Source organism: Streptomyces glaucus (assembly GCF_039533365.1).
GTDB classification, from domain to species: Bacteria; Actinomycetota; Actinomycetes; order Streptomycetales; family Streptomycetaceae; genus Streptomyces; species Streptomyces glaucus.
This window is the reverse complement of sequence record NZ_BAAATK010000007.1, coordinates 57,097-114,346: the sequence shown is the minus strand read 5'-3', so window position 1 is coordinate 114,346 and position 57,250 is coordinate 57,097. Positions and strand designations below refer to the sequence as shown.

Sequence of the window (57,250 nt, the reverse complement as noted above, 5' to 3'; positions counted from 1 at the left end):
CGCCGGCGCGGTGCAGCAGGCGGTGAAGGAGGCGCACGCGGCGGCCGGGCACGAGTTCAACCTGGGCTCGCCCAAGCAGCTCCAGGAGGTCCTCTTCGGCGAACTGGGCCTGCCGAGGACGAAGAAGACCAAGACCGGCTACACCACGGACGCCGACGCCCTGGCGTGGCTGGCCACCCGGACGGACAACGAACTGCCGGTGATCATGCTCCGCCACCGTGAGCAGGCGAAGCTGCGCGTCACCGTCGAGGGCCTGATCAAGACGATCGCCGCGGACGGCCGCATCCACACCACGTTCAACCAGACGGTCGCCGCCACCGGCCGGCTGTCCTCGACCGACCCGAACCTGCAGAACATCCCGGTGCGCACGGACGAGGGCCGGGCGATCCGCCGCGGCTTCGTGGTCGGCGAGGGCTTCGAGTGCCTGATGACGGCGGACTACAGCCAGATCGAGCTGCGCGTGATGGCCCACCTGTCCGAGGACGAGGGCCTGATCGAGGCCTTCACCTCGGGCGAGGACCTGCACACCACGGCGGCCGCCCAGGTCTTCTCGGTCGAACCCGCCGCGGTGGACGCCGAGATGCGCCGCAAGATCAAGGCGATGTCGTACGGCCTGGCGTACGGGCTGTCGGCCTTCGGCCTGTCCCAGCAGCTGAACATCGAGGCGGCCGAGGCGCGTGCCCTGATGGACGCGTACTTCGAGCGCTTCGGCGGCGTACGGGACTATCTGCGCCGGGTCGTCGACGAGGCGCGGGCGACGGGCTACACGGAGACCCTCTTCGGCCGCCGCCGCTACCTGCCCGACCTGAACAGCGACAACCGTCAGCGCCGCGAGACGGCCGAGCGCATGGCGCTGAACGCCCCGATCCAGGGCACGGCGGCCGACATCGTCAAGATCGCCATGCTCAACGTGGACCGGGCGCTGCGGGAAGCGGACCTGAAGTCCCGCATGCTGCTCCAGGTGCACGACGAGATCGTCCTGGAGATCGCCCCCGGCGAGCGCGAGACGGCGGAGGAACTCGTCCGCCGCGAGATGGCCGAAGCCGTCCGCCTCCGCGTCCCCCTGGGCGTCTCGGTGGGCGCCGGCCCGGACTGGGAGTCGGCGGCCCACTAGCGTCCCGGCAGGCGCCGCCCGCGCGTCGGGGAGCGGCGGGGTCCGGTGCGCGCTCCCGGCGTGCCGGCCCGAAGCCCCCGCACCGGACGCGCCCGGACGTACCGACCGCACGGATGTACGGACGTGCCGGATGCGCTCGGGTTCTCGGCCGGCGCGGCGAGTGGGGGCGCCTGCCTCCCCGCCCGGTCCCGTCGGCGCGCACGGCGGGCAGCGCGCACCGACGCGCGGCTCGGGGCGGCAACCCGGCTGCCCGCGCCGGGTGTTGACCGGGGGGCCGACCCGGGCGATCGGGAGCCCTCGGCGCGGGGCGGGACCCGCGCGACGACGCCGTATGGCCAACCGGTGAAAACCGGGCGCGAACGGGTGTCCGGGCGAGGGAAGTTGTCGTAGGGTCGCCTGGGTCGGCATGGCGGGGCCCCGGCCGGGCAGGCGGGCCGAGGGAACGGCCACGTGCCGACGACAAGTGAACAACGCAGGCAGACGCGCCGCGAGGGCAACCAGTGGCGCCGGCCGATCGTCACACCAGGGCGAGCACAGCAGACGCGGACGGGCGCTCGGGCGCCCACAGGAGGGGTTCACTCTATGGCGGCGCAATTCGGCAGGAGGCTGCGCAAGGGAGCGGCAACCACAGCCGTGGCCGCGTTGGCGGTCGCGGCCCTGTCCGCGTCCCAGGCTCCGGGGGTGACGGTCGACGGCCTCGGCAGACAGTCCACCACCGACGCCACGCCCTCACCCGAGGCGAACGCCGACGGCAGCGCGACCGGCAACTCCCCCTATTACACGGACCTGCCGCCGCTCAACAGCCCGAGCCCCTCGCCGACCGCGGGCACCCCCGTCGCCCGGGGCGCGGCGGAGGCGGGCATCCCCGCCACCGTCCTCGACGCCTACCAGCGGGCCGCGGCGGCGCTGCGCTCCGCCAAGCCGGGCTGCAACCTGCCCTGGGAACTCCTCGCCGCCATCGGCAAGGTGGAGTCGGGTCAGGCCCGCGGCGGCCGGGTCGACGCGGAGGGCAACACGCTGAGCCCGATCCTCGGCCCGCAGCTCGACGGCAACGGCTTCGCGCTCATCAAGGACACCGACAACGGCGCCTACGACGACAACAGCAGCTACGACCAGGCCGTCGGCCCCATGCAGTTCATCCCGTCCACCTGGGCGTGGGCGGGCCGCGACGGCAACGGCGACGGCAAGAAGGACCCGAACAACATCTACGACGCGGCGCTCGCGGCCGGCCACTACCTGTGCCGCAACGGCTGGGACCTGTCCGTCCAGGCCGACCTCGACCGCGCGATCCTCAGCTACAACAACTCCCGGGACTACCTGAACACGGTCCTGTCGTGGCTGGAGTACTACCGCAAGGGCACGCACGAGGTCCCCGACGGCACCGGCACGATCCCGGTCAACCGCAGCGACACCACCGGCTCCGGCTCCGGCACCGGCTCCGATGCAGCCTCCGGCTCCGGCTCCGGCTCCGCTTCCGGCTCCGGCTCCGGTTCCGCTTCCGGCGACGGCGGGACCGGGTCGCCGTCCACGCCGCCGGAGGACACCACCCCGCCGAGCACCCCGCCCGGCGGCGACGGCGGCTCCCAGCACCCCGGCCCGTCCCCGTCGCAGCCCCCGGCCTCGCCGCCCGCCACCCCCACCGACACGGTGGACCACCTGGAGCACGCCGGCGCCGCCGAGCTCACCGCGACGGCGGGCACCGCGTTCGCCGAGCGGATCGGCGCCCGCGCCGAGACCGGGAACGGCAAGGCCGTCGCCAAGGTGCGGATCCGCTTCACGATCGTCGGTGACACCGATGCCGTCTTCACCGGCGGCGAGCGCGTCGCCACGGTCCTCACCGACGCCTCCGGCGTGGCCGTCGCGCCCGTCCTGCGGGCCGGCGAGAAGACCGGCGGCTTCACGGTCCGCGCCACCGTCGTCGGCCGCGCGGTCGCCGCCGTCGACTACGCGGCGACCGTCACCGAACGTGTCGCCGACACCCTCACCCGGACCGGCGACGCCGCCCTGACCTGCACCGCGGGCGGCGAGTTCGCGGACCGGGTCGCGGTGCGGGCCACGTACCGGGGCGCCGCCGCCGGCCGGGTCGCCGTCACGGCGACCCTCGTCAAGTCGGCGTCCGACCCGGCCGAGAACGACAAGGGCCCCTACTTCAAGGACGCCGCCGGCGCACCCGTACGCACCCTGACGGGCCTGAGGACCGGCGCCGACGGCCTGCTGACGCTGCCCGAGCTGTACGCGGACGACACCGCCGGCACGTTCGTCCTCCGCCTCACCACCGCGGGCGGGGCCACGCTCGACGTCCCGCTGACCGTGGCGGCGGCCGAGGCGTCCCCCAGCCCCTCCACCGCCCCCTCCGCAGGCGCCGCCGGCCCGTCGGCGAGCCCCGGCGCGTGACGCTCGTACGACACGGCGGCGCTCCTGCGGGCGCAGGAGCGCCGCCGTGCGGGCACCGTCTCCCCCTCCCTCCGCTCAGTGCGCGGAAGGCCCGGGCAGGAACCCGTCACCGCCCGAGCCGCGCGGTGGTGTGCCGCGTCGGCTCGGCGCTCGCCGGGTCCTCGGGCCACGGGTGCTTCGGATACCGTCCGCGCAGCTCGGCCCGCACCGCCCGGTAGCCGTCCCTCCAGAAGGAGGCCAGATCGGCGGTGACGGCGGCGGGCCGGCCGGCGGGGGAGAGGAGATGGACCAGGAGGGGCACCCCGGCGACCGCGGGCGACTCCCGGAGCCCGAACATCTCCTGCAGCTTCACCGCGAGCACGGGCCGCTCGGGATCGGAGTAGTCGATCCGGACCCTGGACCCACTGGGTACGGTGATCCGCTCCGGGGCGAGCTCGTCGAACCGCGCCGCCTGCCCCGAGGCCCAGGGCAGCAGCCGCCCGAGCGCCTCCCCGGCGTCGATCCGCGCCAGGTCCGCCCGCCGCCGGGCCCGGCTCAGCTCCGGCTCCAGCCACTCCGCCAGGCGCGCGTGCAGCGCGTCGTCGGAGACGTCCGGCCAGGGCTCCCCCAGGTGCCGCCGCAGAAACGCGAGCCGCTGCCGCACCACACCGGCCTGCGGCGACCACCGCAACAGCCCGAACCCCTCCCGCCGCAGCCCCTCGACGAGCGCGGCGCGTACGAGACCGGGCCCGGCGTCCCGCAGCGGGCGCACCGCCAGCTCCACGGCCCCCAGCCGCTCGACCCGCCGGGCCACCACGTCTCCGTCGCCCCAGTGGACCTCGTCCCGCTCCGTCAGCAGCGCCCCCGCGGCACGCCGGGCGATCCCCTCGTCGACGGCCGCGCCCAGCCGCACGCGCGCGTGCCGCCCGCCGGCGGGCCGGTCGGCCACGGCGACGGCGATCCAGGGCGCCCCGCGCAGCCCGCTCCCCTCAGCGACCTCGGCCCGGGTCCCGGACACCATCAGGAACGAGCCGCCGTCGGCCCTGGCGACCCGCTCGGGGAAGGCGAGCGCGGCGACCAGCCCGACGGCCCCGTCCTCCGGCAGGCCGGCCCCGCCGGAGCCGCCGTGCGCCCGGACCGCCTCCCCGGCGACGGCCCGCAGCCTGCGCACCTCCGCCCGCCACCGCGCGGCATAGGCGTCGCCCCCGCGCCGCGCGGCCCGCAGGGCGGACGCCAGGTCGTCCCCGTACTCCCGGGGCGCCTCCTCGCTCAGCAGGGCGACCACCTCGGCCGCCCGCTCCGCGCCCACCAGCGGCGCCGCGTCCAGCAGCGCCCGCCCCAGGCGGGGATGCAGCCCCAGCCGCGCGAGGACCGCCCCCCGCTCCGTGACCCGCCCGGCGGAGTCGACCGCCCCCACCGCCGCCAGCACCGACCGCGCCGCCGCCATCCCCCCGCCCGGCGGCGGATCCAGCAGCGCCAGCCCGGACGCCTCCGGATCGCCCCAGCACGCCGCCTGCAGCGCGAACGCCGTCAGATCGGCCACCTTGATCTCCGGGGACGGGAACCGCGGCAGCCGGGCGTCCTCCGCCTGGGACCAGCAGCGGTACACCACACCCGGCGCCTCGCGTCCGGCCCGCCCCGCCCGCTGCCGCGCCGCCGCCCGCGAGGCCCGCACGGTCGTCAGCGTGCTCAGCCCGCGCGCGTGGTCCACCCGCGGCTCCCGCGCCAGCCCCGAGTCCACGACCACCCGCACCCCCGGAACCGTCAGCGACGACTCGGCCACGGAGGTCGCCAGCACCACCCGGCGCCGCCGCCCGGGCGTCAGCACCGCGTCCTGCACGGCCGCCGGGGCCCGCCCGTGCACCTGGAGCACCTCCACGCCCTCCAGGTCCCCGAGCAGCCCCGCCACCCGCGCGATCTCACCGACCCCCGGCAGGAAGCACAGCACGTCCCCCGCCCGTTCGGCCAGCGCCCGCCGCACCACCGACGCCACGTGCGCCGGCAGCGCCGGATCGACCCCCGGGCCGTGCGACCGCCCGGGAGCGCCCCCCGCCCGGGCGGGAGCGGGGGAGGGGCGCCGCGGCGGTGCCCAGACCACCTCCACCTCGTGCGCGGCCCCGTGCGCCTCGACCACCGGGGCCCCGCCCAGCAGCCGCGCCCACCCCTCGGCGTCGGTCGTCGCGGAGGCCGCCACCAGGCGCAGCCCCGGCCGCAGCAGCTGGCGGACGTCCCACAGGAACGCCGCCGCCGTGTCCGCGTCCAGGTGCCGCTCGTGGCACTCGTCGAGCACCACCACGTCGACGCCGGCCAGCTCCTGGTCCCGCTGCAGCCGCTGCAGCAGCACGCCCGTGGTGACCACCTCCACGCGCGTGCGCCGCCCGACGACCCGCTCCCCGCGCACGGTGTACCCGACGCTGTCGCCGGTCCGCTCGCCCAGCAGCCACGCCATCCGCCGGGCCGCCGCCCGCGCCGCGATCCGCCGCGGCTCGGCGACGACCACCCGCCGCGCGGGCGCCTCGCCGAGCAGCCCCGCCAGGGCCAGGGGCACCAGGGTCGTCTTGCCGGTGCCGGGCGGCGCGACGAGGACGGCGGTGCCGTGCGTCTCCAGGGCGTCGTCCAGAGCGGGCAGGGCGGCGCGTACGGGCAGGGCGTCCAGGGCGTCGTAACGGATCACGCCCCCAGTGTCGTACGTCCCCCGGACCCGCCCGCCCGCGCGCGGGCCCCTCCGGCCCCGCGCGCGGGCGGAGGCCGGTCCCGCTCGTGCCCCAGGGTCAGTCCCGCTCGCACACGAAGATCGCGGTCCCCGGGATCAGGGCCCCGCGCAGCGGCGACCAGCCGCCCCACTCCGAGGTGTTCCAGGCGGGCCACTCCGGCTCCACCAGGTCTACCAGCCGGAAGCCGCAGGCCACGACGTCCCGCACCCGGTCGCCCAGTGTCCGGTGGTGCTCGACGTACACCGCGCGGCCCCGCTCGTCCTGCTCGACGTAGGGCGTGCGGTCGAAGTAGGAGGCGGACACCGTCAGTCCCTCGGGTCCCGGCTCGTCCGGGAACGCCCAGCGGATCGGATGGGTGACCGAGAACACGAAACGCCCGCCCGGCCGCAGCACCCGGCGCACCTCCCGCAGCACCAGCCGCGGATCCGCCACGAACGGCAGCGCCCCGTACGCCGAGCACGCCAGGTCGAAGGAGCCGTCCGCGAAGGGCAGCGCCCCCGCGTCGGCGCACACCAGCGGGAACGACCCGCCGATGCGCAGCGCGTGCTGCAGCTGCCGGTGCGAGATGTCCAGGGCCACCGGGCGCGCGCCCCGGCCGGCGAGCCAGCGCGAGCACTGGGCCGCGCCCGCGCCGATCTCCAGGACGTCCCGGCCCTTCAGCTCCTCCGGCGGGCCGAGCAGCCCGGCCTCCACCTCGTCCAGCCCCTCCGGGCCCCACACGAAGCGGTCGTCGCCGAGGAAGGTGCCGTGCTCGGTCTGGTACTCGTCCGCGTTGCGGTCCCACCAGCCCCGGTTGGCCCGGGCGCTCTCCGCGACGTCGGCGGCGCGCCGGGTGGCTTCCGGTTCGGGCGCTTCGGGCTCTTGGATGATCGGCTCCCTCGTCGTACTCTTCCGTCCGACCCGCCGCCACGGGGGTCGCAAAAGGGGGCATTGCGCGTTCGGGTGTCCCCGGCCGGCAGGTCCTGTGCCGGTTATGCGGGGATCCGCCCCGGGTGTGCGGCTTCGCGCATTGACCCCGCCCGGCTGCCCCCGTATGCTACAAGTTGCGCTGCGGGCCTGCGCACCTCAGACGTAGCAGGCTGCGCTCGCATCTGTTGTATGTCCCCTCGGTTGTCGAGGCGCCATCACCAGTTCTCTGGTGAGGCGCTTCCTTGGCTGTCCGGCTTCTGCAGAGCGAAACGGGCTCCAGCGTGAGCAGTACCTACGACTTCAATGTCCGTACCGGAGCCCTTTTCCACATGACGAGCAGCACCGAGACCACCGCTTCCACCCCGCAGGTAGCGGTCAACGACATCGGTAACGAGGAAGCGTTCCTCGCAGCGATCGACGAGACGATCAAGTACTTCAACGACGGCGACATCGTCGACGGCGTCATCGTGAAGGTCGACCGGGACGAGGTCCTGCTCGACATCGGTTACAAGACCGAAGGTGTCATCCCGAGCCGCGAACTCTCGATCAAGCACGACGTCGACCCGAACGAGGTCGTCGCCGTCGGCGACGAGATCGAGGCCCTGGTCCTCCAGAAGGAGGACAAGGAAGGCCGCCTGATCCTCTCGAAGAAGCGCGCCCAGTACGAGCGTGCCTGGGGCACCATCGAGAAGATCAAGGAAGAGGACGGCATCGTCACCGGTACCGTCATCGAGGTCGTCAAGGGTGGTCTCATCCTCGACATCGGCCTCCGCGGCTTCCTCCCGGCCTCCCTGGTCGAGATGCGCCGCGTCCGCGACCTCCAGCCCTACGTGGGCAAGGAGCTCGAGGCGAAGATCATCGAGCTGGACAAGAACCGCAACAACGTGGTCCTGTCCCGCCGTGCCTGGCTGGAGCAGACCCAGTCCGAGGTCCGCCAGACCTTCCTCACCACCCTCCAGAAGGGCCAGGTGCGGTCTGGTGTCGTGTCCTCCATCGTCAACTTCGGTGCCTTCGTGGACCTGGGTGGTGTCGACGGTCTGGTCCACGTCTCCGAGCTGTCCTGGAAGCACATCGACCACCCGTCCGAGGTCGTCGAGGTGGGCCAGGAGGTCACCGTCGAGGTCCTCGACGTCGACATGGACCGCGAGCGCGTCTCCCTGTCGCTGAAGGCGACCCAGGAAGACCCGTGGCAGCAGTTCGCCCGCACCCACCAGATCGGCCAGGTCGTGCCCGGCAAGGTCACGAAGCTGGTTCCGTTCGGTGCGTTCGTCCGCGTGGACGAGGGCATCGAGGGTCTGGTCCACATCTCCGAGCTGGCCGAGCGCCACGTGGAGATCCCGGAGCAGGTCGTCCAGGTCAACGACGAGATCTTCGTCAAGGTCATCGACATCGACCTGGAGCGTCGCCGGATCTCGCTGTCCCTGAAGCAGGCCAACGAGTCCTTCGGTGCCGACCCGACCGCTGTCGAGTTCGACCCGACCCTGTACGGCATGGCCGCGTCCTACGACGACCAGGGCAACTACATCTACCCCGAGGGCTTCGACCCGGAGACCAACGACTGGCTGCCGGGCTACGAGAAGCAGCGCGAGGAGTGGGAGCGCCAGTACGCCGAGGCGCAGGCCCGCTTCGAGCAGCACCAGGCGCAGGTCATCAAGTCCCGCGAGGCGGACGCCCAGGCCGCTGCCGAGGGTGGCGAGGCCGCCGCTCCGGCCGCGTCCGGCGGTTCGTACTCCTCCGAGGGCGGCGACAGCTCCGGCGCCCTGGCCTCGGACGAGGCGCTGGCCGCGCTGCGCGAGAAGCTGGCCGGCGGCCAGAGCTGATCCCCTCCGCAGGGAGCCTCAGCCGCTGAGACCCGGCCGATGACCGAGGGCCCGTACCCCCCGTGGGGTACGGGCCCTCGGCGCGTCCGCGTCCACCGGTGTCCGCGGCGGGACCGGGGCCGCGTCCCCTCCGCGCGCGCGTGCGGCCGCCGCGATCCGTCACGCACCGCGACGGCACAGGAAACGCGGGTGGGGAGAGCCTGACCAGGGGCGGGGGAGGGGAATGCCCGCACCCCTGATCATGTTGTTCGGTACGGACACGAGGAGGAGCGGTCACAGTGCTTGATCCGCAGGGTTTGTACGCATGGGAGCCGAAGGGGCTTGCCGTCGTCGACATGGCGCTCGCCCAGGAATCGGCCGGACTTGTCATGCTCTACCACTTCGACGGATACATCGACGCGGGTGAGACCGGCGACCAGATCGTCGACCGGATGCTCGACTCGCTGCCCCACCAGGTCGTCGCCCGGTTCGACCACGACCGGCTCGTGGACTACCGCGCGCGTCGCCCGCTGCTCACCTTCAAACGCGACCGCTGGACCGGCTACGAGGAGCCCGCCATCGAGGTGCGGCTCGTCCAGGACGCCACCGGAGCGCCCTTCCTGCTGCTGTCCGGACCCGAGCCGGACGTGGAGTGGGAGCGGTTCGCCGCGGCCGTCCAGCAGATCGTCCAGCGGCTCGGCGTCCGCCTGTCCGTGAACTTCCACGGCATCCCCATGGGCGTGCCGCACACCCGCCCCGTCGGCCTCACCCCCCACGGCAACCGCACCGACCTCGTCCCGGGGCACCGCAGCCCCTTCGAGGAGGCGCAGGTGCCCGGCAGCGCCGAGTCCCTCGTCGAGTACCGGCTGATGGAGGCCGGACAGGACGTCCTGGGCGTCGCGGCGCACGTGCCGCACTACATCGCCCGCTCCCCCTACCCGGACGCGGCGCTGACCGTCCTGGAGGCCATCACGGCGGCCACCGGCCTGGTCCTGCCCGGCATCGCGCACGCGCTGCGCACCGACGCGTACCGCACGCAGCTGGAGATCGAGCGGCAGATCCGGGAGGGGGACGAGGAGCTCACCGCGCTCGTCCAGGGCCTGGAGCACCAGTACGACGCCGCCGCCGGGGCCGAGACCCGGGGCAACATGCTCGCCGAGCCCGTCGACATCCCGTCCGCGGACGAGATCGGACGCGAGTTCGAGAAGTTCCTGGCGGAGCGGGAAGGCGACAACTAGCCCCCGAACCGGGGGATAGCCCCCGAGCCGGAGGCCGGCGAGCCGGGGGACCGGCGGCCTCCCGGCCGGCCCGGTCCCGCCGGACGCCCGGCCGGCGCCGGGCCCTAAGCTTCCGTCCATGCTGAAGGTGGGCCTGACCGGCGGGATCGGCGCCGGCAAGAGCGAGGTGTCGCGGCTGCTCGTGGAGTGCGGAGCCGTGCTGATCGACGCGGACCGCATCGCACGCGAGGTCGTGGCACCGGGCACGCCCGGTCTCGCCGCGGTCGTCGACGCCTTCGGCAAGGAGGTGCTCACCGGGGACGGCAGCCTGGACCGGCCCAGGCTGGGCTCGATCGTGTTCTCCGACCCGGAGAAGCTGGCCGTCCTGAACTCGATCGTGCACCCCCTGGTGGGCGCCCGCTCCCGCGAGCTGGAACAGGCCGCCGCCGAGGACGCCGTCGTCGTCCACGACGTCCCGCTCCTCACGGAGAACGGCCTGGCACCGCTGTACGACGTCGTGGTCGTCGTCGACGCCGATCCCGCCACCCAGCTCGACCGGCTGGTCCGGCTGCGCGGCATGACCGAGGAGGACGCACGCGCGCGCATGGCCGCGCAGGCGACGCGCGAGCGGCGCCGGGAGATCGCGGACATCGTGATCGACAACGACGTACCGCTGGAGCAGCTGGAGCGGCGCGTGCGGGAGGTCTGGGCCGAGCTGGTCCGCCGGGCGAGCTCGCCCCGGGAATAGCGCCCCTTCCCGCGGGCGTTGAATCCGGTCAGCAAGGGAAGGACTCTGCCGTGCCCGAGACCAGCGGTTCGACCGGACGCACCCCGGAGACGCACGTCATCGACTTCCGTGCCGCCGAGCGACTGCTCGCCGCGCGGGACCCGCGGGGCGCGGTGAAGCTGCTCGACGGAGTCATCGCCGCCCACCCGGAGAACACCGCGGCGCGGCTGCTGCGCGCGCGGGCCTTCTTCGCCGCCGCCCAGCTCCGGCCCGCCGAGCTGGAGTTCACCATCGTCCTGGAGCGGGAGCCGGACAACGCGTTCGCGCACTTCGCGCTCGCCCGCACCTACGAGCGCCAAGGGCGCCCCGACCAGGCCCGGCGCCACTTCCGCCTGGCCGCCGCGCTGGACCCCAACCCGCAGTACCTGCAGCGGGCCCGCTTCGACTCCTGAGCGCCGGCCGGCGCCCGATCCCGCGCCCTTTCACGGGCGGTCAGCGGGCTTCGGGACGGCCCCCGGGTCCCCGCATGATCTCCAGCCCGCGCAGACGTTCCAGCTCGCGGCGGTCCCGCTTGGTCGGGCGGCCCGCGCCGCGGTCGCGGATGCCGATCGGGGCGACCGCCTCGCGGGGCGGGGGCGGCGGGGAGTTGTCGACGTAGCACTGGGCGGCCACCGGGGCGCCGACCCGCTTGCGGATCAGCCGCTTGACGACGACGATCCGTTCGCGGCCCTCGTGTCGCAGCCGCACCTCGTCGCCGATGCGCACGGAGTGCGCGGGCTTCACCCGCTCGCCGTTGACCCGGACGTGACCGCCCCGGCAGGCGGTCGCGCCGAGGGAGCGGGTCTTGACCAGGCGTACGGCCCAGATCCAGCTGTCGATGCGGACGTTCTCGCCGTTCTTCGGGGCGGCCGCCTCGGCGGCGGCCACCGCGGCGGCGACCTTGGGGTCGACGGCCGTCGCGTCCCCGGTCCCGTCCCCGCCCATGCCGCCTGTGTCCTGGTCACGCTCGGAAGCCATGCCCCCGACCTTAGCCTCCGGGCGGCCCTCCCGGAGCGGCCGGACGCGGGGACGGGGCGGGCCGGTGGCCGGCTCCCGGGCGCGGTTCCCCTCCTGAGCTGTGCGTTCGCAGTCCTCCGGGCCGCGTCGCGGGGCTCTACGGTTGAGACATGGACGCCACCGGACCCCACGGACCCGCCGACTCCGCCGGACCCGCCGGACCCGCCGGGCTGGCCGGGCTCGACCGGCGCATCGCGGACTGCCGGGCCTGCCCCCGGCTGGTCGCCTGGCGCGAGGAGGTGGCGCGCACCCGGCGGGCCGCCTTCGCGGACTGGAGGTACTGGGGCCGGCCGGTGCCGGGATTCGGGCCGGCGGACGCCCGGCTGCTGATCGTCGGGCTCGCCCCGGCGGCGCACGGCGGGAACCGCACGGGCCGGATGTTCACCGGGGACCGCTCCGGGGACGTGCTGTACCAGGCGCTCCACGACGTGGGACTCGCCTCGCAGCCCGCCTCCGTCGCCGCCGACGACGGCCTGGAGCTGTACGGTGTCCGCGTCACCGCGCCGGTGCACTGCGCCCCGCCCGCCAACAAGCCCACCCCCGGGGAGCGGGACACCTGCCGCCCCTGGCTCGTGCAGGAGCTGCGGCTGCTGCGGCCGACGCTGCGGGCCGCGGTCGTGCTCGGCGCCTTCGGCTGGCAGGCCGCGCTGCCCGCCTTCGCCGCGGCGGGGTGGACCGTGCCGAGGCCCCGGCCCGCCTTCGCGCACGGGGCGCGGGTCCGCCTCGACGGCCTCGACCTCTTCGGGTGCTTCCACGTCAGCCAGCGCAACACGTTCACGGGCCGGCTCACCCCCGCGATGCTGCGGGAGGTGCTGCGCACGGCGGCCGGGGCGGCGGGACTGCCCCACGGGACCCCGGCCCCGCCCCCCGGCCCGGCCGTAGAGGGGGCGACGGGCTGTAAAGGGGACGACGGGCCGTAAAGGGAGCGACGGGAGGGCCGCGGGAGCGTTACGTTGCGCGGATGGGCCTGTATCCGGAGACCGAACCGTACGCGCACGGCATGCTCGACGTCGGTGACGGCAACCGCGTGTACTGGGAGACCTGCGGGAATCCGCGCGGCAAGCCCGCGGTGGTGCTGCACGGCGGGCCCGGGTCGGGCTGCACGCCGTACTTCCGGAGGTTCTTCGACCCGGAGGCGTACCGGATCGTGCTGTTCGACCAGCGGGGGTGCGGGCGTTCGACACCGCACGCGAGCGCGCACGAGACCGACATGAGCGTCAACACCACCGCCCGTCTCCTGGCCGACCTGGAGCTGCTGCGGCGTCACCTGGGCGTCGAGCGGTGGCTGGTGTGGGGCGGCTCGTGGGGGTCGGTGCTGGGACTGCGGTACGCGCAGACGCACCCCGGGGTCGTGTCCGAGCTGGTCCTCACCGGGGTCGCGACCGGCTCCGCCGCGGAGGTGGAGCTGCTGACCAGAGGGCTGGGGAAGATCTTCCCGGAGGCCTTCGAACGGTTCCTCGCCGCGCTGCCCCCGGACGAGCGCGACGGCGACCTCGCCGCCGCGTACAACCGGCTGCTGGAGTCGCCCGACCCCGAGGTGCGGGCGCGGGCGGCCCGGGCCTGGACGGACTGGGAGACGGCGATCGTCCCGGCGCCGCCGCGCTCGGTGGCGCGCTACGAGGACCCCGTCTTCCGGCTGGGCTTCGCCCGCACGGTCACCCACTACTTCGGCAACGGCCACTTCCTCGGCGAGGGGAACGACGAGGGCGTCGTCCTGCGCGACGCCCACCTCCTCCGGGGCATCCCCGGCACGCTGGTGCAGGGCAGTCTCGACTTCGGCAACCTGCTCGGCGTCGTCTGGCGGCTCCACCACGCCTGGCCCGGCAGCGAGCTGATCGTCGTCGACGACGCCCGGCACGGCGCGGGGGAGCCGGGGGTGCCGGAGGCGCTGGTGGCGGCGACGGACCGGTACGCCGAGTAGCCGACGGGCCGGGGCCTGCCGGGAACCGGGCCGGGCGCCCCCGCGCCCCGAGGAGGCCCGGCTCCTGCCGCCCCGGCCGGCGGCCGGGGCCGTTTCCGGGCACGGTGCGCCGCGCGTCGCGGAGCGGGTGGTGAGGCGCCGCCGCACCGCCGTACGCTTCCGGTGACGATGCCCCGCCCCCCTCGACGCCGGAGCCGTACAGTGCCCTCGTCCGCGGACCACGCCGCCTTCCTCGACGCCGTCGCCGACCGCCTCGCCGCGCTCCCCGGCGTCCGGGCCGTCGCTCTCGGCGGCTCCCGCGCCCAGGGCACCGAGCGGCCCGACAGCGACTGGGACCTGGCGGTCTACTACCGGGGCGGCTTCGACCCCGCCGATCTGCGCGCCGTCGGCTGGGAGGGCGAGGTCTCGGGGATCGGCGACTGGGGCGGCGGCGTCTTCAACGGCGGCGCGTGGCTGACGATCGACGGGCGGCGGGTCGACGTCCACTACCGCGACCTCGACGTGGTGGAGCACGAACTGGCGGAGGCGGAGGCGGGCCGCTTCCGCGTCGAGCCGCTGCTGTTCCACCTGGCCGGCATCCCCAGCTACCTGGTCGTCGCCGAACTCGCCGTCAACCGGGTGCTGCGGGGCGCGCTGCCCCGCCCGGCCGCCTATCCGCCGGCCCTGCGCGAGTCCGCTCCCGCGCACTGGCACGGCCTGGCCGCCGCCACCCTCTCCTACGCCGAGGCCGGCCACGCCCCGAAGGGCGCCCTCGCCCAGGTCGCGGGCGCCGTCGCGGTGGCCGCGACGCAGACCGCGCACGCGGTGCTGGCGGCGCGCGGGGAGTGGGTGACGAACGAGAAGGGGCTCGTCGGGCGGGCCGGGCTGGCCGAAGTCGACGCCCTCGTGGGCGGTCTGACGCCCGATCCGGAGGGGCTGGCCCGGGCCGTGGCCGGGGCCGGGGCGCTTCTGGGGCGGGCCGTGGAGGCGGCCCGGCGGCGCTGACGGGGAGGAGCGCGCTTCCCCGCGGCCCCCGCACCCGCCCGGCCGCGGACCCGGTCGCCGGGAGCGGGGCCGCCGGCGGACGGCACCGCGTCAGTGCCGGGCGAACTGGACGCGGGCCGGCTGGACGACGTCCGGCCGCACGGGGATGCCGTCGACGGTCAGCTGCTCCCCGTAGATGTCGGTGAGCCTGACGGGGCCGCCGCAGCCGGCGCCGTCGGGGGAGAGGAAGTAGTTGTACTCGGTGCGGGTCAGCCGGCGCCAGCCGCCGCCGGTGCCGACCTCCAGCCGGGCCAGCGGGTTGCGGTGGCCGATCGCCTGGATGCCGCACCAGTGACTGCTGGAGCCGGTCTTGTAGCGGAGGGAGATCGTCCCGGACGTGCCGGGGCTCACCAGGCTCCAGGTGACCGCGATCCGGCCGGCGGACAGATCGGCGAGCTCGGCGAAGGCCTGCTTGCCGAGGTCGAGTTGTCCGGGTGCGCAGGGCAGGGGGCACTCGTCGGTGATCCGGACCGTGACGGAGGCGCCGCCCGCGCGGACGAGCACGTACGCCCCGCACGCCTTGGACGTCTCGTAGTCGGCGGTGTTCATCGCCGCGACCATGAGGTCGCGGCTCGGGCCGTACAGGCAGGCCCCGTCGCCGTCGGCGTCGTAGTGGGTGGCGACCCCGTCGCGGACGGCCCCGGGCTCGATCCTCCCGGCCAGCGGCGCCGCGGCGGCCGGACGTGCGGCGGGGGTGGGGGTGCCGGCGGGCGACGGCCGCGCCGACGCGGTGGTCGCGGCCGGCGCCGGGGTGCCGGTGGCGGGCGCCGGGGCCGGGGACGCCGCGGACGGTATCGGCTCCGTCGCCGCGGACGGGGCGCTCTGCCGGGTGGCGGTGGCGGGCGGGGCCGCGACCCGCACGGTGTCCGGCCCGCCGGCAGGGCGGAACGCCACCGCCAGGGACACGAGGAGCCCGGCGGTGGCCGCGGCGACGGCGCAGACCACGGCGGTGCGCCGCGTGCGGCGGGGGCGGCGGTGGGAGGGGGATGCCACGGGCGGGTCCTTACGTGGTTCGGGGGAACGCGCGCTTTCGGACCGTCAGTGGCCGCCGGGGCCGGAAAGGTTGCCGCGGCTTCGGCGGCGGCGGTGCGGACGGAGCTCCGCCCGCACCGCCCTGCCGGGAGCCGCCCTGCCGGGGGCCGCCCGGCCGGCGCGGCCCCGCCCGTGCCCGGCGGCGCGCGGTCACGGGGCACGGGCAGGTCCGCGCCGACCGGCGGCCGAGCGTCACCTCGGCGAAACAGCCGCGTTCCCTCCGTCTGCCTTTCCGCACCTACGGTGGAGCCCACCGCCCGGTCACCGTCGCCCGACAGCACGTCACGCCCCCGGCCGGACGACAGGAGCCCCGTGTCCCGCAGCGCCGCCCCCGCACTCCCGCCCTGGCTCGCCCACCCCCTGCGCGTGCAGCGCGGACCCGTCCCCTGGAGCGCGGTCACGCGGGGGGCGCTGGCCGCCGGGCCGCTGCTCCTGGTCGCCGTCCTGGCCGGCCGCGCCTCCCTCGGCGTCGTCGCCGCCGTCGCCGCCCTGTTCGCCGGGATCAACGACCGGCCGGGCGGCCGGCGGGCCTGTGTCGAGCGGATCGGGACGCCCGCGCTGGCGGGCGCCCTCGGTTTGCTCGCCGGGACGTATGCCGGTCAGCACATGGGGGCCGTACCGCTGACCCTGCTGTTCACCGGGCTCGGGTTCGTCGGCGGCGGCGTCAGCGCCGCCGGGCCCGTGGCCTCCGCGGCGGGGACGCAACTGCTCGTCGCCGCCGCCGTGGGAGCCGGGATGCCGCTGCCGGACCCCGGGTGGGAACGGGCGCTCGCCTTCCTCGCGGGAGCCGGATGGCTGCTGGCGCTGCGGCTGGCGCTGCCGACGCCCGGCTCGCCCGCCCGCGACTTCCGGTTCGCCGGGGAGCGGGAGGCGGTGGCCCGCGTGTACGACGCGATCGCCGCGCTCCTCGCCGCCGCCGGCGGGCCCGACGCCACCCGGCGCCGCGCCGCGCTCACCGCCGCCCTCGACCACGCGCAGGACGCGCTGGCCGGGCCCCGGCTGCGGCGGTACGCCTCCGCCGCGGCCGAGCGGCGGCTGCACGCGCAGTACGCCGCCGCGCTGCCTCTCGCCGGGGTCGCCGCCGGGCTCGCCTGGGCGGCCGGCGCCGTGCCCGCCCGCGCCTGGGCGGGGCCCCGGCGTCTGGCCGTCGCCGTACGCGGCAACACGCACAGCGGGCCGCTGCCCGCCCCCGCCCGCTCGGCGCCCGCCCTGCGCGCCCTCGACGACGCCCTCCTGGACCGCACGGAGGCCTTCGACCGGGCCGCGGGCGGCGACCTGCACACCCGCAGGCGGTCCCTCGGCTCCCTCGCCCGCACCGTTGCCGGCGCCGCCGGGCGGGAGTACGGGCTGCGCGTCGCGCTGTGCTTCGGTGCCGGGGCCGCCGTCGCCCAGGTCCTGCACCACGCCCGCTGGTACGGGCAGCACGCGCACTGGTACTGGCTCCCCGCCACCGTCGTCTTCCTGGTCAAGCCCGATCTCGGGCCCCTCGTCTCGCGCGTGCTGTGCCGCGCGGCCGGGACCGTGCTCGGGGCCCTCCTCTTCGCCGGGTTCGCCGCGGTGCTGCCCCGGCCGGACGGACTGATCGCGCTCGTCGCCGTCAGCGGCGCGCTGATCCCCGTCGCCACCCGGCACTTCGCCGCCCAGACCGCCGTCGTCACCGTGCTGGTCCTGGCCCTGGTGATGGCCGGCGGGGAGCCGCAGGCCTCCGCCGCCCGGATCGGCGAGACCCTGCTGGCCTGCGCCATCGTGCTGATCGTCGGGCATCTGCCGGTGCCGGGGCGGCACGGCGGGGGCGTACGCGCCCGGCTCGCGGCGGCGGGCGGCGCCGCCCGGGCCTACCTGGCCCACGTGCTGAGCGAGTCCGACGACCGCGCCACCCGCTGGCGGCTGCGCCGCGAGGCCTACCGCGCGCTCGCCGAGGCCCGTGGCGCCATCGCCCTCGCCGGTGCCGAGCTCCCCGCGCTCGCCCGGCACGCCGAGGGCGCGGACGAGGTGGCCGCCGTCCTCGAACGGCTCGTCGACACCACCACCGCCTGCGCCGTCCACCTCGACGACACCGGCCGGCTCACGCCCCGGCACGTCGAGCGGCTCGCCGAACTGCGGGACGAGCTCGCCCACCGGCGCGAGCGCCTGGGACCGCGGCTGCCGGAACCGCCGCTCGCCGGGTAGCCGGACGGACGGCTGACCGGGCGGGCGGCCGGACGGGCGGATCCCCGGGCCGGGGGCAGGCGGGCAGCCGGGCCGGGGCATCCCCGTGGCCCTCACCGGTCCGTGCCCCGGCCCGCGCACGACCTCGCCGCCCTCGCGCGCGGCACCCGTCGCAGGGCGGGCGCCCCGGGCGGAGGGGAGAACCCGAGGGGCGCGTGTCGGCTCCCGGGGGGCCTGCGGGAAATGAGCGCACCCACCGCAACGACCGGTACCCGTCGCGTTACCGAGGGTGAGGAAAACGGTCAATGAGCCGAGACGTTTCTCACACGTGGGGGTGAACAGGTGTCAACTACGTCTCAGTACCGTCACTTCGCGAGGCGTTCACCCCATGGTTGACGTTTAACTCTACGAGGACATCGCTACAGGGAGGTGCAGGGTGAACGGGCGAACGGTGCTCGAACGCTTTCCCGCCGGAGGGCCGCGCGGGTCGTGGCCGGCGGAGGAGTTCGCGCACGCGCGGCGTCTGGAGGGCCTGCCCGCCGAGGTGGTCATGGACCTCGCGACGGACATGTTCCTGGTGATCGTCCGCAGCGGCGACAGCGCGGCCGACGCCACCGCGTGAGTCCGCTCCGGCCGGGTCAGCCCGCCTTCGGGGCGGGGACCCGCGTGAACTGCTCCGCCTGGAGGGAGTACAGCTCCGCGTAGACGCCGCCGGAGGCGAGCAGCTCGTCGGGGGTGCCCGACTCCACGAGCCGCCCCTGGTCCAGGACGTGCACCAGATCGGCGTGCCGCACCGAGGCCAGCCGGTGGGTGATGAGGACCACCGTCTGGCCGCTGCCGGCCAGGGCGCGGATCTTCTCGAAGACCTCCAGCTCGGCCCGGGCGTCCAGCGCGGCCGTCGGCTCGTCGACGATCAGGATGCGCCCGCGCCGGTACGCGGCACGGGCGATCCCCAGCCGCTGCCACTGGCCGCCGGACAACTGGTGCCCGCCGCTGAAGTTGCGGGCCAGCAGCGTGTCCAGGCCGCGCGGCAGGTCGGCCACCACGTCCTGTGCCCCCGCCTCGGCGATCGCGGCCAGCAGGCGTTCCTCGCTCAGCGGCGCCGAGGAACGGCCCACGGCGACGTTCACCCGGGCCGTGAACGGCCACCGTTTGAAGTCCTGCGCCACCATCGCGATGCGCTCGGCGATCTGGTGCCGGTCCGCGGTCGCCGCGTCGACCCCGTCCCACAGGATCCGGCCCCGGTCCGGGGTGTACAGCCCGGCGAGCAGCTTGACCAGGGTCGTCTTCCCGGAGCCGTTCTCGCCGACGAGCGCCACGATCCGGCCGAGGGGGAGGGTGAGGCTGATGTCGTCGAGGGCGGGGCGGGCGGAGTCGCCCGGGTAGCGGAACGTCACGTTCTCGAAGCGGATCTCCTTCGGATCCTCCGGCAGCGGCTGCCCGCCGGCCGGGATCGCCCGCTCCGCCGCCTCGGTGTACAGCCGCTCCAGGTCGCCGACGAACAGGGCCTCCTCGTGCAGCGCGTTCACCTCGACGACGAGGGTGTCGAGGCTCTGCGAACCGGTGCGGATCGCGATCACCGCCGTGCCCGCCACCGACAGCGCCATCGCCCCCGCCAGCAGCAGCCCGCCGAGCGTGGCGTACGTCGCGACCGTCGCCAGGCCCGTCCAGGCCGCGGCGATCAGACCGGTACGGGCCGCCAGCCGGGCCAGCCGGGCCTGCTCGGCCTCCGCCGTCTCCGACATCGCGCGGAAGTGCCGCAGCAGGAACGCGCCCACCCCGTGGACCCGGATCTCCGGGGCCGCCTCCGGCTCGATCAGCAGGTTGCCCAGCAGCCGGCCCGCCCGCGCGTGCTGCACCCAGGCGTGGAAGGACTCGTACCGCCGGCGGGCGACGGTCAGCGCGCTCCAGGCGCTCGGCAGGGTCATCGTCACCAGCAGCGGCAACAGCGCCGGGTGCAGCACGGTCAGCACGCCGGCCGCCGCGACCAGCGAGATCATCGCGTTGATCACCCGCGTCCCGTACATGATCATCCGGCGGGCGGAGGCGGCGCCGTACTGGGCGGTGTCCAGCAGCTTGTGGAAGGCGTGGTCCTCGATCGCGGACAGCTCCACGGCCGCCGCCCGCTCCAGGTACAGCTCGGTCGCCACCCGCTCCACCTTGGGCTCCAGACGCCCGGTGACGTATGTGGTCGCGGCCCGCAGCAGCGCCGCGACCAGCATCACGGCGGCGACGGTGACCAGCGCGGGGACCGCTCCGCGCAGCCGCCCTTCGATCGGGCCGTCCGCCATCAGCCGGCCCAGCACGCTGTTGACCGCGAGCAGGGCCACCGCCTGCGCCGCGCCCCGGCCCGCCTCGGCGGCCAGCACGGTCCGCGTGGCGCGCCGGTCGGCCTGCCGGGCGAGCCGGAGGCTGGCGGCCAGCAGGGACGGCAACCGGGAGATCATGGCCCGGAAGCTCAGTTCCAGGAACGCGTCGGCGTGCTGGTTCCAGCCCATGTCGTAGCGCAGCGGACCGCCGAACAGCAGCCGCTCGGACTCGGACACTCCGGGTGCGCCCGCGTCGCGTGTCTTTCCCACCGTGGACCTCCCGCGCTCGTGGACGAACGGCCACTATCGCGGGGCGGGGGGCCGCTGGGCAGGGCGCAGGCGGGGGAGTCCGAAGCGCGCGGGCGCACGCCGACGGGAGCGGGGTCCGGGGCCCGGCGGGCGGCCGGTCGGGGGCCGCGAAGGGGGCCTCGGAGGGGCGGGAGGGCTCCTCGGAGGCGGGGGAAGGGTGCGCGGGGGTGAGGGGAGGGTGCGCGGGGGCGGGCGAGGCGGTGGGACGCGCGGGACGGCCGGCCGGAAAGTTACGCGCTGACCGGCCGCGACCACGTGGGGACCGTCCCGACGACCCGGCACAGGGCCAGGTAGAGCGGGATCGGCGGGGTGTACGGGAGCGCGTCCTCGGAACGGTGGACCAGACCGGGCGGGTCGGAGGCGTCCGGCAGGACCGCGCCGGTGACGTACCGGGCGGGCGCCGGCCACTCCAGGGCGTAGTCGGAGTCGGACGGAACGATCCACCACCAGTGCGCCTCGTCGGCGTACACGCATCCCGCGCGCGGCAGCCGGGGCAGCACCAGCGGGCCCAGGCGGGCGGGCGCCACCACCGCGTCGAAGCCCAGCGGGGTGGTCATCCCCTCGGGCACGGGCAGCCGCCGGGGCGCCGCCGGGCCGCCCTGCCCGCGCCGGAGGCGGACCAGCGTGTCCAGGGTGAGCGCCCGGCCGCCGGACGCAGCCCTCACTCCCATGCGGCCCTCGTCTCCTGGCGTGCCGGCATCCTCCGGTGCGGCTGGGCCCTGTGGTGCGCCCGGGCTTCCCGGTGCGTCCGGTCCTCCCGAGGTTCCCGCTCCTCCCGCTGAGCCCGGTCCTCCTGAGGCGTCCGCGTTTTCCGGTGCGCCCGGTCCTCCCGGGGCGTCCGCGCTTCCCGTTGCGCGTGGTCTTCCGGGGATGCGTGCGATTCCCGTCGTGTCCGGTCCTCCCGGGGCCTCCGCGTCTCCTGCCCGTCGCCCGGGCCGCCGGGCGTGCCGGGCTTGGCGGGGGCGCCCCAGCCCAGGTCGTCGCGGGGGCCGGCCGGGCCGCCGGAGTCGTCGGCCCGGCGGGGGAGGTCCGCCCAGACCAGGAGCCCGGGGCCCTGCTCCTGGGCGCCCCAGGCACGGCACAGGGCGTCGACGAGAAGCAGCCCCCTGCCGTGTTCCTCCTCGGGCCGCTGCCGGGCCGAGGCCTGCGGCCGGCCCGGTGCGCAGCCCTCGTCGCGCACGGCTATGCGCACCAGGTCGTCACCGTCGTGCAGCTCGCACACGATGTGACGGCTCGCGGTGTGCACGATCGCGTTGGTGACCAGCTCGGAGACCACCAGGGCCGCGGTGTCGCAGGTGTCCTCGCACACCGACCAGCCGGACAGCCGGGCGCGCGTCAGACGTCTGGCCTGTGCGGGAGAGCCCGGGTGAGCGGCCAGTTCGAAGCGGAACCGGCGCTGGGCGGTGGCCCCGGCGGGACCGGCTCCCGTCGCGGCACCGAGGCCGGGACGGCCTGCGGCGGCGTCTGTTCCTAAGGGCGCGGGCGGAATCACGCTTGCCACTATCGCCCCGTCTCGAACACTTGGCAAGTGTCACTCTGAAAATTGCAGAGTGCTGTGTGACTCGGTGAAGGGTCATGGCACACTGCACGCAACAGCACGTCGAGCGGCGCCAATTGAGACCACGGGGAGCCGGCCCCGGCTTTCGAAAAGGTCTTCGAGTGGCGCCGCCGGGCTGTCCGCGCGCGGTGCGCGGCCGGCCCGATGGATTTCTCCTGTGGAGGTGGAGCGTGAGCGAACCGCGGTCCGCGCCGACGGTCGGCCAGGTCGTCCTCGGCCGGCGCCTGCTGGATCTGCGGGAACGCGCCGGGCTCAAACGCGAGGAGGCCGCCCGCGTCCTCCGCGTCGCCCCCGCCACGATCCGCCGCATGGAGATGGCCGAGGTCGCGCTCAAGATCCCGTACCTCCAGCTGCTGCTGAAGGCCTACGGCGTCTCCGACGAGGAGGCCGACGCCTTCGTCCAGCTCGCCGAGGAGGCCAACAGGCCCGGTTGGTGGCAGCGGTTCCACGACATCCTGCCGAACTGGTTCTCCATGTACGTCAGCCTGGAGGGCGCGGCGAGCCTCATCCGCAGCTACGAACCGCACTTCGTCCCCGGGCTGCTGCAGACCGAGGACTACGCGCGTGAGGTGCTGAAGTCGGGCGCCATCGGCCAGACCCGGCCCGAGGACATCGAGCGCCACGTCGCGCTGCGCATGCGGCGCCAGGAACTGCTCACCCGCAAGGACGCGCCCAGGCTGTGGGTCGTGATGGACGAGACCGTACTGCGCCGCCCGGTGGGCGGTCCGGAGGTGATGCGTGCCCAGGTCGACAGACTGCTCGACGCCACGGAGCTGCCCAACGTGACGCTGCAGGTCGCCCCGTTCGCCGACGGGCCGCACCCCGGCACGTACGGGCCCTTCGTGCTGTTCCGATTCCCCATGCCGGAACTTCCGGACATGGTCTACAGCGAGTACCTGACCGGCGCCGTCTACCTGGACGCGCGCGTGGAGGTGGCGACCCACCTCGAGGTCATGGACCGCATGGCGGCGCAGGCCGCCACGGCACATCGCACGAAGGAGATCCTGAAGGATCTCCGCAAGGAGCTGTGAATGGATCGCATCACATCCCAGCACAAGCCGCGGGTCCGCACCGAGCGGATCTACAACGGCATGCCCGCGCGGGAATTGGGCAGCGAGGGCTGGCACAAGCCGTGGAGCGGCGGCAACGGGGGCAACTGCCTGGAGGCGATGAAGCTCGCCGACGGCCGGATCGCCGTACGGCAGTCCACCGACCCCGACGGGCCGGCGCTGATCTACACCTCCGACGAGATGACGGCCTTCATCGAGGGCGCGAAGGCGGGGGTGGCCGACTTCCTGCTGTCCTGAGACGTTTTGTCATCTGTTGAGTTCTGTCGATTCCCTTATGTTGGCACCGAGTTGATCACCGATAACCGCAGACCCTCACGGAGCGCGCCATGACCGGGCAACCCCCCACCGCGATCGACACCAGCAAGCCCCATCCCGCACGGATGTACGACTGGTACCTCGGGGGCAAGGACAACTACCCGGTCGACGAGGAGATGGGCCGGCAGATGCTCGCCCTCGACCCGCGCGTGCCGGTGATGGCGCGGGTCAACCGGGCGTTCATGCACCGGGCCACGCGCTGGCTGGCCGGGAACGGCATACGGCAGTTCCTGGACATCGGCACCGGCATCCCGACCGAGCCCAACCTCCACCAGGTGGCCCAGAAGATCACACCCGACGCGCGCGTCGTCTACTGCGACAACGACCCCATCGTGCTGGCCCACGCGGCGGCCCTGCTGCGCGGCACGCCCGAGGGGGTGACCGAGTACCTGCAGGCCGACGTGCGTGATCCGGACGCGATCGTCGAGGGCGCGAAGAAGGTCCTGGACTTCACCGAACCCGTCGCGCTGTCCCTCATCGCGCTGCTGCACTTCGTCTCCGACGAGGAGGGAGCGCACGACCTGGTCCGCCGGCTGCTGGCCGAACTGCCGTCCGGCAGCTACCTCGTGATGACCCACGCGACCTCCGACTTCACCCCCGAGGAGTCGCGGGCGGCCACCGAGAAGATGAAGGCCGCCGGGGTCACCCTGGCCCTGCGCTCCCGCGAGGAGTTCACCCGCTTCTTCGACGGCCTGGACCTGGTCGAACCGGGCGTCCAGGTGCCCCACCAGTGGCACCCCGAGCTGGGGGAGCCGGTGCCGGGCCAGGACGACGGGGTGATCCCGGGCTACGGGGCGGTGGGGCGGAAGCGCTGAGGCAGCACACCGAGGCACAAGGTGTGGTGACTGCGGCCGGGCTGTGGTTCCCGGCCCGGCCGCAGCCTTTCCTCCGGGACGGCCACGGATCCTCCGGGACGGTCGCAGGCCTCCATGCCGTCCGGCCCAGCCGCACCGCCGGTGACGGGCCCCCGCCGACCGGACCGATGAAGACCGCGGATCCGGGGCCGAGGTCCTGGGGCGTCCACGGGGCTGCGGCCGTGGCGGAGCTCCCCGTCGCGGTCGTCCCCCGCGACCGGCCTGTCCCGTGCGCGTGCCCGGCCGGCCGCGGCGGCCTTTTGGACGCCGCTCCTTCCCCCGCGCGGAGCCCTCGGAGGGGCGCCGAGGGCGGGCGGGCGCGCGGGGAGCCACGGCGCGATCACACGGTCGTGCCCCGGCCGCACGCCGCGGGCCGCTCACACCGTCATGGGCCGGTCGTACGGCCCGATCGGCGCCGGCAGTCGTGAACGTCCGGTCAGGTGGCGGTCGACGGCCGCCGCCACCGCCCGTCCCTCGGCGATCGCCCAGACGATGAGGGACTGCCCGCGGGCGGCGTCCCCCGCGGCGAACACGCCGGGGACGTTCGTGGCGAAGCGGGCGTCCCGCGCGATCGTGCCACGCGGTTCCAGCTCCAGTCCCAGCTGGTCGATGAGCCCGTCCTCCCGGTCCGGCCCGGAGAAGCCGAGGGCGAGCAGCACCAGGTCGGCGGGGAGCGTGCGCCCCGTGCCCGGCACCGGGCGGCGCCGCGCGTCCACCTCCACCAGGTGCAGCGACCGCACCCGCCCGTCCGCGTCCCCGGTGAAACGGAGCGTGGACGCGGCGAACAGGCGCGCGTCCGCGTCCGCCACCGGCGCGGTCCGCAGATCGCGCGCCTCCTCGTGCGCCGCCGACAGCCGGTAGATCCGCGTCGGACACGTCGGCCAGGGCTCCGCCTCCTCGTCGCGCCCGGCGCGCGGCTGGGCGTGGATGTCCAGCTGGGTGACGGACGCGGCGCCTTCCCGCACCGCCGTGCCCAGGCAGTCCGCGCCGGTGTCGCCGCCGCCGACGATGACGACGTGCTTGCCGGCGGCGGACAGCGGGGAGATCTCCAGATCGCCCTCGCACACCCGGTTGGCCAGCGGCAGGTACTCCATCGCCTGGTGGATCCCGGCCAGCTCCCTTCCGGGAACGGGAAGTTCCCGCCGAGCGGTCGCACCGGTGGCGATGACCACGGCGTCGTGGCGCGCCCGCAGCTCGTCGGCGCCGAGGTCCCGCCCGACCGCCGTGGACGTACGGAACTTCGTCCCCTCGGCCCGCATCTGCTCGATCCGCCGCTCCAGATGGTGCTTCTCCATCTTGAAACCGGGGATGCCGTACCGCATCAGCCCGCCGATCCGGTCGTCCCTCTCGTACACCACGACCGTGTGTCCCGCCCGGGTCAGCTGCTGTGCCGCGGCGAGCCCGGCCGGCCCGGATCCGACGACCGCGACCCTCCGCCCGGAGAGCCGGTCCGGCGGGTGCGGCCGGATGAAGCCCTCCTCCCAGGCCCTGTCGGCGACGGCGCACTCGACGTTCTTGATGGTGACCGCGGGCTGGTTGATGGCGAGCACACAGCCCGCCTCGCACGGCGCCGGACACAACCGGCCGGTGAACTCGGGGAAGTTGTCGGTGGCGTGCAGCCGGTCGCTCGCCGCGCGCCAGTCGTCACGGGAGACCAGGTCGTTCCACTCGGGGACGAGATTGCCGAGCGGGCAGGCGTCGTGGCAGAAGGGGATGCCGCAGTCCATGCAGCGGCCGGCCTGCCTGCCGATGATCGGCAGCAGCGCCCCCGGCACGTACACCTCGTCCCAGTCCCGGACCCGCTCCTCGACGGGCCTGCGCGGCCAGTCCTGGCGGGGGGTGGTCATGAAGCCCTTGGGATCGGCCATGGCCGTCTTCCTCACGTCCGCGTGCGGCAGGCCGTGCGTCGTCGGGCGGCACTCCTTCGGCCACGATACGTTCCGCCGGCCACGGACGCAGAGGGCCGGGCAGCGCTTTCCCACAGGCTGGGACGCCCTGCCGCGGCCGCGCCGCCGGGCAGGGGGGAACCGCGCCGGCGCGCGGCCGCCGCCGCGGCCGAGGTGATCGTGCGGACAGCGATCCACAAGGGCCCGCCCGCGCGGGTACGCCACCGGCACGGGGCGCCTCCGGGACGTCCGGGACGAGCACGAGCAGCGCGTCGTCGCGGGCGCTCCGGCGACGGCGGCGAGCCCGGACGAGCCGGACGGGTACCGCGCGCCGCTGCCCAGCGGCTCCCGCGCTCCCCCGACGGATGACCGACGCGACGGACGGGAGGCGGACCCGCGCCGCTCAGCCCCGGCATGTTCCACCCGGCGTGCCCCTCCTCGGCGATCCCCTCCCGCGTCGGCGACAGGCGGACCGGAACGGTCGTCCGCTGTCTGGAAGGCGGCCCGCGCCGCTCCACCGAACTCCGCGCCCCGCCCGGGTCCGTCACTCCCAAGGTCCTCAGCGAGACCCTGCGCGCGAGGGAACGCGACGGCCTGCTCACCCGCACCGCGTACGACGAGCACCCGTCCCGCGCCGAATACACCCTCACCCCTCCCGGCCGCGCCCTCGTCCCCCTCCTCGACGCCGCCCGCGCCTGGAGCGAGACCCGCCTCCCGCAACTGCTCGCCGCCCGCCACGCCCACCGGCGGCACGCGCCCTGACCGGCGGCCGGCGCATCATGGGCGCTGTGCGACTCGAAGCGATCACCTGGGACCGGCTCGGCGACCGACTCGCCGAACGCCTGCTCGACCTGCAGCCGGCCGACGGCAGCCCCTGGCCGCGCGTCGCCTTCGACGGCGCCCCGGCCGCCCGCCCGGGCGACCTCGCCGAACGCGTCTCCGCGGCCCTGCGCATACGCGGACGCCCCTCGCTCGTCGTGGGCGCGGAGGGTTTCCTGCGCCCCGCCTCCCTCCGCCTGGAATACGGCCGCCAGGACGTGGAGGCCTATTACAACGGCTGGTACGACATCAGCGCCCTGTGGCGCGAGGTCTTCGGCCCCCTCGAGCCCGGTGGCGACGGACGTGTGCTGCCCGACCTGTGGGACCCCGTCACCGACCGCGCCACCCGCAGTCCCTACGTCACCCTCCCGCCCGGCGGACTCCTGCTGCTGCACGGACCTTTTCTGCTGCGCCACTGGTTCCCCTTCGATCTGAGCGTCCACGTCCTGCTCTCCCAGAGCGCTCTGCGCCGCCGCACCCCCGAGGCCGAGCACTGGACCCTGCCCGCCTTCGAGCGCTACGAGCACGAGACCGACCCCGCCGGCACCGCCGAGGTCCTGGTCCGCGCCGACGACCCACGCCATCCGGCCTGGAACGGCTGACCGACACCGCCTCCCCCTGCACGGGCGCGGGCAGGAGGCCCGTGGCCACGACGGTCTCCTCCGCGGCCGTCGACGTCACGGCCCGCGCTCCCCTCGACGGCGGGAACTTCGCCGCCGCCGCTTCCGGTCCCGACGGAGCCCCACAGAACCGGTGATCCGGAAACAGGTGCGAGAGCGCCCCGCGCTCCCCTCGCCACCACGGACGTCAGAGGTGCGCAGCCCCCGCCGCGCTCCCGGCGCCGGCCGACCGGCCCTGGACCTCGCCGATGCCCGCACCCCGGCCGGGATCCACGGCACCGCCGAGGTGTCGTCCCGGACGGGGCGAAACCGCTCCCGCGGGGAGCGTCCGCGCACGTACCCCGGCGCCGGCCCGCCCGCGGAGAAGGACGCCGGGACCCGAGCGGTCATCCGGAGCGCGCCGCGGAAGACCGTGCGCCTCCCGGCCCGAGCCCGTCCTCCCGGAACCCGGGCGCGGCCGCCGGGCGGCGTGACGGGAGCCGGGGGGCACCGGGACCGGCGGTGCGCTCCGTGCCGTGCCAGCGCCCGGAGCGCACCGCCGTCAGAGCCAGCCGCTGCGCCGGAAGCCCCGGTAGAGCGTCAGACAGGCGACGGCTATCACGCCCATGACCATTCCGTAGCCGTACCGCCAGTGCAGCTCCGGCATGTGGTCGAAGTTCATGCCGTACATCCCGCAGACCATCGTCGGCACGGCGACGATCGCGGCCCAGGCGGTGATCTTCCGCATGTCCTCGTTCTGCGCGACCGTCACCCGGGCGAGATGGGCCTGCAGGATGGAGTTGAGCAGTTCGTCGAAGGCGGCGATCTGTTCCCTGGCCCGCAGCAGATGGTCGGAGACGTCGCGGAAGTAGGCCTGTATCTCCGGATCGACCACCCGGATCGGCCGCGTGGCGAGATCCTCCAGCGGCCGGGTGAGCGGCACCACCGCCCGCTTCAGCTCCAGAAGCTCCCGCTTGAGCTGGTAGATCCGCCCCGGGTCGGCCCGCGCGCCGGTCTCCGCGAACACGTCCGTCTCGACCTGGTCGATGTCCGACTGCACCGAGTCGATGACGGTCAGGTAGTCGTCGACCACGTGGTCCGCGATCGCGTGCAGCACGGCGGACGGCCCCTTGGCGAGCTGCTGCGGGTCGGACTCCAGTTCCTCACGCAACGGGCCCAGCGAGCCGTGCCGCCCGTGCCGCACCGTGATCACGAAGTCCTGGCCGACGAACACCATGATCTCGCCGGTGTCCACCACCTCGCTCGTGGCGGTCAGTTCCTCGTGCTCCACGTAGCAGACCGTCTTGAACACCGCGAACAGGGTCTCGCCGTACCGCTCCAGCTTGGGCCGCTGATGGGCCTCGACCGCGTCCTCGACCGCCAGCGGGTGCAGGTCGAAGAGGTCGGCGATGCCCGTGAACTCCTGGTCCGTCGGCTCGTGCAGGCCGAGCCAGACGAAGCCGTGGCCGCGCCTGCGCACCCGCTCCACGGTGTCGACCAGACTGCCCTCCGCGGGCGCGCGGACACCGTCCCGGTACACCACGCAGTTGACCACCGAGGAACCCAGCGGGGAACGGGCCGGGTGACTGAGATCGACCCGGGAGCGGCGCCGGGCCAGCCGCGCCACCTTGCGAAGGCCGCCGACCGTGCCGAGGTTCGTGACCTTCCGCAGATTCCCCGCCATGGACATCTGGTTCTCCTTGCGTGGATCCCCTCGCGCCGCGCGCCTCGCGTCGCGTGCCTGCGCCTTGACGCGTCAGTCTGCCAGGCGGGCGCGTGCGCCGGATAAGCCTGTGGAAAAGGAAGGTTCCGGTTTGTTCCCGCCGGTGGAGGAAGGGACACGGCTTCCGCGGCGCCGCCCCGGAAGGTGCGGAGGCGCTGCCCGGAGCACGTGCTGACGCTGCGTCCGATCGTGGTTCGCGAAGTGGCCGGCGTCCGTCGCACCAGGGCGCCGGCCACTTCCGGCAAGCCGGGCAACCGGAGTGATCACGGCGTGATACGAGCCGGTGACCCTCTCCCCGGCGACCGGCGACCGGCGACCGGCGACCGGCGACCGGCGACCGGCGACCGGGGCGGCGGACTGTCATGGCACCGGCGCCGTCCTGTCCGACCCCACGACGCTCCGGCCCCACGACGCTCCGGCACCTCGAAGTGCCGGGCGTCGGACTCGGCCGGCGCCGCCCCCGGCCCGCCGGTCTTCTCTCCCCTCCGGCGGGCGCCGCACCGGACCCACCTCTTGCGCCCGGTGGGCGACGACACGAGCCTTGGGCCATGAAGGACAACACGCCACGCATCGATCACGTCGTCCTGTGGGTGCGCGATCCGCTCGCCGCGGCCGACTTCTACGAGAAGGCGGTCGGCATGGCACCCCTGAGGGTCACCGACTTCGCCGCGGGAACCGCCCCCTTCCCCTCCGTGCGCCTCAACGAGGAGACCATCTTCGACCTCCTGCCCCTGGCCATGGCCGAGCGCATGACCATGGTGCCCGGCGCCGCCGGCAGCGCGGGCCATCCCGTGAACCACGTCTGCCTGTCCCTGCCGGCGGACGGCTTCGAGGCGCTGCGCGACCGCCTGGAGGAGCGGTCGGTCCCCGTCTCGGACTTCACGTACGACTCCTACGGCGCCCGCGGCCCGGCCAAGCGCAGCTTCTACTTCCGCGACCCGGACGGCAACGTCCTGGAGGCACGGCACTACGAGTGACCCGCGGCGCGGTCCCGCCGGGGAACCGCGCGGGCCGGCCGTCCCCCGCCCGGGCCCTCAGAACACCCGGGCCCTCAGAACAGCGGCTCGGGCAGCACCCCCTCCAGCGCGAGCAGCCTGCGCTTGGCCTCCAGACCGCCCCCGAAGCCGCCGATGCCGCCGTCGCTCTCGACGACCCGGTGGCACGGCACCACGACCGGCAGCGGGTTGGCGCCCATCGCCATCCCCACGGCCTGGGCGGCGCCGGGCCGGCCCACCCGCCGAGCGAGATCGCCGTAGCCGACGACCGTGCCGTACGGCACCTCGGCGGCCAGCTCCCGCAGCACCTCCCGGTTGAAGCCGGAGATCAGCGACCAGTCCAACGGCAGCTCGAAGTCGCGGCGCTCACCCGCGAAGTAGCCCTCGACCTGCCGTATCGCCTCGGCCAGCAGCGGTGAGCCGGGCGCCTCGGCGGGCCGTGCGCCGAACCGTGCCGCAAGCCGGTCCAGCGCCCTGTCGCGCACCGCGTCCGTGGCGTGGAACACCACGTTGACCAGGCCCTCCCGGGACGCGGCCAGCAACAGCGGACCGATGCCGGTGCCGACGACGGCCCACACGATCCGCTGCTCGTCCCGCCCATCGCTGTTCATGCGCCCACGGTACGACCCGCCACCGACAACGCCGGCGGGTCCCACCGGCCGCGCACGGCGTCCCGCACCACGTCGGGCTTGTTGGTGATGATGCCGTCGACGCCGTACCCGGCGACCCGGCGGGCCGTGTCCGCGGTGTCGACGGTCCAGGTCAGGACCTCCAGCGGCCTGCCGTGCGGCCCGTCGAACGCGTGGACGGCCGAGACGTAGGCCGGGGAGAGCGAGCCGTACGAGGGGTTGATCTGGTCGGCGAAGTGCGCGTACGCGGGCAGGTCCGTCACGGGCGGCGCACCGAGAAAACCGGTTCTGACGCCCGGTTCCAGATCATGCACGGTGCGCAGGCTGTCCGCGCTGAAGCTCTGCACGACCAGCCGGTCCCTCACATGCCGCCGGTCGAGCCAGCCCTCGTTGCCGAGGACCTTCAGGATCTGCCCTTCGATGCCCGGGTACAGTTCGGGGTTCTTGATCTCCAGGAGCAGCTTCTGGTGGTGCTGCTCGACGCGGCGCACGTACTCCTCCAGGGTCGGCACGCGCGCGCCCGCGTACGCGGGGCCGAACCAGCTTCCCGCGTCCAGGCGGGCGATCTCGGCCGCCGTGAAATCCCCCACCTTCCAGGGCGCCCGGTCGGGGAAGACCTCCTCGACGTCGGTGGTGCGCCGCAGGTCGGCGTCGTGGAGGACGACCAGCTCGCCGTCCCGGGTGCGCTGGACGTCGTTCTCCACCCAGCGAACGCCCAGCTCGGCCGCCTTGTCGACGGCGGCCAGGGTGTTCTCGGGCGCGTACGCGGAGGCACCCCGGTGGGCGAGGACCAGGGGCCGGCCGTCACCGTCGGCGACGGCTCCGGCGTGGGCGGCGGGGAACAGGACAGCGGTGGTCCCCAGGAGCGCGGTGGTCAAGGCGGCAACGATGCGCACGTGCATGTGTACTCCTCGCGTTCGAGGGATCACGGACAGCACAACTGTGGCAGCGGACGGTCAACAGCGGGGGGATGCACAATGGCCACGGATCGAACGACGTCGCCCGACTGCGCTCACCGGGGCCGCACAACTGGGGCAAGGCCGTGTTTCTTTGCCGGAAAATCGTTCGACCATTCCAGTGGGAGTCATACTCTCTGCGTCGACCCTGGCCGCTGGTGCGGCCTTGGGAGGGGGCGCACATCAGGTAATTCCGGGACGCACGAGGGCGGAAGGGCAGCCGCGCATGCAAGGCACGGTCGACGGATTCAGCTACGGACTCGTCACACCGCTGGTGGCCTACCTCATGGCCTGTCTGGGGGGCGCCCTCGGCCTGCGCTGCACCGTCAGACCCATGCTGGTCGCCCGGTCCTGGCGGCCCGGCTGGCTCGCCCTCGGCTCGGCGGCGATCGGCTCCGGCATATGGACCATGCACTTCATCGCCATGATGGGGTTCACGGTCCGGGGCGTACCGATCCACTACGACAGGGCGATGACGTTCGCGAGCCTGGCCGTCGCCATCGTCATGGTGGGCATCGGGGTCTTCATGGTCGGCTACCGGGGCGCGCGGGGAACGGCCCTGTTCACCGGCGGGACCATCACCGGCCTGGGCATCGCCTCGATGCACTACCTGGGCATGGCCGGCATGCGCCTGGACGGGAAGCTGGAGTACGACACGCTCACCGTCGCGACGTCCGTGCTCATCGCGGTGGCCGCCGCCACCGCCGCCCTGTGGGCCGCCGGACAGGCCAGGGGGTTCCTGTGGAGCGTGGGCGCGAGCCTGGTGATGGGGCTCGCCGTCAGCGGCATGCACTACACCGGCATGGCCGCCCTCACCGTCCACCTCCACGGCGCGGCCGCGCCCGCCTCGGGCGAGTCGGTCGCCGCCCTGCTCGCGCCCATGCTGATCGGCCCGCTGGCCTTCCTGCTCCTCGCGGGTGTCGTGGTGATCTTCGATCCGCGGGTGGTCATGGGGAAGCCCGTCCCGCCCCCCGTCGAGCGCAAACCTGGCATACCGGCCCACGCCGTCGTCCAGCGGTCCGCCCGCCGCCCCCAGGCCCGCACCTGCCGGCACCTCGCGCACCGATCCCGCACCCCGCAGAAACACTGAGCCGGCCTGGTTGTCAGTGGGGGGTCGTACGGTTGGTTCCATGCGGCCCGTTTCCCACATCGAACGCACGGTGGCGCCCTTCGAGGTCGTCAGCCCCTACCAGCCGAGCGGCGACCAGCCGGCGGCCATCGCCGAGCTCGCCCGGCGCATCGAGGCCGGTGAGAAGGACGTCGTCCTGCTGGGCGCGACCGGCACCGGCAAGTCCGCCACCACCGCGTGGATGATCGAGAAGCTCCAGCGCCCCACGCTCGTGATGGCGCCCAACAAGACACTGGCCGCCCAGCTGGCCAACGAGTTCCGCGAGCTGCTGCCGAACAACGCGGTCGAGTACTTCGTCTCGTACTACGACTACTACCAGCCCGAGGCGTACGTCCCGCAGTCGGACACCTACATCGAGAAGGACTCCTCGATCAACGAGGAGGTCGAACGCCTGCGCCACTCCGCGACCAACTCGCTGCTCACCCGTCGTGACGTCGTCGTGGTCGCCTCGGTCTCCTGCATCTACGGCCTCGGTACGCCGCAGGAGTACGTGGACCGCATGGTCACCCTCCGGGTCGGCGACGAGGTCGACCGGGACGAGCTGCTGCGCCGCTTCGTGGACATCCAGTACACGCGCAACGACACGGCGTTCACCCGCGGCACCTTCCGGGTCCGCGGCGACACCATCGAGATCTTCCCGGTCTACGAGGAACTCGCCGTCCGCATCGAGATGTTCGGCGACGAGATCGAGGCGCTGTCCACACTGCACCCGATCACCGGCGAGATCCTCAGCGACGACCAGCAGCTGTACGTCTTCCCGGCCTCCCACTACGTCGCCGGCCCCGAGCGCATGGAACGCGCGATCAACGGCATCGAGAAGGAGCTGGGGGAGCGCCTCGCCGAGCTGGAGAAGCAGGGCAAGCTCCTGGAGGCCCAGCGCCTGAGGATGCGCACGACGTACGACATCGAGATGCTCCGCCAGATCGGCACCTGCTCCGGCGTGGAGAACTACTCGATGCACTTCGACGGCCGCCCGCCCGGCTCCCCGCCGAACACCCTGCTCGACTACTTCCCCGACGACTTCCTCCTCGTCATCGACGAGTCGCACGTCACCGTCCCGCAGATCGGCGCCATGTACGAGGGCGACGCCTCCCGCAAGCGCACCCTCGTCGACCACGGCTTCCGCCTCCCCTCCGCCCTCGACAACCGCCCCCTGAAGTGGGAGGAGTTCCAGGAGCGGATCGGACAGACCGTCTACCTGTCCGCGACCCCGGGACAGTACGAGCTCTCCCGCTCGGACGGCGTCGTCGAGCAGATCATCCGCCCCACCGGCCTCGTCGACCCGGAAGTGGTGGTCAAGCCCACCGAGGGCCAGATCGACGACCTGGTGCACGAGATCCGCAAGCGCGTCGAGAAGGACGAGCGCGTCCTGGTCACCACCCTCACCAAGAAGATGGCCGAGGACCTCACCGACTACTTCCTGGAACTCGGCATCCAGGTGCGCTACCTGCACAGCGACGTCGACACCCTGCGCCGTGTCGAGCTGCTGCGGGAGCTGCGCGCCGGCGAGTACGACGTCCTGGTCGGCATCAACCTCCTCAGGGAGGGCCTCGACCTGCCCGAGGTCTCCCTGGTGGCGATCCTCGACGCCGACAAGGAGGGCTTCCTGCGCTCCGGCACCTCCCTGATCCAGACCATCGGCCGCGCGGCGCGCAACGTCTCCGGCCAGGTCCACATGTACGCCGACAAGATCACCCCGGCGATGGAGAAGGCCATCGAGGAGACCAACCGCCGCCGGGAGAAGCAGATCGCGTACAACAAGGCGAACGGCATCGATCCCCAGCCGCTCCGCAAGAAGATCAACGACATCGTGGCCCGGATCGCCCGCGAGGACGTCGACACGGAGCAGCTGCTCGGCACGGGCTACCGCAAGAGCAAGGACGGCAAGGGCGCCAAGGCTCCCGTGCCCGCCCTCGGCGGCAAGGCGTCGGCGGGCGCCAAGGGCGCCAAGGGTGCCAAGGGCAAGGCCGGGGAGGCGGTGCCCACCGACCGCCCGGCGGCTGAGCTCGCCGAGCAGATCGAGGACCTGACCGCCCGTATGCGGGCCGCCGCCGCCGACCTCCAGTTCGAGATCGCGGCCCGGCTGCGCGACGAGGTCGCCGAGATGAAGAAGGAGCTCCGCCAGATGCAGGAGGCCGGCCTGTCCTGACGGCCCGCGGGCACCGGCCGGCGCCCGCGCACGGACCCGGGGCCGCGGCCGGGCACGCGCTGTGTTGCAGGACCGACACAAAGTGCGGATCGGGGTACGTCGCCGTCAGCGCCCCTGCGTAGGGTTCTGGTCAACCGCGGGCGCCGCGGCAACAGGGGACAGCTCGAGAGGGGAATCAGCGCGTGACCGTCAACATGACCAAGGGTCAGGCCATCAGCCTGCAGAAGAACGACGGCGGCAGCCTGACCGCGGTGCGCATGGGTCTCGGCTGGCAGGCGGCTCCCCGGCGCGGCCTGTTCGGTTCGCGGACGCGGGAGATCGACCTGGACGCCTCCGCCGTCCTGTTCGCGGACAAGCAGCCGGTCGACGTCGTCTTCTTCCGCCACCTGGTGAGCGACGACGGCTCCGTGCGCCACACCGGGGACAACCTCGTCGGCGGTGTCGGCCAGGGCGGCGACGACGAGGCGATCCTCGTCGACCTGCAGCGCGTCCCGGTCCACATCGACCAGATCGTCTTCACCGTCAACTCCTTCACCGGACAGTCGTTCCAGGAGGTGCAGAACGCCTTCTGCCGCCTGGTCGACGAGACCAACGGCCAGGAGCTCGCCCGCTACACGCTCGCCGGCGGTGGCGCCTACACGGCCCAGATCATGGCGAAGGTGCACCGTACGGGCGGAGGCTGGACGATGACCGCTCTCGGCGTTCCGGCCAACGGGCGCACCTTCCAGGACCTGATGCCGGCGATCCTGCCGGCCCTGTAGACCCGACGGGGAAGCACACCGCACACCGCGACCGACACAGGGGGAAGGCGATGACGGCCGAGCTGGTGCGGGGGCAGAACCACCCGCTCTCCCAGTCCCGTCTGGAGATCCGGATCTCGGCCGGCACGCCGATCGTGGCCGTGGCCACACTCGGCGACGAGAGCGGCAAGGTCCACGGCGTGGAACGGGTGGCCCACCCGGACGCGCCCGCCCTGCCGGGCCTTGAGGTCCCCCGGCAGGCGGCCGCCGACCATCGCCTCGCGGTGGACCTGGACGCCCTGCCGGACGCCGTCCACCGCGTCCACGTGCTGCTCGCCCTGCCGTCTGCTCCCGGCGGGAGACCGGCCCGTTTCGGTGCCGTGGCCGCCCCCTTCGTCGCCGTCACCGGTCCCGACGGCACGGAGGCCGTCAGCTACACCGTCACCGGACTGGACGCCGAGTCGGCCGTCGTCGCCCTGGAGCTCTACCGGCGCCAGGGAGCCTGGAAGGTGCGCGCCGTCGGGCAGGGGTACGCCGGCGGCCTCGCCGAACTCCTCACCGACCAGGGACTGCCCGCAGCCCACCGGCTCGCGAACAGCATCGACGAGGCGGTGGCCCGGGGCCCGGCCCGCCCGGTCCCGGCACCCCCGCCCCGCCCGGACGGCGGCCGTTCCCGGCAGGCGGCCGCACCGGCGCCCGGCCCGGACCAGCAAGCCCCAGCGCCCCGGGGCACCCTGCCGACGCAACCGTACGGTCCGCAAGGCACGCACGGCGCCCGGACACCGGGGCAGTCCGCGCCGCAGTCGCCGTACCCGGAGGGAGCCGGCGCGGCGGACCCGTCCTTTGCCACCCGGCCGCCCGCGCCCACCGCCGGCGGCCCGATCGACTACGACCACCCGCGCCGCCGGACCGCCGCCCCGTCGCCCCCGCCGGGGCAGCCCGCGCGGCCCGTGGCGGGCGACGCGACCGGCTGGTCCATGGACGAGCGGCTCTACAACCAGGTGTGGGGCATGTTCGAGGACCTGGCCCGCACCACGGCCGCCTACCGCAGCGCCGTGGACTTCGCGGACTCGCGCATGGAGAAGGAGCTCGACCAGGTCCTGTCCGACCCGCGCAACCGCATCGGCGGAGGGGGCGATGCCGCGCGCGAGGCGGCCCGTGCCCGGCACGCCCAGCTCGTCGCCCGGGCCGAGGAGGCCCTCGACCGGGACCTCGCCCAGCTCGCCGCCGAGGCCGAGGTGGTCGAGCCCGCGCTGCCGCCGGCGTACGCCCGCTGGGACAGCCCCGTCTGGCACGGCTACCGGGTGCCCGCGGAGATTCCCATGGCCCTGCGCCTGGGCGATCTCCACCTGCCCGAGGCGGCGCGGGTACGCATCCCGATGCTGGTGCGGCTGCCGCTGGAGCGCGGGCTGTGGATCGACAGCGGACGCACCCCGTCGCTCGACGGAGACATGGCCGACTCCCACGAGGTGCGGCGCCTCGCCCTGGAGACGGCGGTGGCGCATGCGGGCCGGCTGCTCGCCGTCCATCCGGCGGGCGGGTTCACCGTGCACGTCGTCGACCCGGCCGGCTCGGGCGCGCAGGCGCTGGCCCCGCTGGTGCGGGCCGACGTGCTCGCGGCCCCGCCCGCGCGGGGCGCGGCGGGCGTGGCGGACGTGCTGGCCCGGCTCACCCGGCACGTCGACCTGGTGCAGATGGCGGTGCGCGGAGGCGCCGCCGACGCGCTCCCGCCCGGCTTCGACACCGCCCAGCACCTGCTGATCGTCAACGACTTCCCGCACGGCTTCGACGACCGGGCGGTGAACCGGCTGCGCTACCTCGTGGACGAGGGACCGGCCGTCGGCGTCCACCTGATGGTGATCGCCGACCGCGAGGAGTCCGCCGACTACGGGCCGTTGCTCGATCCGCTGTGGCGCTCACTGCTGCGTCTGACCCCGGTGCCCGACGACCACCTCGCCGACCCGTGGGTGGGACATGCGTGGACGTACGAGCCCCCGCTCGTCCCGCCCGGCAGCCAGGTGCTCCAGCAGGTGCTCACCCGGGTGGCCGCGGCTCGCCGGGCGCGGAATCGGTGAGTGCGCGGAGCCTGCGGTCGGCGTGCGCGTGTGCGGAATCGGTGACCGCTGCTCGTGTCAAGCATTCGTAAAGACCTTTGACCAGCGTATTTGGGATTTTCATTACCAAGCTCTTTACCTTCCTTTGGTGATTCGGGTACTGTTGTCCGCACGGAGGGGAGTACTCCCTGTCTGCTGCGGCGTGCCCGTCAGTACGGACCCGGCCGGGTCCCGGGGCGTCGGCCCGCGGTCTCACTGCGTCCGACGCGCGGGGGCCCGGGTGGAAGAGACCTCCGGTTGCCACGATCCGTAACCGTGACGTACTGCCGGAGGCGCAGTGGATGTTTCCCTGACCCTGTGGGTCCTGACCATCGTGGGCCTGGGCGCCCTGATCGCGGTCGACTTCTTCATCGGCCGCAAGCCCCATGACGTGTCCGTCAAGGAAGCCGGCATCTGGACCGCCGTCTGGATCGTGCTGGCCGCCCTCTTCGGGCTCGGCCTGCTCGTCTTCGCCGGCGGCCAGCCCTCCGGCGAGTTCTTCGCGGGCTTCATCACCGAGAAGTCGCTGAGCGTCGACAACCTCTTCGTCTTCGTCCTGATCATGGCGAAGTTCGCGGTGCCGTCCCAGTACCAGCAGCGAGTGCTCCTCATCGGCGTCCTCATAGCCCTGGTCCTGCGGGCCGTCTTCATCGCCGCGGGCGCCGCGATCATCGCCAGCTTCTCCTGGGTGTTCTACCTCTTCGGCGCCTTCCTGATCTGGACCGCCTGGAAGCTCATCCAGGAGGCCCGGGCCGAGGAGCAGGACGAGGAGTACGAGGAGAACAAGCTGCTCAAGGCCGCCGAGCGCAGGTTCGGCGTCGCCGACCGCTACCACGGCACCAAGCTGTGGATCCGGCAGAACGGCAAGCGCGTCATGACGCCGATGCTGGTCGTGATGCTGGCGATCGGCACCACGGACGTGCTCTTCGCGCTCGACTCGATCCCCGCGATCTTCGGCCTGACCCAGGACCCGTACATCGTGTTCACCGCCAACGCGTTCGCGCTGATGGGCCTGCGGCAGCTGTACTTCCTCATCGGCGGCCTGCTGAAGAAGCTGGTCCACCTCAGCTACGGCCTGTCGATCATCCTCGGCTTCATCGGCGTGAAGCTGGTCCTGCATGCCCTGCACGAGTCCGGGGTCCACGTCCCCGAGATCAGCATCCCGGTCTCGCTCGGCGTGATCTGCTCGGTCCTGATCGTCACCACGATCACCAGCCTGCGAGCCTCCAGGAAGCAGGCGGCGGCCGAGGCGGCACAGCAGCGGGGCGAAGGCGCCGCGAAGGACAGCGTCGAGGCCTGACCCCGCCCGACGCAGCCACGACCAGGACACCGGGAGCGGCGGACGGCGCATTGCCGGCCGCCGCTCCCGGCGTCCGTCCGGCACCGAGCGCGTTCCCGGACCCGGAAGCGCCCCGGCCCGGGCGGAAGCGCCTCTGAGGTGCGTCCAAGTCCTCGGCTCCGGGACCGAACGCCGGGAGAGGCGCGGCAGTGCCTCCGGCGGACGGGACGGCATGCGCCGGCCGGGCGGAGGATCCGCGAACCGCACGCTGCCGCAGGACCGCGCACTGCGCGCCGCTGCCCGGCGGTCATCGCACGCACGCCGGACGGGAGCGCCGTGCGCGACGACGGTCCCGGGACCACCGGGCCGACGGGGCGGCCGGGTGCCCCTGCGCACCGGCGCACACGTCCGCGTCCGACCGCGACGCTGGGGGGGGGCGGCTGGCCTCGCACCGCCGCGCAGCCGGCGCCCGGGCCGCGCACTCCGGAGGGACAGGGGTCCGTGCACCGGAGTGCGCGGCCCGGGCATGTCTGCGACGATCGCTGTGTGACCGCTCGGCTCCAGGCGCTCGTCCCCCGGTGGACGACCCTCCTGCCCGGGGTCGCGGTCGTGCTGCTGGTGCTCACCTGGGGGCGCGACCTGCCCGGCGCGGTCGTGGCACTGGTGACCCTGGTCCTCGCCGGGGCCGTGCTGGCCGCCGTGCACCACGCCGAGGTGGTCGCGCACCGCGTCGGTGAACCCTTCGGCTCCCTCGTCCTCGCCGTCGCCGTCACGATCATCGAGGTCGCCCTGATCGTCACGCTGATGGCGGACGGCGGGGACAAGAGCGCGACCCTGGCCAGGGACACGGTGTTCGCGGCCGTGATGATCACCTGCAACGGCGTGCTCGGCCTCAGCCTCCTCGTCGCCTCCCTCCGCCACGGCACGGCGATCTTCAACGCCGAGGGCGCCGGCGCCGCCCTCGCGACCGTCGCCACCCTGGCCACACTCAGCCTGGTGCTGCCGACGTTCACGACCAGCAGGCCCGGCCCGGAGTTCTCCGGTGTCCAGCTCACCTTCGCGGCGTTCTCCTCGCTGATCCTCTACGGACTGTTCGTGACCACCCAGACCGTGCGCCACCGTGACTACTTCCTGCCGGTCACCCGGCAGGGCGAGGTCATCACCGCCGACGACCACGCCGACGCCCCCTCCGCCCGTACCGCCCTGGTCAGCCTGGGTCTGCTGGGCCTCGCGCTGGTCGGCGTGGTCGGCCTGGCCAAGGGGGTGTCGCCCACCATCGAGTCCGGGGTCGTGGCCGCCGGGCTGCACCACGCCGTCGTCGGTGTGGTCATCGCCCTGCTGGTGCTGCTCCCCGAGACCATCGCCGCGCTGCGCTCCGCCCGCCGCGACCGGGTGCAGACCAGCCTCAACCTCGCACTCGGCTCGTCGATGGCCAGCATCGGCCTGACCATCCCCGCGGTCGCCCTGGCGTCCGTCTGGCTCCCCGGACCGCTCGTCCTCGGCCTCGGCGCCACCCACATGGTGCTGCTCGCCCTGACCGTCGTGGTGGGCTCCCTGACCGTGGTACCGGGCCGGGCGACACCGCTCCAGGCGGGGGTCCACCTGGTGGTGTTCGCGGCGTATCTGGAGCTGGCGGTCAATCCCTGAGGCCCGGCCGGCTCACTCCGTCACCGGCTCCGCCACCACCGCCGGCACCGGACGCGTCTCCGGAAGCAGCGCGAAGCAGCCCAGGCTGAGCAGGGCGACCCCGGTCAGATACGCACCCACCCCCCACGGCACCCGGCCGCCCTGCTCGGCCAGGGCCGTCGCCGCGATCGGGGTGAGCGCGCCGCCGAGGACCCCGCCGAGGTTGTAACCGACCGCGGCGCCCGTGCAGCGCACCCGGGGTTCGTACAGTTCCGGCAGATAGGCGGCGATCACCGCGAACATCGTGATGAACGCGAGCAGGGCCCCCAGGAAGCCGAGGAACATCAGCAGCGGCGCGCCGGTCGACAGCAGCCCCACCATCGGGAACATCCACACGGCGGCGGCCGCGCATCCCGCCAGGCACAGCGGCCGGCGCCCGTACCGGTCGCCGAGCAGGGCCGCCGGCGGGGTCAGCGCGCCCTTGACCACCACCGCGGCCATGATGCAGGCCAGCATCACGCTGCGGCTCACCCCGAGCCGCTCCGTCGCGTACGCCAGGGACCAGGTCGTCACGGCGTAGAAGATCGCGTATCCGGCCGCGAGCGCCCCGGCGGTCCGCAGGACCAGCCGCCAGTGGTCGCGCACCACCTCGGCGATCGGCACGCGCGCGTGGTCGTCGAGTTCGAGGAACCGGGGACTCTCGGCGAGCGACGAACGCAGCCACAGCCCCAGCACGGCGAGCACGCCCGCCGCCCAGAACGGCACCCGCCACCCCCACTGCGCGAACTGCGCCTCGGACAGCGTCGCCGACAGCGCCAGCATCACCCCGTTGGCGAGCAGAAAGCCCACCGAGGGCCCGACCTGCGGAAAGCTCGACCACAGCGCACGCCGTTCGGCGGGCGCGTGCTCCGCGGTCAGCAGCACGGCCCCGCCCCACTCCCCGCCGAGCCCGAGCCCCTGCAGAAAGCGCAGAGCGACGAGCAGCAGGGGAGCGGCGGCCCCGATCGTCCCGTACGCCGGTACGCAGCCGACCGCGACGGTCGAGGCGCCGGTCAGCAGCAGGGAGGCGACGAGGACCGGCCGGCGCCCGTACCGGTCCCCGATGTGCCCGAACAGCACCGAACCGAGCGGCCGCGCCACGAAGCCCACGCCGAACGTGGCGAACGCGGCCAGCGTCCCCGCCAGCGGCGAGAACGCCGGGAAGAACAGCGGGCCCAGCACCAGCGCCGCCGCGGTCCCGTAGACGAAGAAGTCGTAGAACTCGATGGCCGTCCCGGCGAGCGAGGCGGACGCGAGCCGCAGCATCGACGGAGGTCTTACCGTGCGTACATCGTGCATGCCGCGTCAACTACCCACCGTGATTGCCGGTTACGGGGGCGCGCGGGGGCCGCGCGGGTCGGTGCGTGACGGCGACGCGCCGGGCGGGACCGACGGCGCGCACGACACCCCCGCGGGGAATCACCGCCCGCGGAGCGGTGCGTCCGAAGTCCACCGGGAGGAGGCGAAGGCGGCGTGGAGGCCGGCGGCCCGCTCCCGCGGTGTTCCGCCCGTCCCGCGGGCCGCCGGATCCCGGCCGGCTCCGGACCGGCCTCCTCGCGCAGCCGTTCGAGCCCCGACGCGCAGGGCGACGGGAAGACCCCCGCGGGCCCCGGGGGAGGGAGCGCGGCGATGCGGTCGCCGGGCACGGGATTCGCCGGGCGGGCGGGCATGATCGCGCCGGACAGGCACGGGCCCGCCGCGGTGTCCGCGCAGCGTGATAGACCGGGTCCGAGCGGCGGTCGTCAGCGGACCGCCTTCCCGAACGGACCGGAGGAACCGTGCCCCGCACCCTGGCCAGCGCCCCGATCATGATTCTCAACGGCCCCAACCTGAACCTGCTCGGCCGGCGCCAGCCGGAGATCTACGGGTCCGACACCCTCGCCGACGTCGAGGCCCGGTGCGTCGAGGCGGCGGCCGCGCACGGCGGCACGGTCGACTTCCGGCAGTCCAACCACGAGGGCGAGCTGGTCGACTGGATCCACGAGGCACGGCTCGGGCACTGCGGGATCGTGATCAACCCGGGTGCCTACTCGCACACGTCCGTCGCGATCCTGGACGCGCTCAACGCCTGCGACGGGCTTCCGGTGATCGAGGTCCACATCTCCAACATCCACCGGCGCGAGTCGTTCCGGCACCACTCCTACGTCTCGCTGCGCGCCGACGGCGTCATCGCCGGATGCGGTGTGCAGGGCTATGTGTTCGGCGTGGAGCGGATCGCCGCACTGGCGGGAGCGGGACAGGCCGACGCGTAGCCCCGGCCGGCGGGCGCACGCTCCCGGCGCCGCCCCGCAGGGCTCACAGCCGTCCCGCCTCCACGATCCGCCGCAGGAAGCGCCGCGTGCGCTCCTGCCGCGGGTCGCCGAGGACCTGCTCGGCCGTGCCCCGCTCCAGCACCACGCCCGCGTCCAGGAAACAGACCTGGTCGGCGACCTCGCGGGCGAAGCCCATCTCGTGCGTGGCCAGCACCATGGTCATCCCCTCGTCCTTCAGACCGCGGACGACGGCGAGCACCTCCCCGACGAGTTCGGGGTCCAGGGCGGCGGTGATCTCGTCGAGCAGCAGCAGCCGGGGACGCACGGCCAGGGCGCGCGCGATCGCGACCCGCTGCTGCTGGCCGCCGCTCAGCCGGTCCGGGTACTCGCCCGCCCGGGAGCCGAGCCCGAGCCGTTCCAGCAGCTCCCGGGCACGCTCCTCGGCCTGGGCGCGGGAGAGGCCGTGCACCCGGCGCGGGGCGAGAGTGATGTTCTCCAGGACCGTCATGTGCGGGAACAGGTTGTACGCCTGGAAGACCACGCCGATACGCCGCCGTACCGCGTCCCGGTCGACGCGCGGGCCGGTGATCTCCTCGCCGTCCAGCCAGATCGCCCCGTCGTCGATCTCCTCCAGCAGGTTCGCGCACCGCAGCAACGTGGACTTGCCGGACCCGGAGGCGCCGATCAGCGCGGTCACCGTGTGCGGGGCGACCTCCAGGCCGACGTCCCGCAGCACCACCGTGCCGCCGAAGCTCTTGCGCACGGACTCCATCCGCAGCACCGGTGTCCCGCTCATGCGATCCCTCCCTGCGCCCGCCGGCGGTCCATCCGGGCCGTCACCCAGTCCGTCAGACGGGTCATCGGGATGGTCAGCGCGACGAAGACCAGTCCCGCGACGACGTACGGCGTGTAGTTGAGGCTGCGGCCCACGATGACGTCGGCGGCCCGCACCGCGTCCACCGCGCCGCCGATCGACACGAGCCCGGTGTCCTTCTGCAGCGAGACCAGGTCGTTCAGCAGCGGCGGCACCTGACGCCGCACGGCCTGCGGCAGCACCACGTACCGCAGCGCCTGCCGGTGGGTGAGGCCCAGCGAGCGGGCCGCGGCGCGCTGCGAGGGATGCACGGACTCGATGCCGGCCCGGAACACCTCGGCCACGTACGCCGAGTACGTCAGCGTCAGCGCCGCACCGCCCAGCAGCACCGGGTCGACGGTCACGCCCTGCAGCCGCAGCGCCGGGACGCCCAGGACCACGATCATCAGGTTGATGATCAGCGGCAGCCCGCGGAAGAAGTCCGTGTACGCGGCGGCCAGCACCCGCAGCGGGAAGAACACCGGGCCGCGCAGCGTGCGGGCGACGGCGATCAGCATGCCGAGGACCAGGACCGAGGCCCCGCAGACCAGCAGCAGCCGGACGTTCAGCCACAGCCCTTCGAGGACCCGGGGGAACGCCTCGCGCGCGTAGGCCTGGTCGAGGAACGTCTCCCTGGTGCGCGGCCAGCCCGGCGCGTTGACGACGACCAGGCAGAGGACGGCGCCGGTGACGAGGGTGGAGAGCGCGGCGACCGCCGTGGCGCGGCGGGCACGGGCGCGCCGGTGGCGCTCGCGGTCGAGCCGCCGCCGCGAGGGGACGTAGGCATCGTCCGCCCCGGGGCCGCCGTCCGCACCCTCCCGGCCGGAGGTGTCCTTCGCGACCGTCACTTCAGCACCGGGGCGTCGACGGCGTCCGACAGCCACTGCTGCTCGAGCCGCGCGAGGGTGCCGTTCTCCCGCAGGGCGTCCACGGCCCGCGTCACGCAGGCGGTGAGCGCGCTGCCCTTGTCGAGCACCAGCCCGAACTGCTCCGGCGTGCCCCCCTGGTTCTCGAACTGTCCGACGATCCGCGCGTCCGTCACCTCGGCCGCGGTGATGTGGAAGGCGGTGGGCAGGTCGGTCACGATGGCGTCCACCTGGCCGTTTCGCAGCGCGGACTTGGCCTGGTCGTTCTTGCCGTAGACGGCCGCCGCCCGCTTCGGCCGCACCACGTCGTCGATGTAGTCGAGGCTGGTGGTGCCGACCTGGGCGCCCAGCTTGACGTCCTTCAGGTCCGCGACGGTCCGCGCCCGCGCGGCCTTGGAGTCCTTCAGCGCGACGACGGCCTGGCGCACGTCGTAGTAGCCGGACGAGAAGTCGACGGCCCTCTTGCGCTCGGCGCTGATGGACACCTGGTTGATGTCGAAGTCGAAGGTCTTCTCGCCGGGCGCGAACGCCCTGGTGAAGGGGACGGTCCGCCAGACGACGGCGCTCCTGTCGTAACCGAGCTGCTTCGCCACGGCGTAGGCGACCGCCGACTCGAAGCCCCTGCCGTTGGACGGGTCGTCGTCCTCGAACCACGGCTCGTACGCGGGCCGGTCGGTGGCGATCGTCAGCTTCCCCGCGGTCCTGGTGGCCGCCTCGCCCTTGGCGCAGGCGGTTCCGGCCGGCCCGGAGGGCGCGCCGGACGCCGGCTCCTCCGGCTGCGGGGCACAGCCGGCGGCGGTGGCGAGCAGGACCGAGACGATGACGGCTGCGGCGCGGCGCGGCGCGCGGGGGGCAGGACGCATGGCGGGAGACTGGCAGCCCGCCGTCCGGTCTGTCGAGGCGGTTGTCCGCATGGTGGGAACGGGTGTTGCGGTCTCGTGAACGCCGTCCGCGCGGCCTGCCGGGGCCGCCGGCCGAGGGCGGGGACCGAAGGACCGGCGGCCCGTCCGCCCAGGAGCCGTCCTCCTGCGCGGGGCTCTTCCAGTGGACCGCGCCGCCACGTGCGCCGGGAGCGCGCGTACGGCGCCGGCGCGGGCGAAGGATTCACCTGGGGCGCGTACGCGGGAGCCGGCGCCGGACGTCCGCCCACCGCGCTCGCGCCCCACGCGGGCGCGCGCCCTGCACGCCGGAGCGCAAGCCCCCCACGGGAGCTCCGGTCCCACTGCGCGGCGGTCTTCCCGCGCGGCCCCGGGGCAGGCCCCGCGCGGGAGTTCCGGCTCCGCGGCCGCCGCCCGGGCCGGGCCGTACGGCCGGTCCCGCGCCCCGGCTCACCACCCGCGCGCGTGCCACTCCGGAAGATGCGGCCGTTCCGCCCCCAGCGTGGTGTCGTGGCCGTGGCCGGGGTACACCCACGTCTCGTCCGGGAGCACGTCGAAGATCTTCGTCTCGACGTCGTGGATCAGGCTGGCGAACGCCTGCGGATCCTTGCGGGTGTTGCCCACGCCTCCCGGGAAGAGGCAGTCCCCCGTGAAGACGTGGGGATGCCCGTGGGGGTCGTCGTAGACGAGGACGATCGAGCCCGGCGTGTGCCCGACCAGGTGGCGCGCGGTGAGTTCCACCTGCCCCACCCGGATGGTGTCGCCGTCGTCGACCAGGACGTCGGTCGGCACGGGGATGCCCTCGGCGTCGTGCCGGCCCGCGTAGGTGCGCGCGCGGGTGGCCGCCACGACCTCGGCGAGCGCCTGCCAGTGGTCGGCGTGCCGGTGGGTGGTGACGACGGACGCGATGCCGTCGTCACCGATCGTGCCGAGCAGCGACGCCGCGTCGGCGGCGGCGTCGATCAGCAGCTGCTCGTCCGTGGCCCGGCAGCGCAGGAGGTAGGCGTTGTTGTTCATCGGACCGACCGCGATCTTGGTGATCATCAGGTCCTTGAGCTCGTGCACGTCGGCAGGACCGCCGACCGTCACCTGACCGCTGTACGTCATGGCGGCCAGCCTATAGCGGGGAACGGTCCGGGGCCGCCCGTCCGCCGCGGCGGGGAGGCGCTACAGCGGGGGCAGTCCGGGCAGCGGGCCGCCCGTCGCCGTCAGCCCGGATCCGTCCCGCCGCCCGGCGAGCCAGCCGAGCAGGCCGGCCGGGGACCCGGTGACCGTCACCCGGGGGCCGTTCCCCTCCCGGCCGGTGCTCCAGGCGCGCGTGCCGTCGGTGAGGCGGACGGGCGGCACGTCCGGGTGCCCGGTGAACCGCTCGGCGAGGAAGCCGATCTCCCGCTCCGTGAACTCCTCGGGCAGGTCCTCCAGCTCGTACCCCAGCCCGAGGTCGACGTGGTGCAGCTCCACCTCCACCCAGCGCCGGAACGGCACCCGGGACGCCGCGTCGGTGACCCCGTTGCGCAGCCGGACCGTGCGCGACCAGTCGGCCGGCGCGGCCCCCGCCGCCTGGAAGCGGTCCGCGCTCTCGCGCAGATCGGCGAGGTGCACGCGCAAGGGGCGCGGGGCGTCCCGCTCGATGTCGGCCTCCCGGGCCGCTTCGGAGGCGTACATGGGGCGCCCCCGGAGGACGTTCACCAGGGCGTCGGCGTTGCGGGACAGATGGGCCAGCACATGACCGCGGGTCCACCCGGGCAGCCGTGACGGCTCCGTCACAGACACGTCGTCCAGTTCGCCGACAGCGGTCAGCAGCCGTTCCGTCGCGTCGCGTACAGACGCCAGGTCACGCACGTGATCCACCATGGTGCCGACCCTAGACCAGGCCACTCCTTCGGGTGAAGGCACCGGCCTCACCCCCGTGAATCGAATGCATGTGCTATAAGGTCGAGGGCGGCGTCGGGCATCCTGGACAGCCGGGGTTTGTTGGCAACTCGTGAATCCGACCGGCGTTGTCAGTGGCTCCCCCTAGTCTGAAGAAGCACGGGGGCCCCGCCCCTGTCACTTCTCTCAAGAAAGGTGCGGACCGGCGTGGCCGACCGTCTCATCGTCCGTGGCGCGCGTGAGCACAACCTGAAGAACGTCTCGCTCGACCTGCCTCGTGACTCGCTCATCGTCTTCACGGGTCTGTCCGGGTCGGGCAAGTCCTCCCTGGCCTTCGACACCATCTTCGCCGAGGGCCAGCGGCGCTACGTGGAGTCGCTCTCCTCGTACGCCCGCCAGTTCCTCGGCCAGATGGACAAGCCGGACGTCGATTTCATCGAGGGCCTGTCCCCGGCGGTCTCCATCGACCAGAAGTCGACCTCGCGCAACCCGCGCTCGACGGTCGGCACGATCACCGAGGTCTACGACTACCTGCGGCTGCTCTTCGCGCGCATCGGCAAGCCGCACTGCCCCGAGTGCGGCCGCCCGATCTCGCGCCAGTCGCCGCAGGCCATCGTCGACAAGGTCCTGGAGCTGCCGGAGGGCAGCCGCTTCCAGGTGCTGTCGCCGCTGGTGCGCGAGCGCAAGGGCGAGTTCGTCGACCTCTTCGCGGACCTCCAGACCAAGGGCTACTCCCGCGCGCGGGTGGACGGCGAGACGATCCAGCTCTCCCACCCGCCCACGCTGAAGAAGCAGGAGAAGCACACCATCGAGGTGGTCGTCGACCGCCTCACGGTGAAGGACTCCGCCAAGCGCCGCCTCACGGACTCCGTGGAGACCGCCCTCGGCCTGTCGGGCGGCATGGTCGTGCTCGACTTCGTCGACCTCCCCGAGGACGACCCCGAGCGCGAGCGCATGTACTCGGAGCACCTGTACTGCCCGTACGACGACCTGTCCTTCGAGGAGCTGGAGCCCCGCTCCTTCTCCTTCAACTCGCCCTTCGGCGCCTGCCCCGACTGCACCGGCATCGGCACGCGCATGGAGGTCGACCCCGAGCTGATCGTCCCCGACCCGGACAAGACCCTCGACGAGGGCGCCATCCACCCCTGGTCGCACGGCCACACCAAGGACTACTTCGGCCGGCTGATCGGCGCCCTCGCGGACGCGCTGGGCTTCCGCACCGACATCCCCTTCGCCGGCCTGCCGCAGCGCGCCAAGAAGGCCCTGCTCCACGGCCACAAGACACAGGTCGAGGTCCGCTACCGCAACCGGTACGGCCGCGAGCGCCGCTACACCACGGCCTTCGAGGGCGCCGTCCCCTTCGTCAAGCGCCGGCACAGCGAGGCCGAGTCCGACGCCAGCCGCGAGCGCTTCGAGGGCTACATGCGCGAGGTGCCCTGCCCCACCTGCCAGGGCACCCGCCTCAAGCCCGTCGTCCTCGCGGTCACCATCGAGGGCAGGTCGATCGCCGAGGTCTCCGCGATGTCGATCAGCGACTGCGCGGACTTCCTGGGCGAGCTGAAGCTCAGCGACCGCGACAAGAAGATCGCCGAGCGCGTGCTGAAGGAGGTCAACGAGCGGCTGCGGTTCCTGGTCGACGTCGGCCTGGACTACCTCTCGCTGAACCGCGCCGCGGGCACGCTCTCCGGCGGTGAGGCCCAGCGCATCCGCCTGGCCACCCAGATCGGCTCCGGGCTCGTGGGCGTGCTGTACGTCCTCGACGAGCCGTCGATCGGTCTGCACCAGCGCGACAACCACCGGCTGATCGAGACCCTGGTCCGGCTGCGCGACATGGGCAACACGCTCATCGTCGTCGAGCACGACGAGGACACCATCAAGACCGCCGACTGGATCGTCGACATCGGCCCCGGCGCCGGCGAGCACGGCGGCAAGGTCGTGCACAGCGGCTCCCTGAAGGAACTGCTCGCCAACCAGGAGTCGCAGACCGGCCAGTACCTGTCCGGCCGGAAGTCCATCCCCGTGCCCGACGCCCGGCGCCCGATCGACCCGTCCCGCCGGCTCACCGTGCACGGCGCCCGCGAGAACAACCTCAGGGACATCGACGTGTCCTTCCCGCTGGGGGTGTTCACCGCGGTCACCGGCGTGTCCGGATCCGGCAAGTCCACGCTGGTCAACGACATCCTGTACACGCACCTGGCGCGCGAGCTGAACGGCGCGCGCAGCGTGCCCGGGCGGCACACGCGGGTGGACGGCGACGACCTCGTCGACAAGGTCGTCCACGTCGACCAGTCGCCCATCGGCCGCACCCCCCGGTCCAACCCGGCGACGTACACCGGCGTCTTCGACCACATCCGCAAGCTGTTCGCCGAGACGACCGAGGCGAAGGTCCGCGGCTACATGCCCGGCCGCTTCTCCTTCAACGTCAAGGGCGGCCGCTGCGAGAACTGCGCGGGCGACGGCACGATCAAGATCGAGATGAACTTCCTCCCGGACGTGTACGTCCCGTGCGAGGTCTGCCACGGCGCCCGGTACAACCGGGAGACCCTGGAGGTCCACTACAAGGGCAAGTCCATCGCCGACGTCCTGAACATGCCGATCGAGGAGGCCATGGACTTCTTCGAGGCGGTCCCGGCGATCTCCCGTCACCTCAGGACGCTCAACGACGTCGGCCTCGGCTACGTCCGGCTCGGCCAGTCCGCGACCACCCTGTCCGGCGGCGAGGCCCAGCGGGTGAAGCTCGCCAGCGAACTGCAGCGCCGCTCCACCGGCCGCACGGTCTACGTCCTCGACGAGCCGACCACCGGTCTGCACTTCGAGGACATCAGCAAGCTGCTGAAGGTGCTGTCCGGCCTGGTCGACAAGGGCAACACGGTCATCGTCATCGAGCACAACCTCGACGTGATCAAGACCGCCGACTGGGTCGTCGACATGGGCCCCGAGGGCGGCGCCGGCGGTGGCCTGGTGGTCGCCGAGGGCACGCCCGAGCAGGTCGCCGCGGTGCCGGCCAGCCACACCGGCAAGTTCCTGCGGGAGATCCTCGGCGCCGACCGGGTCAGCGACGCGGCCCCCGCGCAGGCCCCGCGCAGGACGACGGCCAGGAAGACGGTCGCGGCCGCGGCCACCGCGAGGAAGACCGCCACCAAGGCGGTCGACGACACCGCCCCCAAGAAGGCGGCCGGCAAGGCCGCCGCGAAGAAGACGACCCGGGCCCGCAAGGCCTGAGCCGTCCGGCGCCGCACAGCGGTGCGCCCCGCGGGCCGTGCCCGCGGGGCGCACCGCTGCCGCGTACCGGCGGCACCGGCTGCCCGCGGGCGCCGGGACCGCCACGTGCGGCCGCGGTCCTCACCACGCCACCGGGCGGTACCGGCGCCCGCATCCGGTCCGGGGCTCCCGCGCCGGATCCCGGCCGGCCGTCCCGGCCCGGCGCGCCGTCCGCCGCCGACGGGCAGGTTCCGCGCCCCGCCGGACCCGACGGCCGTGGCCGCACCCCGGCGTCCCGCGCGGTGAGCGGTCCGCCGCCGCCCGGACGGCCTCAGACGCCGGCCAGCTCGGAGGCGTACGGCGGCTCCGCGCCCGCGCGCGAGCAGGTGACCGCCGCCGCCCGGGCCGCGAACCGCAGCAGCCGCGTCCAGCCCTCGGCGTCCAGGCCCGCGAGGCCGGCCGGGGACAGGGCGGCGCGCTCGGCCAGGCCGTGCAGCAGGGCGGCGTTCACCGTGTCGCCGGCGCCGATCGTGTCCACCACGTCGACCTTCTCACCGGGCACCGCGTGCTCGGCGCCGTCCCGGGTGAAGGCGGTCAGCCCGTCGCCGCCCCGGGTGATCACGACGGCCGAAGGGCCGGCGGCCAGCCACTCGCGCGGGGTGCCGCCCAGCCACCGGGCGTCCTCCTCGGAGAGCTTGAGCAGCGACACCGACGGCAGCCAGCTTTCGAACCGGGCCCGGTAGGCGTCCGCGTCGGGGATCAGCCCCGGCCGGATGTTCGGGTCGAGCGCGGTGAACAGGCCCTGCGCGGACGCCGTCCGCATCAGCTCCTCGTAGGCGCTCGCGCCCGGCTCCAGGACGAGCGAGCAGGTGCCGAAGGACACCGCCCGGGTGCCGGGCGGCAGGGCGGCGGGCGCCGTGAACAGCCGGTCCGCCGTCCCCTCCACGTAGAAGGAGTACGCGGCCGAGCCGTCCGGGCCGACCGAGGCGACGGCGAGCGTCGTGGGCTCCGTGCCGCGCTGCACCGCGGACACGTCCACCCCGGTCTCCCGCAGCCGGTCCAGCAGGGCCTCGCCGAACGCGTCGTACGACACCCGGGAGCAGAAGGCGGTGGGGGAGCCGAGACGGCCCAGCGCGACCGCCGTGTTGTACGGGCCGCCGCCGAGCGCCGGCGTCAGCGCCGCCAGGGCGCCCGTGCCCTGCGGCACCAGGTCGATCAGTGACTCACCGGCGACGACGATCATGCGACGGTTCCTTTCTCGGCGGCTCGGGCCGCGTCGGCTGGTCGGGGCAGCCGCACGAGGTGCGGTGGACGAAGGTGCAGGGAAGCCGTACGGTCCGGGCGGGCCGGTCCGGTGCGGCCAGGCGCTCCAGGAGCATCCGTACGGCCTGGGCGCCGAGTTCCCGGCCGGGCTGGGCCACCGCGGTGAGCCGGGGCGAGAACAGGTCCGCCCAGGGGAAGTCGTCGAAGCAGCACAGCGCGATGTCGCCGGGCACGGACAGGCCCCGGTCGCGCAGGGCGCGCAGCGCGCCGAGCGTCATCGCGTCGTTGGCGGTGACCAGCGCGGTGGGCGGTGCGGCGAGGGACAGCAGGGCGGCGGTGGCCCGTTCGGCACCGGCCGACTCGGAGTCGCCGTGCACCAGGAGCCGCTCGTCGTAGGGCAGCCCGGCCGCCGCCAGACCGTGCCGGTAGCCGGTGATCCGCTCGCGCGTGGTGCTGAGCCCCGGCCGGCCCGCGACCAGGCCGATACGGCGGTGGCCGAGCCCGGCGAGATGCGTGACCAGCCCGGCGGTCGGCCCGGCGCTCTCGGCGCACACCTGGTCGAAGCGCGGGGCGCCGTCCGCCGCGGCGTCGACCAGCCGGTCCAGGAACACGACCGGCACGGCGTGGCGTCCCAGGTAGGCGAGGAGTCCGCGCGGGTCGGCGGAGGGCGCGACGACCATGCCGTCCACACGGCGCTCGTGCAGCAGCCGGACGGCCCTGCGCTCGTGTCCGGGATCGTCGTGCGGATCGGCGACGAGCAGGCTGTAGCCGTGCTCCAGCGCGGCGGCCTCGACGCCCCGGAGGATCTCCGTGAAGTACGGGTTGCCGGTCGTCGACACCGCGAGCCCGATGGACCGGGTGCGGGAGGTCACCAGGGAACGGGCGAGGGTGTTCGGGGTGTAGCCGAGCTCCTCGACGGCGTCCAGGACCGCCTGACGGGTGCGGGGCAGCACCGGCCGTGTGCCGTTCAGCACGTGCGAGACGGTCGCCACGGAGACCCCGGCGCTCCGCGCGACGTCGGCCATGGTGGCCATCGCCTGCCCTCCCTTCCGCCGTCCGGCCGGACGGTACCGCACCCCGGCGGCCGGCGTAAACGCTTGCGCAAGCGTTTGCGCACGCCTCCCGTCCACCCGCGGGCCTCTCCGCCCCGCCGTCCCCGCCCGCGCCCCCGCCCGGTATCGTGCCGCCCGCACACCCCCTGACCAGTGGAGACACCATGCCCGGCCGTCCCTCCCCGAGCCGTCGTACCCTCCTGCGGGGAGCGGCGCTCACCCCCGTCGCCGCACTCGGCCCGGCCGCGTGCGCGCCGGGCGGCGGCCCGGCGCCCGCGGCACCGACCGGGCCCGTGGAGCTCGGCGCCCCGGACGAGGTGCCCGAGGGCGGGGCCGCGCTGTACCGGGACCACGACGTGGTGGTCAGCCGGGCCGCCGACGGCTCGCTGAAGGCGTACAGCACGATCTGCACGCACGCGGGGTGCCCGATCGGCAAGCTGGAGGGGACCCGGCTCGTCTGCTTCTGCCACGGCAGCGAGTTCGACGCCACGACCGGCGAGGTGCTGCGCTCCCCGGCCACCGTGCCGCTGCCGGAGCTGCCGGTGCGGGAGGAGAACGGCGCGATCGTCGTGCGGCCCGACGCCTGAACCGCCGACGGGCCGCGGCCGCCCGGCCGGCGCCGTCCGGCCCGGCCCGGCCCGTCCGGTCCGCCGGCGGGGGAGGGCCGGCGTTGTCCACAGGCCCGCCGGACTGTCGGTCCGCGCCAGTAGGGTGTGACTCATGGCCGACCCTTCCAGCTACCGCCCCGGGCCGGGTGAGATCCCCGACTCCCCCGGGGTCTACCGGTTCCGTGACGAGCACCGCCGGGTGATCTACGTCGGAAAGGCGAAGAGCCTGCGCCAGCGTCTGGCGAACTACTTCCAGGACCTGGCCGGCCTCCACCCGCGCACGCGCACCATGGTCACCACGGCCGCGTCCGTGGAGTGGACGGTGGTGTCCACGGAGGTCGAGGCCCTGCAGCTGGAGTACTCCTGGATCAAGGAGTACGACCCCCGGTTCAACGTCAAGTACCGCGACGACAAGAGCTACCCCTACCTCGCGGTGACGATGAACGAGGAGTACCCCCGCGTCCAGGTGATGCGCGGTCACAAGAAGAAGGGCGTGCGCTACTTCGGGCCGTACACCCACGCGTGGGCCATCCGCGACACCGTGGACCTGCTGCTGCGCGTCTTCCCGGTGCGCACCTGCTCCGCCGGCGTCTTCCGGAACGCCGCCCGCACCGGCCGGCCCTGCCTGCTCGGCTACATCGGCAAGTGCTCCGCGCCCTGCGTCGACCGCGTCTCCGCCGAGGAGCACCGGGACCTGGCCGAGGAGTTCTGCGACTTCATGGCCGGCCGCACGGGCACGTACATCCGCCGTCTGGAGAAGCGGATGGCCCAGGCGGCCGAGGAGATGGAGTACGAGCGGGCGGCCCGCCTGCGCGACGACATCGGGGCCCTGAAGAAGGCCATGGAGAAGAGCGCGGTCGTGCTCGCCGACGCGACCGACGCCGACCTGATCGCGGTCGCCGAGGACGAGCTGGAAGCGGCCGTGCAGATCTTCCACGTCCGCGGCGGGCGCGTCCGCGGCCAGCGCGGCTGGGTCACCGACAAGGTCGAGGAGATCGACACCGGCGCCCTCGTCGAGCACGCCCTGCAGCAGCTGTACGGCGAGGAGACCGGGGACGCCGTCCCCAGGGAGGTCCTCGTCCCCGCCCTGCCCGATCCGCTGGAGCCGGTCCAGCAGTGGCTGGCCGGCCGCCGCGGCTCCGGCGTGTCGCTGCGCGTCCCGCAGCGCGGCGACAAGAAGGCCCTCATGGAGACCGTGCAGCGCAACGCCCAGCAGGCGCTCGCCCTGCACAAGACCAAGCGCGCCTCCGACCTCACCACGCGCTCGCGCGCCCTGGAGGAGATCGCCGAGGCCCTCGGCCTGAACAGCGCCCCCCTGCGGATCGAGTGCTACGACATCTCGCACTTCCAGGGGGACGACGTGGTGGCCTCCATGGTCGTCTTCGAGGACGGGCTCGCCCGCAAGAGCGAGTACCGGCGCTTCCAGATCAAGGGCTTCGCGGGCCAGGACGACGTCCGGTCCATGCACGAGGTGATCACCCGCCGCTTCCGGCGCTACCTCGCCGAGAAGGAGAGGACCGGCGAGTGGACGGAGGACGAGGAGCCCGGGGACGACGACGGGCGGCCCAGGCGGTTCGCCTACCCGCCGCAGCTCGTCGTCGTCGACGGCGGTCAGCCGCAGGTCGCGGCGGCCCGCCGGGCCCTGGACGAGCTGGGCATCGACGACATCGCCGTGTGCGGCCTCGCCAAGCGCCTGGAGGAGGTCTGGCTGCCCGGCGAGGACGACCCGGTGGTCCTGCCCCGCACCAGCGAGGGCCTGTACCTGCTGCAGCGCGTCCGCGACGAGGCCCACCGCTTCGCGATCACCTACCAGCGCGCCAAGCGCGCCAAGCGCATCCGGTCGAGCCCGCTGGACGACGTGCCCGGTCTCGGCGGCACCCGCAAACAGGCGCTGATCAAGCACTTCGGTTCGGTGAAGAAGCTGCGGTCCGCGACGATCGACCAGATCTGCGAGGTGCCCGGCATAGGCCGCAAGACGGCCGAGACCGTCGCCGCGGCCCTGGCCCAGGCGGCTCCGGCCGCGCCCGCCGTGAACACGGCGACCGGAGAGATCATGGAAGACGTGGAAGACGGGACGCCCGGGACGACCACGGGCGCCCGGGGGGAGCCCGTGCCCGCGGGCGCCCCGGAGGAACGACGGGGGCAGGAGAGATGACCGAGTACGGCACACAGCCCGCAGCGGGGCGGGATCCGGCACGCAAGGGGACCGGCCAGGACGGCTCCCGGCACGCCGTCCACGACAACGGAGCACAGGTGAGCACGGGCAAGGAAACAGCCGGGATCCCCGACGCGACGATCCCCGAGCTGGTGATCATCTCCGGCATGTCCGGGGCGGGCCGGTCGACGGCCGCCAAGTGCCTGGAGGACCTGGGCTGGTTCGTCGTCGACAACCTGCCGCCCGCGCTGATCCCCACCATGGTGGAGCTCGGCGCCCGCTCCCAGGGGAACGTGGCCCGGATCGCGGTCGTCGTCGACGTCCGCGGCCGCCGCTTCTTCGACAACCTCCGCGAGTCCCTCGCCGACCTCGACGCCCGGGGCGTCACCCGGCGGATCGTCTTCCTGGAGTCCTCCGACGAGGCCCTGGTGCGCCGCTTCGAGTCGGTGCGCCGCCCGCACCCCCTCCAGGGCGACGGCCGCATCGTCGACGGCATCGCCGCCGAGCGCGAGCTGCTGCGCGAGCTGCGCGGCGACGCCGACCTGGTGATCGACACCTCCAGCCTCAACGTGCACGAGCTGCGCGCCAAGATGGACGCCCAGTTCGCCGGTGAGGAGGAGCCCGAGCTGCGGGCCACCGTCATGTCCTTCGGCTACAAGTACGGCCTGCCGGTCGACGCCGACCTCGTCGTCGACTGCCGCTTCCTGCCCAACCCGCACTGGGTCCCGGAGCTGCGCCCGTACACCGGCCTCAACGAGGAGGTGGCGGCGTACGTCTTCGACCAGCCCGGCGCCAAGGAGTTCCTCGACCGCTACGCCGAGCTGCTGCAGCTCGTTGCCGCGGGCTACCGTCGGGAGGGCAAGCGCTATGTGACCATCGCCGTGGGCTGCACCGGCGGCAAGCACCGCTCCGTGGCCATGTCGGAGAAGCTGGCCGCCCGGCTCGCGGCCGAGGGTGTGGAGACGGTGGTCGTGCACCGGGACATGGGACGCGAATGACAGCACGTACTCCGCGGCTGAGCAGGCTGCGCCGGGTGGTGTCCGAGGGACGTGGCGGCCGTCCGGCCGAGGCCCGCGGGGGCCGGCCGCGCCGCCGGGGCGCCCAGCCCAAGGTCGTCGCCCTCGGCGGCGGCATGGGCCT

Annotated in this window: 47 protein-coding genes and 1 pseudogene (2 of these 48 running past the window's edge); 29 read left to right on the top strand and 19 right to left on the bottom strand. The window is 74.0% G+C overall.

The genetic code is table 11. The features are described from left to right. Positions 1-1,114: the end of a DNA polymerase I gene (gene polA, locus ABD363_RS07775; RefSeq protein ID WP_344601002.1), read on the top strand. It extends 1,607 nt beyond the left edge of the window; 1,114 of the gene's 2,721 nt are visible here — the last part of the coding sequence; its start codon lies off the left edge, out of view; the stop codon is at positions 1,112-1,114. A gap of 582 nt (positions 1,115-1,696) precedes the next feature. After that, complete coding sequence (locus ABD363_RS07770) at positions 1,697-3,508, top strand: lytic transglycosylase domain-containing protein (protein WP_344601000.1); 1,812 nt, start codon at positions 1,697-1,699, stop codon at positions 3,506-3,508. Between the two features lie 106 nt (positions 3,509-3,614). On the opposite strand, the gene hrpB is transcribed toward ABD363_RS07770, so the two are convergent. Further along, complete coding sequence (gene hrpB / locus ABD363_RS07765) at positions 3,615-6,161, bottom strand: ATP-dependent helicase HrpB (protein WP_344600998.1); 2,547 nt, start codon at positions 6,159-6,161, stop codon at positions 3,615-3,617. Positions 6,162-6,258: 97 nt separating this feature from the next. Then, the gene (locus tag ABD363_RS07760) at positions 6,259-7,122 is read right to left on the bottom strand and encodes a class I SAM-dependent methyltransferase (RefSeq protein WP_344600996.1); all 864 of its coding nucleotides are present in this window, start codon (positions 7,120-7,122) and stop codon (positions 6,259-6,261) included. Positions 7,123-7,439: 317 nt separating this feature from the next. On the opposite strand from ABD363_RS07760, the gene rpsA reads away from it, so the two are divergent. The 4 genes from rpsA (at position 7,440) to ABD363_RS07740 (ending at position 11,305) form a co-directional block, all read left to right on the top strand. Then, the gene (gene rpsA, locus ABD363_RS07755; protein ID WP_344600994.1) at positions 7,440-8,930 is read left to right on the top strand and encodes a 30S ribosomal protein S1; all 1,491 of its coding nucleotides are present in this window, start codon (positions 7,440-7,442) and stop codon (positions 8,928-8,930) included. 278 nt (positions 8,931-9,208) lie between these two features. Then, a complete protein-coding gene (locus ABD363_RS07750; RefSeq protein WP_344600992.1) occupies positions 9,209-10,147 on the top strand; it encodes a PAC2 family protein in 939 nt (312 codons plus the stop codon). Positions 10,148-10,265: 118 nt separating this feature from the next. Continuing rightward, on the top strand, positions 10,266-10,874 hold the full coding sequence (gene coaE / locus ABD363_RS07745) for a dephospho-CoA kinase (RefSeq protein WP_344600991.1): 609 nt from the start codon (positions 10,266-10,268) through the stop codon (positions 10,872-10,874). Positions 10,875-10,924: 50 nt separating this feature from the next. After that, a complete protein-coding gene (locus ABD363_RS07740; protein WP_344600989.1) occupies positions 10,925-11,305 on the top strand; it encodes a tetratricopeptide repeat protein in 381 nt (126 codons plus the stop codon). Positions 11,306-11,345: 40 nt separating this feature from the next. Here ABD363_RS07740 and ABD363_RS07735 read toward each other — a convergent pair whose 3' ends face one another. Continuing rightward, entirely contained in the window at positions 11,346-11,870 is a 525-nt protein-coding gene (locus ABD363_RS07735; RefSeq protein WP_344600987.1) for an RNA-binding S4 domain-containing protein, read from the bottom strand. 149 nt (positions 11,871-12,019) lie between these two features. On the opposite strand from ABD363_RS07735, the gene ABD363_RS07730 reads away from it, so the two are divergent. The 3 genes from ABD363_RS07730 (at position 12,020) to ABD363_RS07720 (ending at position 14,814) form a co-directional block, all read left to right on the top strand. Then, positions 12,020-12,829, top strand: a complete 810-nt coding sequence (locus ABD363_RS07730) for a uracil-DNA glycosylase (protein WP_344600985.1) — start codon at positions 12,020-12,022, stop codon at positions 12,827-12,829. 41 nt (positions 12,830-12,870) lie between these two features. Further along, on the top strand, positions 12,871-13,830 hold the full coding sequence (pip, locus tag ABD363_RS07725; RefSeq protein WP_344600983.1) for a prolyl aminopeptidase: 960 nt from the start codon (positions 12,871-12,873) through the stop codon (positions 13,828-13,830). A 168-nt stretch (positions 13,831-13,998) separates the two neighbouring features. Beyond that, positions 13,999-14,814, top strand: a complete 816-nt coding sequence (locus ABD363_RS07720) for a nucleotidyltransferase family protein (protein ID WP_425577951.1) — start codon at positions 13,999-14,001, stop codon at positions 14,812-14,814. Positions 14,815-14,904: 90 nt separating this feature from the next. Here the strand turns inward: ABD363_RS07720 and ABD363_RS07715 are convergent, their stop codons facing one another. Next, entirely contained in the window at positions 14,905-15,846 is a 942-nt protein-coding gene (locus ABD363_RS07715) for an expansin EXLX1 family cellulose-binding protein (RefSeq protein ID WP_344600979.1), read from the bottom strand. Positions 15,847-16,197: 351 nt separating this feature from the next. On the opposite strand from ABD363_RS07715, the gene ABD363_RS07710 reads away from it, so the two are divergent. Both ABD363_RS07710 and ABD363_RS07705 read left to right on the top strand, forming a co-directional pair. Beyond that, the gene (locus tag ABD363_RS07710) at positions 16,198-18,054 is read left to right on the top strand and encodes an FUSC family protein (protein WP_344600977.1); all 1,857 of its coding nucleotides are present in this window, start codon (positions 16,198-16,200) and stop codon (positions 18,052-18,054) included. 415 nt (positions 18,055-18,469) lie between these two features. Further along, positions 18,470-18,655: a hypothetical protein gene (locus tag ABD363_RS07705; RefSeq protein ID WP_344600975.1), complete on the top strand. Its 186-nt coding sequence runs from the start codon at positions 18,470-18,472 to the stop codon at positions 18,653-18,655. Positions 18,656-18,671: 16 nt separating this feature from the next. On the opposite strand, the gene ABD363_RS07700 is transcribed toward ABD363_RS07705, so the two are convergent. From ABD363_RS07700 to ABD363_RS07690, 3 genes and pseudogenes are all read right to left on the bottom strand, one after another. After that, on the bottom strand, positions 18,672-20,612 hold the full coding sequence (locus ABD363_RS07700; RefSeq protein WP_344600973.1) for an ABC transporter ATP-binding protein: 1,941 nt from the start codon (positions 20,610-20,612) through the stop codon (positions 18,672-18,674). Between the two features lie 269 nt (positions 20,613-20,881). Further along, positions 20,882-21,322, bottom strand: coding sequence for a hypothetical protein (locus ABD363_RS07695; protein ID WP_344600971.1), 441 nt, complete (start codon positions 21,320-21,322; stop codon positions 20,882-20,884). A gap of 212 nt (positions 21,323-21,534) precedes the next feature. Beyond that, positions 21,535-22,152, bottom strand: a pseudogene (locus ABD363_RS07690) (ATP-binding protein); the annotation flags it as partial. A 227-nt stretch (positions 22,153-22,379) separates the two neighbouring features. On the opposite strand from ABD363_RS07690, the gene ABD363_RS07685 reads away from it, so the two are divergent. From ABD363_RS07685 to ABD363_RS07675, 3 genes are all read left to right on the top strand, one after another. Then, positions 22,380-23,240 carry a helix-turn-helix domain-containing protein gene (locus tag ABD363_RS07685; RefSeq protein WP_344600970.1) on the top strand — a complete coding sequence of 287 codons (861 nt, stop codon included), beginning with the start codon at positions 22,380-22,382 and terminating at the stop codon, positions 23,238-23,240. Then, positions 23,241-23,516 (top strand): DUF397 domain-containing protein, encoded by a 276-nt coding sequence (locus tag ABD363_RS07680; RefSeq protein ID WP_344600968.1) that lies wholly within the window; start codon positions 23,241-23,243, stop codon positions 23,514-23,516. It abuts the gene before it with no gap. An 89-nt stretch (positions 23,517-23,605) separates the two neighbouring features. Beyond that, positions 23,606-24,409 carry an SAM-dependent methyltransferase gene (locus tag ABD363_RS07675; RefSeq protein WP_344600966.1) on the top strand — a complete coding sequence of 268 codons (804 nt, stop codon included), beginning with the start codon at positions 23,606-23,608 and terminating at the stop codon, positions 24,407-24,409. Positions 24,410-24,825: 416 nt separating this feature from the next. Here ABD363_RS07675 and ABD363_RS07670 read toward each other — a convergent pair whose 3' ends face one another. After that, the gene (locus ABD363_RS07670) at positions 24,826-26,316 is read right to left on the bottom strand and encodes a glutamate synthase subunit beta (protein ID WP_344600964.1); all 1,491 of its coding nucleotides are present in this window, start codon (positions 26,314-26,316) and stop codon (positions 24,826-24,828) included. Positions 26,317-26,748: 432 nt separating this feature from the next. Between ABD363_RS07670 and ABD363_RS07665 the strand changes: the two genes are divergently transcribed. Both ABD363_RS07665 and ABD363_RS07660 read left to right on the top strand, forming a co-directional pair. Next, positions 26,749-27,096 (top strand): winged helix-turn-helix transcriptional regulator, encoded by a 348-nt coding sequence (locus ABD363_RS07665; protein ID WP_344600962.1) that lies wholly within the window; start codon positions 26,749-26,751, stop codon positions 27,094-27,096. Between the two features lie 17 nt (positions 27,097-27,113). Next, positions 27,114-27,755 carry a nucleoside/nucleotide kinase family protein gene (locus ABD363_RS07660; RefSeq protein WP_344600960.1) on the top strand — a complete coding sequence of 214 codons (642 nt, stop codon included), beginning with the start codon at positions 27,114-27,116 and terminating at the stop codon, positions 27,753-27,755. Between the two features lie 559 nt (positions 27,756-28,314). On the opposite strand, the gene ABD363_RS07655 is transcribed toward ABD363_RS07660, so the two are convergent. Beyond that, entirely contained in the window at positions 28,315-29,442 is a 1,128-nt protein-coding gene (locus ABD363_RS07655; protein WP_344600958.1) for a magnesium and cobalt transport protein CorA, read from the bottom strand. A gap of 581 nt (positions 29,443-30,023) precedes the next feature. Here ABD363_RS07655 and ABD363_RS07650 point away from each other — a divergent pair. Then, positions 30,024-30,452, top strand: coding sequence for a VOC family protein (locus ABD363_RS07650; RefSeq protein WP_344600956.1), 429 nt, complete (start codon positions 30,024-30,026; stop codon positions 30,450-30,452). 74 nt (positions 30,453-30,526) lie between these two features. Here ABD363_RS07650 and ABD363_RS07645 read toward each other — a convergent pair whose 3' ends face one another. Together ABD363_RS07645 and ABD363_RS07640 are read right to left on the bottom strand one after the other, a co-directional pair. After that, a complete protein-coding gene (locus tag ABD363_RS07645; protein WP_344600954.1) occupies positions 30,527-31,081 on the bottom strand; it encodes a methylated-DNA--[protein]-cysteine S-methyltransferase in 555 nt (184 codons plus the stop codon). Then, positions 31,078-32,001, bottom strand: a complete 924-nt coding sequence (locus ABD363_RS07640) for a glycerophosphodiester phosphodiesterase (protein ID WP_344600952.1) — start codon at positions 31,999-32,001, stop codon at positions 31,078-31,080. The genes ABD363_RS07645 and ABD363_RS07640 overlap by 4 nt, the downstream gene beginning before the upstream one ends. 280 nt (positions 32,002-32,281) lie before the next feature. On the opposite strand from ABD363_RS07640, the gene ABD363_RS07635 reads away from it, so the two are divergent. The 6 genes from ABD363_RS07635 (at position 32,282) to ABD363_RS07610 (ending at position 41,092) form a co-directional block, all read left to right on the top strand. Next, positions 32,282-33,145, top strand: a complete 864-nt coding sequence (locus ABD363_RS07635) for an MHYT domain-containing protein (protein WP_344600950.1) — start codon at positions 32,282-32,284, stop codon at positions 33,143-33,145. A 40-nt stretch (positions 33,146-33,185) separates the two neighbouring features. Then, a complete protein-coding gene (uvrB, locus tag ABD363_RS07630; protein WP_344600948.1) occupies positions 33,186-35,333 on the top strand; it encodes an excinuclease ABC subunit UvrB in 2,148 nt (715 codons plus the stop codon). Positions 35,334-35,515: 182 nt separating this feature from the next. Continuing rightward, entirely contained in the window at positions 35,516-36,094 is a 579-nt protein-coding gene (locus ABD363_RS07625) for a TerD family protein (protein WP_344600946.1), read from the top strand. A 50-nt stretch (positions 36,095-36,144) separates the two neighbouring features. After that, on the top strand, positions 36,145-38,148 hold the full coding sequence (locus tag ABD363_RS07620; RefSeq protein WP_344600944.1) for a TerD family protein: 2,004 nt from the start codon (positions 36,145-36,147) through the stop codon (positions 38,146-38,148). Between the two features lie 316 nt (positions 38,149-38,464). Next, entirely contained in the window at positions 38,465-39,466 is a 1,002-nt protein-coding gene (locus tag ABD363_RS07615) for a TerC family protein (protein ID WP_344600942.1), read from the top strand. A gap of 525 nt (positions 39,467-39,991) precedes the next feature. After that, positions 39,992-41,092 carry a calcium:cation antiporter gene (locus tag ABD363_RS07610; RefSeq protein ID WP_344600940.1) on the top strand — a complete coding sequence of 367 codons (1,101 nt, stop codon included), beginning with the start codon at positions 39,992-39,994 and terminating at the stop codon, positions 41,090-41,092. A 12-nt stretch (positions 41,093-41,104) separates the two neighbouring features. Here the strand turns inward: ABD363_RS07610 and ABD363_RS07605 are convergent, their stop codons facing one another. Next, positions 41,105-42,376 carry an MFS transporter gene (locus ABD363_RS07605; RefSeq protein WP_344600938.1) on the bottom strand — a complete coding sequence of 424 codons (1,272 nt, stop codon included), beginning with the start codon at positions 42,374-42,376 and terminating at the stop codon, positions 41,105-41,107. A 512-nt stretch (positions 42,377-42,888) separates the two neighbouring features. Between ABD363_RS07605 and aroQ the strand changes: the two genes are divergently transcribed. Next, a complete protein-coding gene (gene aroQ / locus ABD363_RS07600; protein ID WP_344600936.1) occupies positions 42,889-43,362 on the top strand; it encodes a type II 3-dehydroquinate dehydratase in 474 nt (157 codons plus the stop codon). A gap of 43 nt (positions 43,363-43,405) precedes the next feature. Here the strand turns inward: aroQ and ABD363_RS07595 are convergent, their stop codons facing one another. The 5 genes from ABD363_RS07595 to ABD363_RS07575 form a co-directional block, all read right to left on the bottom strand. Then, positions 43,406-44,158: an amino acid ABC transporter ATP-binding protein gene (locus tag ABD363_RS07595; protein ID WP_344600934.1), complete on the bottom strand. Its 753-nt coding sequence runs from the start codon at positions 44,156-44,158 to the stop codon at positions 43,406-43,408. After that, positions 44,155-45,063: an amino acid ABC transporter permease gene (locus ABD363_RS07590; RefSeq protein WP_344600932.1), complete on the bottom strand. Its 909-nt coding sequence runs from the start codon at positions 45,061-45,063 to the stop codon at positions 44,155-44,157. The genes ABD363_RS07595 and ABD363_RS07590 overlap by 4 nt, the downstream gene beginning before the upstream one ends. Continuing rightward, the gene (locus ABD363_RS07585; RefSeq protein ID WP_344600930.1) at positions 45,060-45,944 is read right to left on the bottom strand and encodes an ABC transporter substrate-binding protein; all 885 of its coding nucleotides are present in this window, start codon (positions 45,942-45,944) and stop codon (positions 45,060-45,062) included. Before ABD363_RS07585 ends, ABD363_RS07590 begins: the two co-directional genes overlap by 4 nt. Before the next feature lie 465 nt (positions 45,945-46,409). Continuing rightward, on the bottom strand, positions 46,410-47,066 hold the full coding sequence (locus ABD363_RS07580) for an MBL fold metallo-hydrolase (RefSeq protein WP_344600928.1): 657 nt from the start codon (positions 47,064-47,066) through the stop codon (positions 46,410-46,412). Between the two features lie 60 nt (positions 47,067-47,126). Continuing rightward, positions 47,127-47,813, bottom strand: coding sequence for a maleylpyruvate isomerase family mycothiol-dependent enzyme (locus ABD363_RS07575; protein ID WP_344600926.1), 687 nt, complete (start codon positions 47,811-47,813; stop codon positions 47,127-47,129). A gap of 225 nt (positions 47,814-48,038) precedes the next feature. On the opposite strand from ABD363_RS07575, the gene uvrA reads away from it, so the two are divergent. Further along, on the top strand, positions 48,039-51,053 hold the full coding sequence (gene uvrA / locus ABD363_RS07570; protein WP_344600924.1) for an excinuclease ABC subunit UvrA: 3,015 nt from the start codon (positions 48,039-48,041) through the stop codon (positions 51,051-51,053). A 310-nt stretch (positions 51,054-51,363) separates the two neighbouring features. On the opposite strand, the gene ABD363_RS07565 is transcribed toward uvrA, so the two are convergent. Together ABD363_RS07565 and ABD363_RS07560 are read right to left on the bottom strand one after the other, a co-directional pair. Further along, entirely contained in the window at positions 51,364-52,275 is a 912-nt protein-coding gene (locus tag ABD363_RS07565; protein WP_344600922.1) for a carbohydrate kinase family protein, read from the bottom strand. Continuing rightward, on the bottom strand, positions 52,256-53,329 hold the full coding sequence (locus tag ABD363_RS07560; protein ID WP_344600920.1) for a LacI family DNA-binding transcriptional regulator: 1,074 nt from the start codon (positions 53,327-53,329) through the stop codon (positions 52,256-52,258). Before ABD363_RS07560 ends, ABD363_RS07565 begins: the two co-directional genes overlap by 20 nt. A 182-nt stretch (positions 53,330-53,511) precedes the next feature. Between ABD363_RS07560 and ABD363_RS07555 the strand changes: the two genes are divergently transcribed. From ABD363_RS07555 to ABD363_RS07540, 4 genes are all read left to right on the top strand, one after another. Continuing rightward, positions 53,512-53,934: a Rieske (2Fe-2S) protein gene (locus tag ABD363_RS07555; protein ID WP_344600918.1), complete on the top strand. Its 423-nt coding sequence runs from the start codon at positions 53,512-53,514 to the stop codon at positions 53,932-53,934. Between the two features lie 133 nt (positions 53,935-54,067). Then, on the top strand, positions 54,068-56,110 hold the full coding sequence (uvrC, locus tag ABD363_RS07550) for an excinuclease ABC subunit UvrC (RefSeq protein ID WP_344600916.1): 2,043 nt from the start codon (positions 54,068-54,070) through the stop codon (positions 56,108-56,110). Continuing rightward, positions 56,107-57,108: an RNase adapter RapZ gene (gene rapZ / locus ABD363_RS07545; protein WP_344600914.1), complete on the top strand. Its 1,002-nt coding sequence runs from the start codon at positions 56,107-56,109 to the stop codon at positions 57,106-57,108. Before uvrC ends, rapZ begins: the two co-directional genes overlap by 4 nt. Next, positions 57,105-57,250 carry the start of a gluconeogenesis factor YvcK family protein gene (locus tag ABD363_RS07540; protein WP_344600912.1) on the top strand. It continues 922 nt past the right edge of the window, so the window shows 146 of its 1,068 coding nt (coding positions 1-146); the start codon lies at positions 57,105-57,107; the stop codon falls past the right edge of the window. The genes rapZ and ABD363_RS07540 overlap by 4 nt, the downstream gene beginning before the upstream one ends.

Excerpts from the sequence above, each read along its gene's own strand:
- ABD363_RS07770 (WP_344601000.1), top strand. The coding sequence starts at position 1,697 with ATGGCGGCGCAATTCGGCAGGAGGCTGCGCAAGGGAGCGGCAACCACA.
- rpsA (WP_344600994.1), top strand. The coding sequence starts at position 7,440 with ATGACGAGCAGCACCGAGACCACCGCTTCCACCCCGCAGGTAGCGGTC.
- coaE (WP_344600991.1), top strand. The coding sequence starts at position 10,266 with ATGCTGAAGGTGGGCCTGACCGGCGGGATCGGCGCCGGCAAGAGCGAG.
- ABD363_RS07735 (WP_344600987.1), bottom strand. The coding sequence starts at position 11,870 with ATGGCTTCCGAGCGTGACCAGGACACAGGCGGCATGGGCGGGGACGGG.
- ABD363_RS07730 (WP_344600985.1), top strand. The coding sequence starts at position 12,020 with ATGGACGCCACCGGACCCCACGGACCCGCCGACTCCGCCGGACCCGCC.
- pip (WP_344600983.1), top strand. The coding sequence starts at position 12,871 with ATGGGCCTGTATCCGGAGACCGAACCGTACGCGCACGGCATGCTCGAC.
- ABD363_RS07720 (WP_425577951.1), top strand. The coding sequence starts at position 13,999 with ATGCCCCGCCCCCCTCGACGCCGGAGCCGTACAGTGCCCTCGTCCGCG.
- ABD363_RS07695 (WP_344600971.1), bottom strand. The coding sequence starts at position 21,322 with ATGGGAGTGAGGGCTGCGTCCGGCGGCCGGGCGCTCACCCTGGACACG.
- ABD363_RS07680 (WP_344600968.1), top strand. The coding sequence starts at position 23,241 with ATGGATCGCATCACATCCCAGCACAAGCCGCGGGTCCGCACCGAGCGG.
- ABD363_RS07675 (WP_344600966.1), top strand. The coding sequence starts at position 23,606 with ATGACCGGGCAACCCCCCACCGCGATCGACACCAGCAAGCCCCATCCC.
- ABD363_RS07670 (WP_344600964.1), bottom strand. The coding sequence starts at position 26,316 with ATGGCCGATCCCAAGGGCTTCATGACCACCCCCCGCCAGGACTGGCCG.
- ABD363_RS07665 (WP_344600962.1), top strand. The coding sequence starts at position 26,749 with ATGTTCCACCCGGCGTGCCCCTCCTCGGCGATCCCCTCCCGCGTCGGC.
- ABD363_RS07660 (WP_344600960.1), top strand. The coding sequence starts at position 27,114 with ATGGGCGCTGTGCGACTCGAAGCGATCACCTGGGACCGGCTCGGCGAC.
- ABD363_RS07655 (WP_344600958.1), bottom strand. The coding sequence starts at position 29,442 with ATGTCCATGGCGGGGAATCTGCGGAAGGTCACGAACCTCGGCACGGTC.
- ABD363_RS07650 (WP_344600956.1), top strand. The coding sequence starts at position 30,024 with ATGAAGGACAACACGCCACGCATCGATCACGTCGTCCTGTGGGTGCGC.
- ABD363_RS07645 (WP_344600954.1), bottom strand. The coding sequence starts at position 31,081 with ATGAACAGCGATGGGCGGGACGAGCAGCGGATCGTGTGGGCCGTCGTC.
- ABD363_RS07640 (WP_344600952.1), bottom strand. The coding sequence starts at position 32,001 with ATGCACGTGCGCATCGTTGCCGCCTTGACCACCGCGCTCCTGGGGACC.
- ABD363_RS07635 (WP_344600950.1), top strand. The coding sequence starts at position 32,282 with ATGCAAGGCACGGTCGACGGATTCAGCTACGGACTCGTCACACCGCTG.
- uvrB (WP_344600948.1), top strand. The coding sequence starts at position 33,186 with ATGCGGCCCGTTTCCCACATCGAACGCACGGTGGCGCCCTTCGAGGTC.
- ABD363_RS07620 (WP_344600944.1), top strand. The coding sequence starts at position 36,145 with ATGACGGCCGAGCTGGTGCGGGGGCAGAACCACCCGCTCTCCCAGTCC.
- ABD363_RS07605 (WP_344600938.1), bottom strand. The coding sequence starts at position 42,376 with ATGCTGCGGCTCGCGTCCGCCTCGCTCGCCGGGACGGCCATCGAGTTC.
- ABD363_RS07595 (WP_344600934.1), bottom strand. The coding sequence starts at position 44,158 with ATGAGCGGGACACCGGTGCTGCGGATGGAGTCCGTGCGCAAGAGCTTC.
- ABD363_RS07585 (WP_344600930.1), bottom strand. The coding sequence starts at position 45,944 with ATGCGTCCTGCCCCCCGCGCGCCGCGCCGCGCCGCAGCCGTCATCGTC.
- ABD363_RS07580 (WP_344600928.1), bottom strand. The coding sequence starts at position 47,066 with ATGACGTACAGCGGTCAGGTGACGGTCGGCGGTCCTGCCGACGTGCAC.
- ABD363_RS07575 (WP_344600926.1), bottom strand. The coding sequence starts at position 47,813 with ATGGTGGATCACGTGCGTGACCTGGCGTCTGTACGCGACGCGACGGAA.
- ABD363_RS07565 (WP_344600922.1), bottom strand. The coding sequence starts at position 52,275 with ATGATCGTCGTCGCCGGTGAGTCACTGATCGACCTGGTGCCGCAGGGC.
- ABD363_RS07560 (WP_344600920.1), bottom strand. The coding sequence starts at position 53,329 with ATGGCCACCATGGCCGACGTCGCGCGGAGCGCCGGGGTCTCCGTGGCG.
- ABD363_RS07555 (WP_344600918.1), top strand. The coding sequence starts at position 53,512 with ATGCCCGGCCGTCCCTCCCCGAGCCGTCGTACCCTCCTGCGGGGAGCG.
- uvrC (WP_344600916.1), top strand. The coding sequence starts at position 54,068 with ATGGCCGACCCTTCCAGCTACCGCCCCGGGCCGGGTGAGATCCCCGAC.
- rapZ (WP_344600914.1), top strand. The coding sequence starts at position 56,107 with ATGACCGAGTACGGCACACAGCCCGCAGCGGGGCGGGATCCGGCACGC.